The 57,000-nt window shown below is 66.8% G+C and carries 50 protein-coding genes and 1 tRNA gene (2 of these 51 only partly in view); 34 read left to right on the top strand and 17 right to left on the bottom strand.

Annotated features, from left to right (window positions below; genetic code table 11):
• The 7 genes from AC5P9P_RS08800 to AC5P9P_RS08770 all read left to right on the top strand — a co-directional run.
• Positions 1-399 carry the 3' end of a DUF2339 domain-containing protein gene (locus AC5P9P_RS08800; RefSeq protein WP_288416282.1) on the top strand. The gene continues 2,283 nt to the left of window position 1, outside the view, so only the last 399 of its 2,682 coding nucleotides appear in the window; the start codon falls outside the window, past its left edge; its stop codon occupies positions 397-399.
• Entirely contained in the window at positions 396-1,772 is a 1,377-nt protein-coding gene (locus AC5P9P_RS08795) for a DUF3999 domain-containing protein (RefSeq protein ID WP_495232695.1), read from the top strand. The genes AC5P9P_RS08800 and AC5P9P_RS08795 overlap by 4 nt, the downstream gene beginning before the upstream one ends.
• A gap of 660 nt (positions 1,773-2,432) precedes the next feature.
• Positions 2,433-3,608: a phosphoglycerate kinase gene (locus AC5P9P_RS08790; protein WP_049432698.1), complete on the top strand. Its 1,176-nt coding sequence runs from the start codon at positions 2,433-2,435 to the stop codon at positions 3,606-3,608.
• Positions 3,605-4,258, top strand: coding sequence for an HAD hydrolase-like protein (locus AC5P9P_RS08785; protein WP_012481127.1), 654 nt, complete (start codon positions 3,605-3,607; stop codon positions 4,256-4,258). Before AC5P9P_RS08790 ends, AC5P9P_RS08785 begins: the two co-directional genes overlap by 4 nt.
• A gap of 217 nt (positions 4,259-4,475) precedes the next feature.
• Positions 4,476-5,942, top strand: a complete 1,467-nt coding sequence (gene pyk, locus AC5P9P_RS08780) for a pyruvate kinase (protein ID WP_049453301.1) — start codon at positions 4,476-4,478, stop codon at positions 5,940-5,942.
• A 196-nt stretch (positions 5,943-6,138) separates the two neighbouring features.
• A complete protein-coding gene (locus AC5P9P_RS08775) occupies positions 6,139-7,143 on the top strand; it encodes a class I fructose-bisphosphate aldolase (RefSeq protein WP_005410832.1) in 1,005 nt (334 codons plus the stop codon).
• Positions 7,144-7,272: 129 nt separating this feature from the next.
• A complete protein-coding gene (locus AC5P9P_RS08770; protein ID WP_043034326.1) occupies positions 7,273-8,418 on the top strand; it encodes a hypothetical protein in 1,146 nt (381 codons plus the stop codon).
• A 92-nt stretch (positions 8,419-8,510) separates the two neighbouring features.
• Here the strand turns inward: AC5P9P_RS08770 and AC5P9P_RS08765 are convergent, their stop codons facing one another.
• A complete protein-coding gene (locus AC5P9P_RS08765) occupies positions 8,511-9,110 on the bottom strand; it encodes an O-acetyl-ADP-ribose deacetylase (RefSeq protein ID WP_049404060.1) in 600 nt (199 codons plus the stop codon).
• Between the two features lie 266 nt (positions 9,111-9,376).
• Positions 9,377-10,336, bottom strand: a complete 960-nt coding sequence (gene cysK / locus AC5P9P_RS08760) for a cysteine synthase A (RefSeq protein ID WP_495232694.1) — start codon at positions 10,334-10,336, stop codon at positions 9,377-9,379.
• Positions 10,337-10,543: 207 nt separating this feature from the next.
• Here cysK and AC5P9P_RS08755 point away from each other — a divergent pair, with 207 nt between their 5' ends.
• The 10 genes from AC5P9P_RS08755 to AC5P9P_RS08710 all read left to right on the top strand — a co-directional run bounded on the left by AC5P9P_RS08755 (position 10,544) and on the right by AC5P9P_RS08710 (position 24,875).
• Positions 10,544-11,527: a LysR family transcriptional regulator gene (locus AC5P9P_RS08755; RefSeq protein ID WP_005410828.1), complete on the top strand. Its 984-nt coding sequence runs from the start codon at positions 10,544-10,546 to the stop codon at positions 11,525-11,527.
• A 601-nt stretch (positions 11,528-12,128) separates the two neighbouring features.
• Positions 12,129-12,560, top strand: coding sequence for a DUF2946 domain-containing protein (locus AC5P9P_RS08750; protein WP_033834416.1), 432 nt, complete (start codon positions 12,129-12,131; stop codon positions 12,558-12,560).
• 73 nt (positions 12,561-12,633) lie between these two features.
• Positions 12,634-14,715 (top strand): TonB-dependent copper receptor, encoded by a 2,082-nt coding sequence (locus AC5P9P_RS08745; protein WP_495232693.1) that lies wholly within the window; start codon positions 12,634-12,636, stop codon positions 14,713-14,715.
• Between the two features lie 275 nt (positions 14,716-14,990).
• A complete protein-coding gene (locus tag AC5P9P_RS08740) occupies positions 14,991-16,097 on the top strand; it encodes an efflux RND transporter periplasmic adaptor subunit (RefSeq protein ID WP_033834418.1) in 1,107 nt (368 codons plus the stop codon).
• Entirely contained in the window at positions 16,094-19,219 is a 3,126-nt protein-coding gene (locus tag AC5P9P_RS08735) for an efflux RND transporter permease subunit (RefSeq protein ID WP_049404377.1), read from the top strand. The genes AC5P9P_RS08740 and AC5P9P_RS08735 overlap by 4 nt, the downstream gene beginning before the upstream one ends.
• Positions 19,212-19,808 carry a GNAT family N-acetyltransferase gene (locus AC5P9P_RS08730; RefSeq protein ID WP_033834420.1) on the top strand — a complete coding sequence of 199 codons (597 nt, stop codon included), beginning with the start codon at positions 19,212-19,214 and terminating at the stop codon, positions 19,806-19,808. Before AC5P9P_RS08735 ends, AC5P9P_RS08730 begins: the two co-directional genes overlap by 8 nt.
• Positions 19,809-19,914: 106 nt before the next feature.
• Complete coding sequence (locus AC5P9P_RS08725) at positions 19,915-21,426, top strand: alanine/glycine:cation symporter family protein (protein WP_049433178.1); 1,512 nt, start codon at positions 19,915-19,917, stop codon at positions 21,424-21,426.
• Positions 21,427-22,260 (top strand): TrmH family RNA methyltransferase, encoded by an 834-nt coding sequence (locus tag AC5P9P_RS08720; RefSeq protein WP_049404371.1) that lies wholly within the window; start codon positions 21,427-21,429, stop codon positions 22,258-22,260.
• A 166-nt stretch (positions 22,261-22,426) separates the two neighbouring features.
• Entirely contained in the window at positions 22,427-23,413 is a 987-nt protein-coding gene (locus AC5P9P_RS08715) for a hypothetical protein (RefSeq protein WP_049404369.1), read from the top strand.
• A 10-nt stretch (positions 23,414-23,423) separates the two neighbouring features.
• Positions 23,424-24,875 carry an alanine/glycine:cation symporter family protein gene (locus tag AC5P9P_RS08710; RefSeq protein ID WP_495232692.1) on the top strand — a complete coding sequence of 484 codons (1,452 nt, stop codon included), beginning with the start codon at positions 23,424-23,426 and terminating at the stop codon, positions 24,873-24,875.
• Positions 24,876-25,001: 126 nt separating this feature from the next.
• Here the strand turns inward: AC5P9P_RS08710 and AC5P9P_RS08705 are convergent, their stop codons facing one another.
• From AC5P9P_RS08705 to AC5P9P_RS08690, 4 genes are all read right to left on the bottom strand, one after another.
• On the bottom strand, positions 25,002-26,423 hold the full coding sequence (locus tag AC5P9P_RS08705; protein ID WP_495232691.1) for a M28 family peptidase: 1,422 nt from the start codon (positions 26,421-26,423) through the stop codon (positions 25,002-25,004).
• 224 nt (positions 26,424-26,647) lie between these two features.
• On the bottom strand, positions 26,648-27,052 hold the full coding sequence (gene mscL, locus AC5P9P_RS08700; protein WP_164133193.1) for a large-conductance mechanosensitive channel protein MscL: 405 nt from the start codon (positions 27,050-27,052) through the stop codon (positions 26,648-26,650).
• A 54-nt stretch (positions 27,053-27,106) separates the two neighbouring features.
• Positions 27,107-27,823, bottom strand: coding sequence for a fumarylacetoacetate hydrolase family protein (locus tag AC5P9P_RS08695; protein ID WP_033834423.1), 717 nt, complete (start codon positions 27,821-27,823; stop codon positions 27,107-27,109).
• Between the two features lie 75 nt (positions 27,824-27,898).
• The gene (locus AC5P9P_RS08690; protein ID WP_049452126.1) at positions 27,899-28,180 is read right to left on the bottom strand and encodes a hypothetical protein; all 282 of its coding nucleotides are present in this window, start codon (positions 28,178-28,180) and stop codon (positions 27,899-27,901) included.
• A 178-nt stretch (positions 28,181-28,358) separates the two neighbouring features.
• On the opposite strand from AC5P9P_RS08690, the gene AC5P9P_RS08685 reads away from it, so the two are divergent.
• The gene (locus tag AC5P9P_RS08685) at positions 28,359-28,694 is read left to right on the top strand and encodes a Rieske (2Fe-2S) protein (RefSeq protein ID WP_049452127.1); all 336 of its coding nucleotides are present in this window, start codon (positions 28,359-28,361) and stop codon (positions 28,692-28,694) included.
• Between the two features lie 309 nt (positions 28,695-29,003).
• Here AC5P9P_RS08685 and AC5P9P_RS08680 read toward each other — a convergent pair whose 3' ends face one another.
• From AC5P9P_RS08680 to thiS, 4 genes are all read right to left on the bottom strand, one after another.
• On the bottom strand, positions 29,004-30,851 hold the full coding sequence (locus tag AC5P9P_RS08680; protein ID WP_043034315.1) for an SLC13 family permease: 1,848 nt from the start codon (positions 30,849-30,851) through the stop codon (positions 29,004-29,006).
• A gap of 27 nt (positions 30,852-30,878) precedes the next feature.
• Positions 30,879-31,613: a tRNA (guanosine(46)-N7)-methyltransferase TrmB gene (trmB, locus tag AC5P9P_RS08675; RefSeq protein WP_322535014.1), complete on the bottom strand. Its 735-nt coding sequence runs from the start codon at positions 31,611-31,613 to the stop codon at positions 30,879-30,881.
• A complete protein-coding gene (locus AC5P9P_RS08670; protein WP_005410813.1) occupies positions 31,613-32,407 on the bottom strand; it encodes a thiazole synthase in 795 nt (264 codons plus the stop codon). Before AC5P9P_RS08670 ends, trmB begins: the two co-directional genes overlap by 1 nt.
• A 151-nt stretch (positions 32,408-32,558) precedes the next feature.
• Complete coding sequence (thiS, locus tag AC5P9P_RS08665) at positions 32,559-32,759, bottom strand: sulfur carrier protein ThiS (RefSeq protein ID WP_005410812.1); 201 nt, start codon at positions 32,757-32,759, stop codon at positions 32,559-32,561.
• 206 nt (positions 32,760-32,965) lie between these two features.
• Here thiS and AC5P9P_RS08660 point away from each other — a divergent pair, with 206 nt between their 5' ends.
• The 4 genes from AC5P9P_RS08660 (at position 32,966) to AC5P9P_RS08645 (ending at position 36,945) form a co-directional block, all read left to right on the top strand.
• Positions 32,966-34,819: an autotransporter domain-containing esterase gene (locus AC5P9P_RS08660; RefSeq protein ID WP_049404364.1), complete on the top strand. Its 1,854-nt coding sequence runs from the start codon at positions 32,966-32,968 to the stop codon at positions 34,817-34,819.
• Positions 34,820-34,934: 115 nt separating this feature from the next.
• Positions 34,935-35,008 (top strand) — tRNA-Gly (locus AC5P9P_RS08655).
• A 303-nt stretch (positions 35,009-35,311) separates the two neighbouring features.
• Positions 35,312-35,716, top strand: a complete 405-nt coding sequence (locus AC5P9P_RS08650) for a DUF805 domain-containing protein (RefSeq protein WP_033833118.1) — start codon at positions 35,312-35,314, stop codon at positions 35,714-35,716.
• Between the two features lie 74 nt (positions 35,717-35,790).
• Positions 35,791-36,945, top strand: coding sequence for a hypothetical protein (locus AC5P9P_RS08645; RefSeq protein WP_111188546.1), 1,155 nt, complete (start codon positions 35,791-35,793; stop codon positions 36,943-36,945).
• Here AC5P9P_RS08645 and AC5P9P_RS08640 read toward each other — a convergent pair whose 3' ends face one another.
• Positions 36,946-37,383, bottom strand: a complete 438-nt coding sequence (locus tag AC5P9P_RS08640) for an acyl-CoA thioesterase (protein ID WP_005414313.1) — start codon at positions 37,381-37,383, stop codon at positions 36,946-36,948.
• A 128-nt stretch (positions 37,384-37,511) separates the two neighbouring features.
• Between AC5P9P_RS08640 and rimK the strand changes: the two genes are divergently transcribed.
• From rimK to AC5P9P_RS08610, 6 genes are all read left to right on the top strand, one after another.
• The gene (gene rimK, locus AC5P9P_RS08635) at positions 37,512-38,390 is read left to right on the top strand and encodes a 30S ribosomal protein S6--L-glutamate ligase (RefSeq protein WP_005410807.1); all 879 of its coding nucleotides are present in this window, start codon (positions 37,512-37,514) and stop codon (positions 38,388-38,390) included.
• A gap of 246 nt (positions 38,391-38,636) precedes the next feature.
• Positions 38,637-39,113 carry a hypothetical protein gene (locus tag AC5P9P_RS08630; protein WP_033833115.1) on the top strand — a complete coding sequence of 159 codons (477 nt, stop codon included), beginning with the start codon at positions 38,637-38,639 and terminating at the stop codon, positions 39,111-39,113.
• 89 nt (positions 39,114-39,202) lie between these two features.
• Complete coding sequence (locus AC5P9P_RS08625; RefSeq protein WP_005410805.1) at positions 39,203-39,673, top strand: hypothetical protein; 471 nt, start codon at positions 39,203-39,205, stop codon at positions 39,671-39,673.
• A gap of 8 nt (positions 39,674-39,681) precedes the next feature.
• The gene (locus tag AC5P9P_RS08620) at positions 39,682-40,359 is read left to right on the top strand and encodes a response regulator transcription factor (protein ID WP_005410804.1); all 678 of its coding nucleotides are present in this window, start codon (positions 39,682-39,684) and stop codon (positions 40,357-40,359) included.
• A 4-nt stretch (positions 40,360-40,363) separates the two neighbouring features.
• The gene (locus tag AC5P9P_RS08615) at positions 40,364-41,692 is read left to right on the top strand and encodes a sensor histidine kinase (RefSeq protein WP_005410803.1); all 1,329 of its coding nucleotides are present in this window, start codon (positions 40,364-40,366) and stop codon (positions 41,690-41,692) included.
• A 482-nt stretch (positions 41,693-42,174) separates the two neighbouring features.
• On the top strand, positions 42,175-42,561 hold the full coding sequence (locus AC5P9P_RS08610) for a hypothetical protein (RefSeq protein ID WP_005410802.1): 387 nt from the start codon (positions 42,175-42,177) through the stop codon (positions 42,559-42,561).
• 58 nt (positions 42,562-42,619) lie between these two features.
• Here AC5P9P_RS08610 and coaE read toward each other — a convergent pair whose 3' ends face one another.
• From coaE to AC5P9P_RS08595, 3 genes are read right to left on the bottom strand one after another with little or no spacing between them, the layout of a single operon-like run.
• Positions 42,620-43,231 carry a dephospho-CoA kinase gene (coaE, locus tag AC5P9P_RS08605; protein ID WP_495202127.1) on the bottom strand — a complete coding sequence of 204 codons (612 nt, stop codon included), beginning with the start codon at positions 43,229-43,231 and terminating at the stop codon, positions 42,620-42,622.
• Positions 43,232-43,242: 11 nt separating this feature from the next.
• A complete protein-coding gene (locus AC5P9P_RS08600) occupies positions 43,243-44,106 on the bottom strand; it encodes a prepilin peptidase (protein ID WP_005410800.1) in 864 nt (287 codons plus the stop codon).
• Between the two features lie 7 nt (positions 44,107-44,113).
• Positions 44,114-45,373, bottom strand: a complete 1,260-nt coding sequence (locus AC5P9P_RS08595; RefSeq protein ID WP_049403032.1) for a type II secretion system F family protein — start codon at positions 45,371-45,373, stop codon at positions 44,114-44,116.
• A 352-nt stretch (positions 45,374-45,725) separates the two neighbouring features.
• Between AC5P9P_RS08595 and AC5P9P_RS08590 the strand changes: the two genes are divergently transcribed.
• The 3 genes from AC5P9P_RS08590 to pilB all read left to right on the top strand — a co-directional run bounded on the left by AC5P9P_RS08590 (position 45,726) and on the right by pilB (position 48,664).
• Positions 45,726-46,148, top strand: a complete 423-nt coding sequence (locus tag AC5P9P_RS08590) for a pilin (protein ID WP_049403031.1) — start codon at positions 45,726-45,728, stop codon at positions 46,146-46,148.
• A 110-nt stretch (positions 46,149-46,258) separates the two neighbouring features.
• Positions 46,259-46,708, top strand: coding sequence for a pilin (locus AC5P9P_RS08585; RefSeq protein WP_275043866.1), 450 nt, complete (start codon positions 46,259-46,261; stop codon positions 46,706-46,708).
• 222 nt (positions 46,709-46,930) lie between these two features.
• Positions 46,931-48,664: a type IV-A pilus assembly ATPase PilB gene (gene pilB, locus AC5P9P_RS08580; RefSeq protein WP_049403029.1), complete on the top strand. Its 1,734-nt coding sequence runs from the start codon at positions 46,931-46,933 to the stop codon at positions 48,662-48,664.
• Between the two features lie 110 nt (positions 48,665-48,774).
• Here the strand turns inward: pilB and AC5P9P_RS08575 are convergent, their stop codons facing one another.
• The gene (locus AC5P9P_RS08575; protein ID WP_495202126.1) at positions 48,775-50,148 is read right to left on the bottom strand and encodes a sigma-54-dependent transcriptional regulator; all 1,374 of its coding nucleotides are present in this window, start codon (positions 50,146-50,148) and stop codon (positions 48,775-48,777) included.
• A gap of 60 nt (positions 50,149-50,208) precedes the next feature.
• Positions 50,209-51,822, bottom strand: coding sequence for a sensor histidine kinase (locus AC5P9P_RS08570; protein WP_005414304.1), 1,614 nt, complete (start codon positions 51,820-51,822; stop codon positions 50,209-50,211).
• Between the two features lie 357 nt (positions 51,823-52,179).
• Between AC5P9P_RS08570 and sucC the strand changes: the two genes are divergently transcribed.
• The 3 genes from sucC (at position 52,180) to AC5P9P_RS08555 (ending at position 56,112) form a co-directional block, all read left to right on the top strand.
• Positions 52,180-53,349 (top strand): ADP-forming succinate--CoA ligase subunit beta, encoded by a 1,170-nt coding sequence (gene sucC / locus AC5P9P_RS08565; RefSeq protein ID WP_004154430.1) that lies wholly within the window; start codon positions 52,180-52,182, stop codon positions 53,347-53,349.
• 21 nt (positions 53,350-53,370) lie between these two features.
• Positions 53,371-54,246, top strand: a complete 876-nt coding sequence (gene sucD, locus AC5P9P_RS08560; RefSeq protein WP_005410793.1) for a succinate--CoA ligase subunit alpha — start codon at positions 53,371-53,373, stop codon at positions 54,244-54,246.
• Positions 54,247-54,477: 231 nt separating this feature from the next.
• A complete protein-coding gene (locus AC5P9P_RS08555; protein ID WP_049397002.1) occupies positions 54,478-56,112 on the top strand; it encodes an NAD+ synthase in 1,635 nt (544 codons plus the stop codon).
• 137 nt (positions 56,113-56,249) lie between these two features.
• Here AC5P9P_RS08555 and AC5P9P_RS08550 read toward each other — a convergent pair whose 3' ends face one another.
• A protein-coding gene (locus tag AC5P9P_RS08550; RefSeq protein ID WP_288469819.1) for a lipase family protein crosses the window boundary here: on the bottom strand, positions 56,250-57,000 show its 3' portion. The gene runs 449 nt beyond the window's last position; only the last 751 of its 1,200 coding nucleotides appear in the window; its start codon lies off the right edge, out of view; the stop codon is at positions 56,250-56,252.

Here is a 57,000-nt window from a genome sequence, read left to right as displayed (position 1 = left end):
AAGACCCTGTCGGGAATCCGCATGCCGCTGCTGTCACTGGCAACGTTCGTCGCGCTGACCAGCGTGGTGCTGCATGGCGTGCATCAGTGGGGCGGCCTGTCGTGGAGTGCGTCGATGATGCGTTCCAGCCTGGCGCAGACCAGCCTGACCGTGCTGTGGAGCGTGCTTGGCGTGATTGCCTGGGTGTGGGGATCGCGCCGTGGCCAGCGCGTGTTGTGGATGGTCGGTGCCGTGCTGATGGGCGTGGTGCTGGCCAAGCTGGTCATCGTCGATCGCCAGCACCTGGGCAACCTGCTGGGCATCGCATCGTTCATCGCCTACGGCCTGCTGTGCACGGTCGTGGGTTATCTGGCACCGGCACCGCCCAGCGCGGCGCCGTCCGTGGAGGAAAAACAATGAGGAAGTGGAGCAGGGCGCTGCTGCCGGCGATGTTCGGCATGCTGGCCGCCGTCGCGGTGCAGGCCGCCGACTACCGCACGCAGTACGCCGAGCAGTGGCCGTTGACGCTGTCCAGCGCACAGTCCGGTGCGTACAGGGTGGTTCTGGAGCCGGCGATCTATCGCCGTGCAGGTGCCGCAGACCTGGGTGACCTGCAGGTGTTCAACGCCGCCGGCCAATCGTTGCCATCGGCATTGCTGGCGCCGGACCAGCCGCTGGCACAGCCGCCGGTGCAGCGTGAGCTGCCGTGGTTCGCGCTGCCGCCGCTGGCCGAAGCACAGCGCAACGATCTGCAGTTGCTGACCGAGCGCGATACCGATGGCCGTGTCCGTCGCGTCGAAGCACGCGTGAGCGGCGGTGCGGCAGCGAACGGGCAGGGTGGTTGGCTGATCGATGCCAGCGTGCTCGGCCAGCAACCGTTGGCGGCACTGGTGCTGGACTGGGCTGACAGCGGACAGCCGTTGCAGGCGCAGGTGCAGCTGGATGCCAGCGACGACCTGCAGCACTGGCGTCCGATCGGGCGTGACATCCCGCTGGTCGACCTGCAGCGTGCTGGCAAGCGCCTGCTGCAGCGCCGCCTGCAGGTGGACGGCGAGGCGCGCTATCTGCGCGTGCTGGCGCAGGGCGATACGCGCCTGCCGACGCTGCGCAGCGTGCTGGCCGAGCTGCCGCCGGCGCCGGCCACGCTGCCGTGGGAGTGGCTGTCGCTGGAACCGACCTCGAAGGGCAAGGGTGAATACACCTTCGAACTCGACGGCCGTTTCCCGGTAGCGCGCGCGGATGTGACCAGCACCGACAACAGCCTGGTGCAGTGGACGTTGTTCAGCCGCGATGACGAGAGTGCGGAATGGCAGCGCCGCAGTGCGCCATGGATTGCGTACCAACTGCAGCAGGGCGCGCAGGGCCAGCGCCAGCAATCAGCGGCCCAGCCGCTGGGGGGCGTGCATCGTGACCGCTACTGGAAGCTGGTGGCGAATCCGGCGGAAACTGCGACCGCGCCGACCCTGCGCTTGGGCTACCAGCCGGAAGTACTGGTGTTCCTGAGCCAGGGGGCAGCACCGTATGCACTGGCAGTGGGCAGCGCGACCGCGCGCCGCATGGAAGCGCCGATCGGTGTGTTGATCGAGGAACTGCGGCAGCGCAATGATCCGTCGTGGCAGCCGACGCTGGCGCGCCTGGAGGGCAGCCCGGAGCCGCTGGCCGGTGACGCGGCGCTGAAGCCGCAGCACGATTGGAAGGCGTCGTTGCTGTGGGCGTTGCTGGGGCTGGGTGTGTTGGTTGTTGGCGGCCTGGCGGTCAGCCTGCTTCGGCAGAAGCCGGCGCCTTCGGAATAGGTTCCAGCGAACGGCGCAGCCCCTCGTGGGTGGCTGCAAAGCGCGATCCCGGGGATGGGCCGAGCGGATGGGCTGGGCAGGGGACGCCGTGAATCCGTCCCTGGAGGCTTAGCCGCGCCATCCATGGCGCGGATACCCCTGCCCAGCCCACCCGCCCGGCCTCTGACAGTTTCCGTGTGCGTCCACCCACGGAAAGAAAAAAAGAAGAGCAACAGCTGCTTGGCTGGGCGCTCTTTCTAGAGCAGGGCCCACGCTCGGCTGCTCTCCACGAGATCTCCAGCCGAGCATCAGCTCGGCTCAACCTTCCATCTCCCTCCGACACCAGAAACCGCCTTTGCTTTCGCCGTCCGCTCCGCCTCATGAACCTGTCGAGGCCGGGGTGGTGTGGGCTCGCGGGGGCGTAAGCGCCATGGATGGCGCGCCCGAGCCTCCAGGGATGGATTCACGGCGTCCCCCGCGAGCCCACACCGCCCCGGCCCACTCACGGCACCACGAAGCGCCAGCGCTTTGGCTCTGGCTGTGCTGTTGCTGCTGCAGTTGCAGTTGCAGTTGCAGTTACGCCTCTGCCTGCCGCAGGCATCGACCCTCCCACCACCCGCACCCGATACAATGGCCGCCTGCCGCATTCCGGCATCCCGTCCCCGAGCCAAAGAGTTGCCCATGTCCATCGTCCGCATGACCGACCTCGACCTCTCCGGCAAGCGCGTGCTGATCCGCCAGGATCTGAACGTGCCGATCGAGAATGGCCGCATCACTTCCGAACAGCGCATCACCGCTTCGCTGCCGACGCTCAAGCGCGCGCTGGAGCAGGGCGCGGCGGTGATGGTCACCTCGCACCTGGGGCGCCCGAAGGAAGGTGTGTGGAGCGAAGCCGATTCGCTGGCGCCGGTGGCCCAGCGCCTGTCCGAGCTGCTCGGTCGCGAGGTTCCGCTGGTGCGCGACTGGGTCGACGGTGTAGAGGTCCAGCCGGGCCAGCTGGTGCTGCTGGAAAACTGCCGCATGAACGTCGGCGAGGGCAAGGACGATGAAGCCCTGTCGAAGAAGTACGCCGCCCTGTGCGATGTGTTCGTGATGGACGCCTTCGGCACCGCGCACCGTGCGCAGGCCTCCACACACGGTGTCATCCGCTTCGCCCCGGTTGCTGCCGGTGGCCCGCTGCTGATGGCCGAACTGGACGCACTGGCGCAGGCGCTGGATGCACCGGCCAAGCCGCTGCTGGCCATCGTCGCCGGCAGCAAGGTCAGCACCAAGCTGGAACTGCTGGCCAACCTGGTCGGCAAGGTCGACCAGCTGATCGTCGGTGGTGGCATCGCCAACACCTTCATCGCTGCCGCCGGCTACAACGTCGGCAAGTCGCTGTACGAGCCGGACCTGCTGGACACCGCGAAGAAGATCGTGGCCGATGCCAAGGCGCGCGGCGCCGACATCCCGCTGCCGGTGGACGTGGTGACCGCCAAGCAGTTCATGCCCGACGCGGTCGCCCAGGTGAAGGCAGTCGACGCCGTTGCCGAAGATGATCTGATCCTGGACATCGGCCCGCAGACCGCGGCGCAGTACGCGCAGCTGATCGACAAGGCCGGTACCGTGGTCTGGAACGGCCCGGTCGGTGTGTTCGAGTTCGAGGCCTTCAGCAAGGGCACCGAAGCGCTGGCCCGCGCCATCGCCAGCTCCAGGGCGTTCTCCATCGCCGGTGGCGGCGACACCCTGGCGGCGGTCGACAAGTTCGATATCGCCCAGCAGGTCAGCTACATCTCCACCGGCGGCGGCGCGTTCCTGGAGTTCCTGGAGGGCAAGACCCTGCCGGCGGTGGCCGCACTCGACGCGCGCGGCGCATGAGTGCCGGGCACAGCAAGGATGTCCTGTTCTTCGACCTGGACGGCACGCTGATCGACTCGCAGGTGGGCATCACCGCCTGCATCGCCTATGCGCTGCAGAAGATGGACCATCCGGTGCCGCCGCAGGAGACGCTGCTGGGCTGGATCGGTCCTTCGCTGCGTACCACCTTCACGCCACTGTTCGTCGAACCAGCGCGGGTGGAGCAGGCGGTGGGCTATTACCGCGAGCGCTTCGATGCCGAAGGCTGGCGCGAACACACGGTGTACCCGCAGGTGGAAGACACCCTGCGCACGCTGCATGGCCGAGGCCACCGCCTGGCGGTGGTCACCGCCAAGAACGAGCCGCATGCGCGCCGCATCCTTGCGCACCTGCCGTTTGGCGGGCTGTTCGAGGAGATCGTCGGTTCGACCCTGGACGGCTCGCGCAGCCACAAGCCCGAGCTGGTCGGGGAGGCACTGCGCCGCCTGCAGCTGCAGCCCGCACAGTGCTGGATGATCGGCGACCGCCGCATGGACATCGAGGGCGCACGCCACCACGGCCTGCGCAGCGTGGGCGTGCTGTGGGGCTTTGGCGGTGAGGCCGAACTGACCGAAGCCGGTGCGGGCCAGCTGGCTCGCGAGCCGGCACAGCTGACGACGCTGTTGGCCTAGCCGCCCTTGCCTGTAGAGCTGGCCCCACGCTCGGCTGATTGCGGCCCACGGTGCAGCCGGGCATGGCCCGGCTCTACAGAACACCCTGCGCCAGCGTATGTCCGGGTGATGTCCGTTCCATGACCCGCGAAGTCAGGCAGCACAAGGCTGTAACCGTATACATGCGGCGTGAAGGATGTGCTAATTTCCGTTCTTTATCGGGAGAGGCCCATTCACCATGTTCGAGCGTCAGCGTCGCACCAAGATCCTTGCCACCCTCGGTCCGGCCACTGATCCGCCGGGCGTGCTGGAGGATCTGTTCCGCGCCGGCGTCAACGTGGTGCGCCTCAACTTCAGCCATGGTGACCCGTCCGGCCAGGCCAAGCGTGCCGCCGAAGTGCGTGCCGCCGCCGCCCGCGTCGGCGTGGAAGTGGGCATCCTGGCCGACCTGCCGGGCCCGAAGATCCGCATCGAGCGCTTCGCAGAAGGCAAGGTGCAGCTGAAGGCGGGCAACCGCTTCGACCTGATCGCCAGCACCGGCGCCGGCCCGGGTGATGCCACCCAGGTGGGTGTGAGCTACCTCGGCCTGCCGCAGGACGTGGGTCCGGGCGACGTCCTGCTGCTCGACGACGGCCTGATGCAGCTGCAGGTGGTGGAGGTGCAGGGCGAACGCATCATCAATACCGTACTGAACGACGGTGTGCTGTCCGACCGCAAGGGCCTGAACAAGCAGGGCGGCGGCCTTTCGCTGGGCGCGCTGACCGAGCGCGACAAGGAACTGATCGGCATCGTCGCCAAGATCGGTGTCGACTTCATCGCCGTGTCGTTCTGTCGCAACGCGCAGGACATGAACGATGCGCGTGACATCGCCCGCTCGCATGGCTGTGATGCTGCACTGGTATCGAAGATCGAGCGCACCGAGGCCATCGAGAACCTGGAAGAAATCGTCGAGGCCAGCGACGTGGTGATGGTCGCCCGTGGCGACCTTGGCGTGGAGATCGGCGATGCCGAACTGCCGGGCCTGCAGAAGAAGATCATCAAGGCCTCGCTGGCACAGAACAAGGTGGTGATCACCGCCACGCAGATGCTGCAGTCGATGGTGGAAAGCCCGATTCCGACCCGTGCCGAAGTGCTGGACGTGGCCAACTCGGTCATCGACGGCACCGATGCGGTGATGCTGTCGGCCGAGACCGCTGCAGGTGCCTGGCCGGTCAAGGCGGTCGAAGCAATGGCGCGCATCTGCCTGGGGGCCGAGCGCCAGTTCCAGACCGAGACCGACTTCAACGCTTCGCCGCGCAACCTCGAGCGTGCCGACCAGGCCATTGCCATGGCCACCATGTTCCTGTCCCAGCACGTGGGCGTGCGCGCGATCGTGGCAATGACCGAGTCCGGTGGCACCGCGCGTTACCTGTCGCGTTTCCGCGCCAAGGCGCCGGTGTTCGCGGTGACCCGCCATGACGGCGCGCGCCGGCAGATGGCGCTGATGCGCGATGTGTTCCCGATCAACTTCGACAGCCGCGGCCTGACCCCGCGCGAAGCCGCGCGCGGCAGCATCCGCCTGCTGGTGGAAGCCGAACTGCTGCAGGCCGGCGACCGCGTCGTGTTCACCAGCGGCGAGCACATGGAAACCCACGGTGCCACCAATACCCTGCGCCTGCTGGAAGTGGGTGAAGACGGCCGTGCCATTGGGCTGGGCGATCTGTAAACCCAGTCGGCCTTGGATCGGAGCCGCTGCGCGCATCCGACCCGGGGTCAGATCCCCAAAGGGGCTCTGACCCCATGCCGCAGGACATCCCTTGTCCTGCGCGGACATTGGAATCGTTTCCATCCTGGCCTCGACACCGGGGCAACGGGCAGCGGGGCTATACTTACGTTTTTCCCGCACCCGCCACAGGAAATACATGAGCATCGAACAGCTGGCCGAAACCGCCCAGGCCATGGTCGCCCCGGGCAAGGGCATCATCGCGATCGACGAATCCACCGCTACCATCGCCAAGCGTTTCGCCGGCGTCGGTATCGAGAACACCGAGGAGAACCGTCGTGCCTACCGCGAGCTGCTGCTGACCACGCCGAAGCTCAACGAGCACATTTCCGGCGCCATCCTGTACGACGAAACCATCCGCCAGTCGACCAGGGACGGCGTGCCGTTCGCCAAGTACATGGCCGACCACGGCATGATTCCGGGCATCAAGGTGGACAAGGGTGCGCACCCGCTGGCCGGCTGCCCGGGCGAGCTGGTCACCGAAGGCCTGGACGGCCTGCGCGAGCGCCTGCAGGAGTACTACAAGCTGGGTGCGCGCTTCGCCAAGTGGCGTGCGGTCATCAACATCGGCGAGAGCATTCCGTCGGGCACCTGCATCGAGTCCAACGCCCATGCGCTGGCCCGTTATGCCGCCCTGTGCCAGGAATGCGGCCTGGTGCCGATGGTCGAGCCGGAAGTGATCATGGACGGCGACCACGACATCGAGACCTGCTACGAAGTCACCGAAGCCACCCTGCGTTCGCTGTTCGACGCGCTGTACCAGCAGAACGTGCTGCTGGAAGGCACCATCCTGAAGGCGTCCATGGTCATCTCCGGCAAGAACTGCGATGAGCAGGCCGACGTCGAGGAAGTGGCCGAGTCGACCGTGATGTGCCTGAAGAGCACCGTGCCGGCCATCCTGCCGGGCGTGGTGTTCCTGTCCGGTGGCCAGAGCGACGAGCAGTCCACCGAGCACCTGAACGCGATGAACCAGCTGGGCAACCTGCCGTGGCCGCTGAGCTTCTCCTACGGCCGCGCCATGCAGCAGGCCGCGCTGAAGCTGTGGGCCAAGGACATGAAGGGCAACTACGCAGCCGCCCAGAAGACCGTGTACGAGCGTGCCAAGGACAACGGCCTGGCTGCGCTGGGCAAGTGGAACGGCTGATCCGTCCCATCGCTGGATGAACAAGGCAGCGCCGGCATCACGCCGGCGTTTGCTTTTGCGGGTATCTTTTCCGCCCCCGCGTGCCCGGCCGGTACGCGGGAACCACATGGAAGGCCAAGGAGAAACAACATGCGTTTGGCAGCAATCACACTGGCCGTAGCCACGGTCCTGGTCGCCGGCGGGTGCAACCGTATCGGCGGCGGCGCAGAGGCAGGCAAGGCCGCGTCGCTCGATTTCGACAAGCCGGTGTCCGGCGAGATCACCTCGCGCAGCGGCATCAACTTCAATGATGGCAGCCATCACCAGCTCTACCAGATCAAGCTGGAAGACAAGGATCTGGTCGGCCTGAAGCTCACTGGTGCCCTCAGCGGCTCGATCGCCGTTTTCAACAACGGCAGTCTTGTTTCCACCAGCAACACCGGTTACGAACGCGAAGGCGACGTCTCGCTGGCGTTCCGTGCCAATGGCGGCGGCACCTACCAGGTGGCGGTCAATGCCGATGGCCCGACCGCCTTTGGTCCGTATCGCCTGCGAGCCGAGAAGCTGAAACCTTACGACGGCAAGCCGTTGGCGGGCAGTGGCGAAATCGTGGACATGCTGGCCAGTGACTCGCAGGACTACACCCTGCAGGTGGACAAGGCCGGCCTGTACGAAATCCGCCTGGTGTCGGATGTCTTCGATCCGGTGCTGAAGCTGTCGGGCCAGGGCGTTGAAGCCGAAAACGACGATGGCAACGACAGCACCAACTCGCGGCTGACCCTGTCGCTGAAGCCGGGCAAGTACACCCTGACCGCGCGCGGCCTCGGCAGCGGTGTCAATGGCATGTTCACCCTGTCTGCCACCCGCATCGAACTGCCGGGGAATCTGGTCGAGCGCGATGGCACCGCCCTGCCGAAGTCGGGCAGCGTGTACACCATGCTGGACAACGAAGGCCGTCGCCGCTTCCTGCTGACCCTGGACCGGCCGGCCGACGTGCGCCTGGATGCGATTTCCAGCCAGGTCGATACCGTGCTGCGCGTGGTCGGTGGCGATGTCGAGCTGACCGACGACGACGGTGGCAACGGTACCAACTCGCGCCTGGAGGAGACTCTGCCGGCCGGTCATTACACCGTCGACGTGTCCAGCCTGAACAATGGCGCAGGCATGGTCGAGGTGCGCGTGCAGGTGGAAGGGGCCAGCGCCGAGGGTGCTGCCGCTTCGGCTGCACGTGCCGCTGCCGACGCTGCAGCCGCCGTGGCCGATGACGCCGCTGCGGTGGAAGCTGCCAGTCGTTGAGCGTGATCCACGCCATGCGTGGATGACATCAACGGTGCAACTGAGAAGGCCGGGCAATGCCCGGCCTTTTCCTTTCCACGCTGCGTCGCGATTCAATGCGCGGCGGCAAAACCCGCGTCACCCAGGGGCGGCAGCATCGACCCGCGCGGTTCGCTGTCGGCGCTTTGCCCGGCGGCACTCAACGCCTGCTGGTAGGCCTTGGCCGTAGCGGTATTGAACGCCACCAGCACGATGCGCATCGGTTGCGCGTGGCTGCGCTGCCAGGCCAGAGTTTCGGTCACTGCGATCTGCGCGGCCTGGTACAGCGGATAGCCGTATACGCCGCAGCTGATGGCTGGGAATGCGATCGACTGCACGCCCAGCGATTCGGCCAGCTGCAGCGACTTCCAGTAGCAGTTGGCGAGCAACGCCGGTTCATCGCGCTGGCCGTCGTGCCAGACCGGGCCCACCGTGTGCAGTACGTAGCGTGCAGGCAAAGCGTAAGCACTGGTAGCGCGCACTTCGCCGGTCGGGCAACGTACGCCCGGGCGCAGCTCCGGCAGCTGCCCGCATTCGGCCAGCAACGCGGGCCCGGCCGCACGATGGATCGCGCCGTCGACACCGCCACCACCGAGCAGCGTTTCATTGGCCGCATTGACGATCGCATCCACCGCCAGGGTCGTGATGTCGCCCTGCCAAACTTCGATCTTCATGCGTCCGTCTCCTGCCTGTGAGGTGATCCGCGCAGCATCTGCGCCGGCTGTTCCCACGGTAGGGGACAGGGCATCGATACTGCGTCATGACCGTCTCACGCGCTGCGATCCGACGGCCTTCACGCACGATGGCGGGCGACGCCTTCATGCAGGCTGAAGCAGAAGGGGGTCGGAGCCCTTTCCCTGCGGAAAAGGGATCCGCCCCCGGCATGTAACAGGATGGGGTCGGATCCTTCTCCGGGTGGAAGAGGCTCTGACCCCGGGTGTCACGGCAGGCCGGCCAACCAGTCGTCGTCGGAACCCTCGTTCACGTCGGCAAACAGCGGCGTGGAGAAGTAGCGTTCACCGGTGTCCGGCAGCATCGCCAGAATCACTGAACCCGGTTCGCCACGTGCGGCCACGTCCAGTGCGCTGGCCACGGTAGCGCCGGCGGAGATGCCGACGAAGATGCCTTCCTCGGCGGCCAGTCGGCGCGCGGTGGCGATCGCGCGGTCATCTTCCACCGTCAGCAGTTCATCCACCACATCACGGTTGAGCACGTCGGGCACGAAGTCCGGGGTCCAGCCCTGGATCTTGTGCGGCTTCCAGTCATCGCCCTTCAGCAGTGCGGCGCCGGCTGGCTCGGTGGCGATGATGCGGGTCTGCGGACGCGCGACCTTCAGCACTTCGCCCACGCCGGTGAGCGTGCCGCCCGTGCCCCAGCCGCTGACGAAGTAGTCCAGCCGCTTGCCGGCGAAGTCGCGCAGGATCTCGGCGGCGGTGGTGTTGCGGTGATACGCCGGATTGGCCGGGTTGGCGAACTGGCTGGCCAGGAACCAGCCGTGCTGCTCGGCCAGTTCGCGCGCCTTGCGCACCATGCCGCTGCCGCGTTCGGCGGCCGGGGTCAGGATCACCTTGGCGCCATAGGCGCGCATCAGCTTGCGGCGCTCCACCGAGAACGTCTCGACCATGGTCGCCACGAACTTGTAGCCGCGCGCGGCGGCGACCATCGCCAGCGCCACGCCGGTGTTGCCAGAAGTGGCTTCGACGATGGTGTCGCCCGGCTTGAGCAGGCCACGTGCTTCGGCGTCGAGGATGATCGCCAGCGCCAGGCGGTCCTTGACCGAGCCGCCCGGGTTGAACGACTCGACCTTGGCGTAGACGCTGACCTGCGGCGGCGCCAGGCGCTGCAGCTTGACGATGGGGGTGTTGCCGACGGTATCGAGGATGGAGTCGTACAGGGCCATGGAAGCGCTCCGGAAACAGGGCCGCGCCGGACGCCGGCGGGCAGAAGGGGAGGGCTGGCTGTTCAGGCCAGCGGCTGCCGGCTGACCGTAGCGCCGGCATATGACGCCCGGAAATGACCAGATACCTTTCTTAAACAACCTTTGGTTATAAGCTGGTGACGGCAATTGACCCTAGAGTGGACCTCCGCCCCACGCCGCCCGCCTCCCATGACGCTGACCCAGCTGCGCTACCTGGTCGCCATCGCCGACGCCGAGCTGAACATCACGCTGGCCGCCTCGCGCGTGCACGCCACCCAGCCCGGCCTGTCCAAGCAGCTCAAGCAGCTGGAAGACGAGCTCGGCTTCCTGTTGTTCGTGCGCAAGGGCCGCAGCCTGGAGTCGGTCACCCCGGCCGGTACCGAGGTGATCGCCCGCGCCCGCGCGGTGCTGGCCGAGGCCAACAACATCCGCACCTACGCGGCCAACCAGCGCCGCGAGAGCCAGGGCCAGCTGATCCTGACCACCACCCACACGCAGGCGCGCTTCGTGCTGCCGCCGGCGGTGGCAGCGATCAAGCAGGCCTATCCCCAGGTGAGCGTGCACCTGCAGCAGGCCGGTGAAACCGACGCGCTGGACCGCTTGAACCAGGGTGACGCGGATATAGCGATCATCAGCACCGCCGGCAGTGAGCCCACCGATGGCATCGCGGTGCCGCTGTTCCGCTGGCGACGCCTGGTGGTGGTACCCAAGGGGCACCCGCTGGACCGCGCCGGCCGCGCACCGGACCTGGCCGCGTTGGCCCGGCAGCCGCTGATCAGCTACGAATCCTCGACCCGCCCGAATTCCTCGTTGCAGCGCGCCTTCGCTGCAAACGGCCTGGCGCCGGACCTGGCGCTGACCGCGCTCGATGCGGACCTGATCAAGACCTATGTGCGTACCGGTCTGGGCGTAGGCCTGCTGGCCGAGATGGCGGTCAGTTCCAGCGACGAAGACCTGCGCTCGTGGCCGGCGCCGGACCCGATCAGCGAGTGCATTGCCTGGGCGGTGTTGCCGCGCGACCGGGTGCTGCGCGATTACGCGCTGGAGCTGGTGCACGTGCTGGCACCGCAGATTGATCCGCGCGATCTGCGCAGGGTGCTGGATGGCAACCAGGCCGCCGCGTGGCCGGTGCCGCCGACGTGGGAGTCACTGACCCAGACCATCACGGTGTGAGGGGTTGGTCGAGCAGGGCTTGCAGCCCTGCACCTGCTGCGGACAAAGGCAACAGCAACAGCAGAAGCGGCATTCCGTGGGTTGGCGGGGCGGTGTCGGAGTGCGGGGACGCTGCAAGTACGTCCCTGTAAGCTTGGCAGCCGCATCCATGCGGCTGACACCCCGCACTCCGACACCGCCCCACCTCTGACAGATTCCGGCGGCTGTTGGTAGGTGTCGACCTTGGTCGACACGATAGATCCACGCCATGCGTGGATGCTTTTCGATTCCAGTTCGAAATATTCGATTCCGATGGAGATTCATCCACGCATGGCGTGGATCTACAGCAGATCGCGAGAATCTGTCGATGGCGGGGTGGGTCCGGTTGCGGGGGCGTGAGCCGCATGGATGCGGCGACCGAGCTTACATGGACGTACTTGCAGCGCCCCCCGCAACCGGACCCACCCCGCCTAACTCACAGGAAGCCAGCTTTTGATGTTGCTTCGGCTCTTGCTGTTGCTCCAGCTCGCAGCGGGTGCGGGGCTGCAAGCCCTGCCGATAAACCCCCTCCTGCGACCGTTCGTCGCACGGGCAACCCTGGACCCGCATCTACACTAGCGGGGTGCCCCGCCTGTCCCGCCCGCAGCCCCTTCTGCTCCAGCTCGCCATCCTGGCGACGCTGCTGATGGTGCTTGCGCCGCTGGTCAGCCGCGCGCTGCAGGCGCCGCCGATGGACCACACCGCAATGGCGGGCATGGACCACGCCGCCATGGGCCACGACATGCATGACATGGCCATGGCCGGGCACGATCAGCACGGCGCCGCGCCGGCAGCGCCTGACCGCCCGGCCGATCCCCACGCCATGCATGGCGAAGCCTGCGAATACTGCGTACTGGCCATGCGCCTGCTGCCATGGCTGGCGGTGCTGGTGCTGCTGTTGCCGCTGCTGTGGCGGCCGCGCCTGGTGTTCCCGTGGTCGCAACGGGTGCTGCCCGCACCGCACTGGCCCGCACATGCCGCACGTGGGCCACCGCGCGTCTCCATCGTCCGCTGATATCCCCGTGAATCTGCCGCACGACGCGCCTGACCGGGCGCCGTGCGCGCGTGCGTACCTTGGAGCTGTTCCGATGAAAATGACTTCCCGCCCCGCGGGCGCCTGCGCGCGCCTGCCGGTTGCCCTTGGCCTGGCCGTGGCCGCGTCACTGGCCCACGCTGCGCCCGCCGACGAGGCGCGTACCCTCGACACGATGGTGGTCACCGCCGCCGCACCGTCCTCGCCGCTGCACTGGGTGACCGATCCGCGCCTGCCGCGGCAGCCGGTGCCGGCCAGTGATGGTGCCGATTACCTGAAAACCGTTCCCGGCTTCTCTGCCATCCGCAATGGCGGCACCAACGGCGACCCGGTGCTGCGCGGCATGTTCGGTTCGCGCCTGAACATCCTCAGCAACGACGGCAACCTGATCGGTGCCTGCCCGTCGCGCATGGACAATCCGCTGTCCTACATCGCGCCGGAAAGCTTCGACCGGTTGACCATCATCAAGGGCCCGCAGAGCGTGCGCTGGGGCGCAGGTGCCTCGGCCGGTACCGTGCGCTTCGAGCGCGACACGCCGCGCTTCGATGAACCCGGCCTGCGTGCCGATGCCAGTGCGCTGGTCGGCTCGCGCAACCGCAATGACCAGGTACTGGACCTGACCCTGGGCAATCCGACCGGCTATGTACGCGCCAGCGGCAACCGCTCCGAGGCCGATGACTACAAGGACGGCCACGGTGACGTGGTGCCGTCGAAGTGGCGCAAGTGGAATAGCGACGTGGCCATCGGCTGGACGCCGGATGCCGACACGCTGCTGGAGATTTCCGCCGGTGCCGGCGATGCCATCGCGCGTTACGCCGGGCGCGGCATGGACGGTGCCGCGTTCGAACGCACCAGCTATGCCGCGCGCTTCGAAAAACGAAATCTGCCCGGTGCGTGGGACACGTTGCAGGCCAACGTGTACTACAACGAAGCCGACCACGTGATGGACAACTACACGCTGCGCACGCCGAATCCCAACAGCATGATGCCGATGCCGATGCCGATGCCGATGCCGATGGCGTCGAACGTGGACCGCCGTACCCAGGGCGGCCGGGTCAGTTCCGAGTGGCACTGGCAGGACGTGCAACTGGTGGCGGGTGTGGACGGCGAAGACAGCCGCCATCGTGGCCGCATGGGCATGGGCCGCGACACCTACCGCCAGGCCGCCTGGGGGACCGATGCCCACTTCCGCCGCTATGGCGTGTTCACCGAGTTGACCCTCGGCGCCGGCACCGATCAGCGTTGGATCAGCGGCCTGCGCATCGACCGCGCCAGCGTCCGAGATGAGCGGCAATCGATCCGCGGAATGATGGGGAACAGGCCCAATCCGACTGCGGGCCAGCGCCGCAAGGACTGGCTCGGCAGCGGCTTCCTGCGCTACGAGCAGGATCTGGCCGACGGCCTGACCTGGTACGCCGGGCTCGGCCACAGTGAACGCATGCCCGACTACTGGGAGCTGTTCTCGCCCAACCATGGCCCGGCCGGCGCAGTGAACGCGTTCACCGGCGTGCAGCCCGAACGCACCACCCAGCTCGACGTCGGCCTGCAGTACAAGGGACCGCGCGTGCAGGCGTGGGTTTCGGCGTACGCCGGGCAGATCCAGGACTACATCCTGTTCACGTACCACGGCAGCGGCATGATGGGCATGAGCCAGGCCCGCAATGTCGACGCGCGCATCGCCGGTGCTGAGGCGGGGCTGGAGGTAAGCGTGGCCGAGCAGTGGAAACTGGGGGGCACGCTGGCCTATGCCTGGGGCGAGAACCGCGACCAGCAGCGTCCGCTGCCGCAGATGCCGCCGCTGGAAACGCGCCTGAGTGCGAACTGGGAAGGCCAGCGCTGGAGCGCCGGGGCACTGCTGCGTGCGGTGATCCACCAGCATCGTGTCGCAAATGGCCAAGGCAATGTCGTTGCGCAGGACCTGGGGCCGAGTGCCGGTTTCGCCACGTCCGCGCTCAACGCCGCGTACCGTTTCAGTTCGCAGCTGCAGCTCAGCGCGGGCGTCGACAACCTGTTCGACCGCGCCTACAGCGAGCACCTGAACCTGGCCGGCAGTGCCGACTTCGGCTTCCCGGCCGACCCGGTGCGCATCAACGAGCCCGGGCGCAGCTTGTGGATGAAGGTGAACTACCGGTACTGATCCGCCGGGTGCAAAAAAAACCGGGGCCGGATCCCCGCCAGGATCCGTCCCCGCCCGACGCCCTCTGTCGGGCAGCTTCGACTCTACGATGGCAACGCCCGTGGTGCACGGCTGGATACAACCCGACACACGCCGACACCGCCAAGGGCAGCCTTGCACGGAACGGGTTCAAGGCGCTATCACGGCTTCGGTTCCACGATGGTAAACGCTTGGCACATACCGCTTCTGCGGGGCCTTGCCTACACTCGGCGGCCGTGGATCAATCAGGACCCTTCATGTTGGCTCGTATCGCTTCGACCCTGGCCCTTGGCCTCAGCCTGGCCGTGTTGGCCGGGTGCGCAGGCAAACAGGAGGCCGCCGCGCGTCGGCAGGGCGAAGCAGTGCCGGTCACGGCGCAGGTGGTGCAGCCCACGCAGTGGAATGACACCCTGCAGGCGCTGGGCACGGCCAAGGCGCGCGAGTCGATCAGCGTCACCGCCAAGGTCAGCGAAATCGTCGAGAAGGTGCATTTCGAAAGCGGCCAGCACATCGCCGCCGGTGCCCCGATCGTGACGCTGCGCGGGCAGGCCCAGGAAGCGGCGCTGGTGCAGGCGCAGGCCACCTTCCACGAGGCCGACCAGTTGTACAAGCGCCAGCGCGAGCTGGCCTCCCAGCGGTTGGTGTCCAGTGCCACGCTGGATACGCAGAAGTCGATCCGCGATGCCGCCGAGGCGCGCGTGATGCAGATGCAGGCCGACATCGGTGATCGCCGTGTACGCGCACCATTCGCCGGCGTGCTCGGCATCCGCCAGGTCAGCCCGGGCTCGCTGGTGACCCCGACCACGGTCATCGCCACGCTCGACGACATCGAGCACATGCACATCGATTTCCAGGTGCCGGAAGTGGAACTGGCCGCACTGGGCGTCGGTGACAAGGTCAGCGCCACCAGCGTGGCGTGGCCGGGCCGCACCTTCGAGGGCGTGGTCAGTACCATCGACGCACGCATCGACCCGGCGACCCGTGCGGTGACCGTGCGCGGCGATTTCGCCAACAGCGACCACGCGCTGCGCCCGGGCATGCTGCTGGACGTGCGCCTGTTCCGCCCCGAGCGCCCGGCGCTGGTGGTGCCGGAAATCGCCGTGGTGCAGGTGGGCCGCGACACGTTCGTGTACCGCATCAAGAGCGACGACAGCGTCGAACGCGTGGACGTGGTGACCGGTGCGCGCCGCGCCGGCGTGGTTGAGATCAAACAGGGCCTGGAAGCCGGCCAGCGCATCGTGGTCGATGGCACCGGCAAGCTGCGCCCGGGCCTGAAGGTCGCGGCCAAGGATGCGGCCCCGGCCAGCGGTGCCAAACCGGCGGATGCACCGGCGCCGGCCGCGGCCGAGGGCCACGGCGGATGAAGCTGTCCGACATCTCCATCCAGCGGCCAGTGTTCGCCGTGGTGATGAGCCTGTTGCTGCTGGTGCTGGGCGTGATGTCCTTCACCCGCCTGACCCTGCGCGAACTGCCCGCCATCGATCCGCCGATCGTGTCGGTGTCGGTGGACTACACCGGCGCCTCGGCGGCGGTCATCGAAAGCCGCATCACCCAAGTGCTGGAAGATGCGCTGGCCGGCATCGAAGGCATCGATACGATCAATGCGCGCAGCACCAACGGCCGCTCGCAGGTCAGCATCGAGTTCACCTCCAACCGCGATATCGAAGCGGCCGCCAATGACGTGCGCGATGCGGTCAGCCGCGTCGCCGACCGCATGCCCGAAGAAGCGCGTCCGCCGGAGATCGCCAAGGTCGAGAGCGATGCCGACCCGATCATCTGGTTCAACATGGTGTCCTCGACCATGGACACGCTGGAGCTGAGCGACTACGCCGACCGCTACGTGGTCGATCGTTTCTCCAGCCTCGATGGCGTGGCCCAGGTCCGCATCGGTGGCCGCCAGCGCTACGCGATGCGCATCTGGCTGGACCGTGACCAGCTGGCCGCGCGCGGGCTGACCACTGGCGACGTGGAAACCGCACTGCGCAACGAGAACGTGGAACTGCCGGCCGGCCGCATCGAGTCGACCGACCGCGACTTCACCCTGCGCGTGGAGCGCAACTACATCAAGCCGGAAGACTTTGCGACCATCCCGCTGGGCAAGGGCCGCGACGGTTACGTGGTGCGCATGGGCGACGTGGCGAAGATCGAACTGGCTTCGGCCGAGCGTCGCGCGTACTACCGCAGCAACGGCGAGCCGGGCATCGGCCTGGGCATCGTCAAGACCTCCACTGCCAACTCGCTGGACGTGGCGCGTACCGCGCGCGCTGAAGCCGAGCGGGTGGCGCTGACCCTGCCCAAGGGCACGCAGATCTTCGTCGCCTTCGACAACACCACCTTCATCGAAGCGGCGGTGGATCGCGTCTACGCCACGCTGGTGGAAGCGATGATCCTGGTGCTGGCGGTGATCTGGCTGTTCCTTGGCAGTTTCCGCGCTGCGCTGATTCCGGCCGTGACCGTGCCGGTCTGCCTGGTCGCGGCGTTCATCGCGCTGTATGCGTTCGATTTCTCGATAAACCTGCTGACCCTGCTGGCCCTGGTGCTGTGCATCGGCCTGGTGGTGGACGATGCGATCGTGGTGGTGGAAAACGTGCAGCGCCGCATCGACCTGGGCGAGCCCCCGCTGGTGGCCTCCAAGCGCGGTACCACGCAGGTCGCCTTCGCGGTGATCGCCACCACCGCGGTGCTGGTGGCGGTGTTCCTGCCGGTCGGTTTCCTGGAAGGCAATACCGGCCGCCTGTTCCGCGAACTGGCGGTGGCGCTGGCGGCAGCGGTTGCGTTGTCCGCGTTCGTGGCGCTGACGCTGACGCCGATGATGGCCTCCAAACTGCTCAAGCCGCACACCGGGCAGGCACCGCGCGGCCTGCATGGCTTCGTCAACCGCAACCTGGAGCGCCTGGCCTCCGGCTATGGCCGCGTGCTCGACCATCACGTGGACCGCACGTGGATCTACCTGCTGGTGATGGTGGCCGCGCTGTCCGCCAGCTGGGGCCTGCTGAAACTGCTGCCGTCGGAGCTGGCGCCGGCCGAAGACCGCGGTTCGTTCCAGATCATGATCGACGGCCCGGAAGGCGCCGGCTACGACTACACCGTGCAGCAGGTACAGCAGGTGGAGGCACTGCTGGCCCCGCACGTGGGCGCCGACAAGCCGATCGTGCGTGCCAACCCGCGCGTGCCCGGCGGCTTCGGTGCCAGCGAGGAAATGCACACCGGCCGCGTCAGCATCTTCCTGCAGCCGTGGCGCCAGCGCAGCGAGGCCACGCCGGACGTGGCCAACGCACTGCAGAAGGAACTGGACACCATCCGCGGCGTGCGCGTGCGTACGCAGGTGGGTGGCGGGCTGGTGCGCAGTGGCGGCCAGCCGTTCCAGATCGTGCTGGGCGGCCCGGAATACGCCGAGATCGCGCAGTGGCGTGACCGCATCCTGCTGCGCATGGCCGACAACCCGGGCCTGGTCGGCCCGGATTCGGACTACAAGGAAACCCGGCCGCAGATGCGGGTAAACATCGACCGCCAGCGTGCGGCGGATCTCGGCGTGCCGGTCACCGCGATCGGTTCGGCACTGGAAACCATGATGGGCTCGCGCCGCGTCACCACCTTCGTCGACAACGGCGAGGAGTACGACGTGCTGGTCCAGGCCGGTCGCGATGGCCGTGCCAGCCCGGCCGACCTGGCTGCGATCCGCGTGCGCGCCACCTCCGGCGAACTGGTGCCGCTGTCCAACCTGGTCACGCTCAGTGAAGTGGCCGAGGCGGGCACGCTGAACCGCTTCAACCGCCTGCGCTCGATCACCATCACCGCCGGCCTGGCACCGGGCTATCCGCTGGGCGAGGCCATCGCCTGGGCGCAGAACGTGGCCCGCGAGGAACTGCCGCAGTACGCGCAGGTGAACTGGAAGGGCGAATCGCGCGAGTACCAGAGTGCGGGTGGCGCGGTGCTGCTGACCTTCGCCATGGCCCTGCTGGTGGTTTACCTGGTGCTGGCCGCGCAGTTCGAGAGCTTCATCCACCCGCTCACCATCATGCTGACCGTGCCGCTGGGCGTGCTCGGTGCCTTGGTCGGGTTGTGGGTGAGCGGCGGCACGGTGAACCTGTTCAGCCAGATCGGCATCGTCATGCTGGTCGGCCTGGCAGCGAAGAACGGCATCCTCATCGTCGAATTCGCCAACCAGCTGCGCGACGACGGAAGAACCGTGCGCGAGGCGATCATCGAATCGGCGATGGTGCGCCTGCGCCCGATCCTGATGACCTCGATCGCCACCGTGGTCGGCGCGATTCCGCTGGTGGTGGCCGGTGGCCCCGGCTCGGCCAGCCGTGGCACGATCGGCATCGTGATCATCTTCGGCGTGACTCTTTCGACGTTCCTGTCGCTGTTCGTGGTGCCGGCGTTCTACGCGCGGCTGGCCCCGTACACCCGCTCGCCGGAAGCGGTGAAGCGCGAGCTGGAGAAGCAGGAAGCCGAATCGCCCTCGGTGGGCGGGCATGCCTGACCGGCCTGCCGACGGGGTCGGTCCAGGGGTCAGAGCCCTTTCCGGAACGGAAAGGGCTCTGACCCCGCCACTACAGGGAGAAGGTTTCCGCCTGCGCCCCTGGCGCCCGGAAGACCTGGAATCGCTGCTGCGCCATGCCAACGACGCCGAGGTATCGCGCGGCCTGCGTGATCGCTTCCCGTACCCGTACACGCGCGAGGATGGCGAGGCCTTCCTCGCCGGCCGCGTGCTGGCCCCTGGCACGCTGAACCTGGCCATCGAGATCGACGGCCAGGCCTGCGGCAGCGTCGGCGCCCAGCAGGGCGTGGCCGAGCGTGGGCACACCGCCGAACTGGGTTACTGGCTCGGCCAGGCCTACTGGGGGCAGGGCGTGATGACCCGCGTGGTTGGCCTGTTCGCACCGTGGGTGATGAACGAACTGCGCCTGTTCAGGCTGCAGGCCACCGTGGTCGACTTCAACCTCGGCTCGGCCCGGGTGCTGGAGAAGAACGGCTTCCAGGAAGAGGGCGTGGAGCGCTGTGCGGTCTACAAGCGCGGCGTCCTGCACGACCTGCGCCGCTTCGCCCGGGTACGCACCCAGCTGCCGTGACCCCATCCTCTTGGCGCTACCGCAGCGGCCTTCGATCAGGGAGAATCGACCGGTCCCTTCCAGCCGACGGGACGTCCTTACAACCCGCCGACTGGAGAGAGCGCGCGTGGAAGCAACCGTACATTTCATCAACAGCATCATCTGGAGCAAGGCACTGATCTTCGTGTGCCTGGGCGCCGGCCTGTTCTTCAGCCTGCGCACGCGCTTCATGCAGATCCGCGGCTTCCTCGAGATGTGCCGCCTCACCGTCAAGGGTGAGAAATCCGACGCCGGCGTGTCCTCGTTCCAGGCCCTGGCCATGTCGATGGCCGGCCGCATGGGTATCGGCAACATCGCCGGCGTGGCCACCGCCATCGCCTTCGGCGGCCCCGGTGCGATCTTCTGGATGTGGGTGATGGGCTTCCTCGGCGCGTCCACCTCGTACGTGGAATGCACCCTGGCGCAGATCTACAAGACCAAGGACGCCGAAGGCCGCTATCGCGGTGGCCCGGCCTACTACATCGAAAAGGCCATGGGCCTGAAGTGGTACGCGCTGGCCTTCGCCATCGCCACGATCATCGCCGCCGGCTTCCTGATGCCGGGCGTGCAGGCCAACGCGATCGCCGACAGCATCATCAACGCCTGCCGTGGCACCGCCCTGTGCGGTCCGCTCGATGGCCAGGCCTTCGGCATGGAGTCGGTGCAGGCGTTGAAGCTGGGCATCGGCATCGTGGTCGCGCTGCTGCTGGGCGTGGTGATCTTCGGTGGCGTCAAGCGCATCGCCAACTTCGCCGAAGTGGTGGTGCCGTTCATGGCCGCCGGCTTCATCCTGATGGCCATCGTCATCATGATCATCAACTACGACCGCGTGCCGGAGATGTTCAACATCATCTTCAGCAGCGCCTTCGGCACCCACGCCGCGTTCGGCGCGATGATGGGCCTGGCAGTGGAGTGGGGCATCAAGCGCGGCATCTACGCCAACGAAGCCGGCCAGGGTTCGGGCCCGCATGCAGCGGCCGCCTCGGAAGTCTCGCACCCGGCCAAGCAGGGCTACGTGCAGGCCTTCGCCATCTACTTCGACACCATGATGGTATGCACCGCCACCGCGTTCCTGATCCTGGCCAGCGGCACCTACAACGTGTACTCGCCGGTAGGTGCTGGCGCCCCGCCGATCTTCCAGGGCCTGGCCGGCATTCCCGAAGGCGCCGGTTACGCCCAGGCCGGCGTGGAAGCCGTGCTGCCGGGCTGGGGTTCGGCGTTCGTGTCCATCGCCATCTTCTTCTTCGCCTTCACCACCATCATGGCGTACTACTACATGGCCGAGACCAACCTCAGCTATGTGAACCACAACAGGAAGCGCCCGCTGACCGTGCTGGTGCTGCGCCTGGGCATCATCGGCATGGTGGTGTTCGGCGCGTTCCACAATGCGACCCTGGCCTGGGCGCTGGGTGACATCGGCGTCGGCCTGATGGCCTGGCTGAACATCATTGCCATCCTCATCATCCAGAAGCCGGCGATGCTGGCCCTGCGTGACTACGAACGACAGAAGAAGCTCGGCCTGGATCCGGTGTTCGACCCTGATGCCCTGGGCATCAAGAACGCCGATTTCTGGCGCCAGCGCAAGCAGGAGAGTGTGTAAGTGAACAACCCTTGGAACAACCGCCGCCCGTCCGCCCGTCCGCCGCGCGCAACGCCGTTGCCGCGTCCGGAGGTGCCGGCCACGGGCGGTGGTGGGCGCGGTGGCAGCGACGAGCTGCGCCTGTACGGCCTCAATGCCGTGCTGGCCGCGTTCGAAGCGCGGCCGCAGGCGCTGCGCAAGCTGTACCTGCTGGAGGCGCGCATTCCGCGCCTGCAGCCGCTGCTGAAGTGGTGCGTGGCCAACCGCGTGGGGTATCGCGTGGTTGAAGACGGCGATCTGAACAAGCTTGCCGGCACCACCCACCACGAAGGCGTGGTGGCCGATGTGCTGCGCGCACCGGCGCTGCCGCTGTCGCAGTGGCTGGAGCAGGTCGGTGACGGTCCGGCGCTGGCATTGTGGCTGGATGGCGTGGGCAACCCGCACAACCTCGGCGCGATCCTGCGCTCGGCCGCGCACTTCGGTGCCAAGGCGCTGCTGCTGCCGGCCGGCAGCACGCTGGCGCTGTCCGGTGCCGCCGCGCGCGTGGCCGAGGGCGGTGCCGAGGCGGTGCCGCTGGTGCAGCTGCCGGAGACCGCCCAGGCGATGGCACAGCTGCGTGCCGCCGGTTTCGGCCTGGCCGCGACCCTGGTGGAGGGCGGTGACGACGTGTTCCGCACCGCGCTGCCGCAACGCCTGGTGTATGTGATGGGCGCCGAAGGCGAGGGCATGGACCGTGGCCTGGCGGGGGCGTGCGACCTGCAGGTCTCGATTCCCGGCAGCGGCGCGGTGGAGAGCCTGAACGTGGCCTCGGCCACGGCGGTGCTGCTGGCGCAGTGGGCCAGCCGCCGCAGCTGATCTGGTATCCCGGGTCGGATCCCTCGCCGCGGGCGAGGGCTCTGACCCCTTCCAGGGTTCGTCATTGCGTCAAGCGCGCATGACGTTTTGAAAGTTTCCTTATTGGTCAGCCGCTTCCGGCAACGCAGGGTGGAACTCCATCCCACGGTGTCCAGAAGAGGCTGCCATGCATCACCCACGCTGTATCCTCATCGCATTGCTGGTCCTGACCAGCGTCCTTGCCAACGGCCGTGCCGCAGCCGGCGAACGCAGCCTGGACGGGGTCAACTTCACCGGTCCGCTGATCACCCCCAACCCGGCCGGCCTGCCGCAGGGCAACTGGTACATCGAACCCTACCTGGTGCGGGTCGACAGCCGCGATCAGTATGACGATGGCGGCCATCGCCGCGGCAGCGCGCAGCACAGCGGTGCGTGGGCCACGGTGGTGCCGATCATCTACGGCTTCAGCGACCGGGTGATGGGCCAGGTCAATCTCAGTGCATCGCGTGCCGAACAGGGCAGCGCGCGCAGCAGTGGTTTCCGCGCCGGCGATACCACTGCGCGCCTGCAGTACCTGCTGCAGGCGCCCAATGCCGATGGCACGCGTCCGGCCATCTCGGTCGCGCTGGTGCAGCGCTTCAGTACCGGCAGCCACGACCGCGTCACCGGCAATCCGCTCGATGCGCAGGGCGACGGTGTGCAGCGCACCACCGCCGCAGTGGGCGTGCAGCAGGTGGTCTGGCTGGGCAACGACCGCCCGCTGCGCTGGCGCGCCCAGCTCAGCGCGGGGCCGGCGCCGTCGCGCACGGCAATCTCCGGGGCCAGCGTGTACGGCACCGATGACAGCTTCCAGGGACACATCTCCCGCGGTTCGGTGCTGGGCCTGTCGGTGGGGGCCGAGTACAGCTTCAATCCGCGCTGGGTCGGCGTGATGGAAGTGGCCGCCAGCCGCGAGACCGGCCAGCGCCTGAGTGGTTTCGCGCGCAACGCCAGCGGCCACGTCGAGCGCGTCGAAGAACATCGCCCGGCCAGCCGCAGCATCACCCTGGCGCCGGCCGTGGAGTACCACTTCAGCCCGACGCTGGGCCTGATCGCCGGCGTGGAATTCAGCGTGGCGGGCCGCAACACCCGCCATATCGTCAGCCCCCAGATTGCCCTGGGCATGTTCTTCTAGGAGGTCGCCGATGAACATCGAATCCATCGTCAACACGATCCTCGGCGTCGTCTGGAGCCCCTACTTGGTGGTGCTGTGCCTGCTCACCGGCCTGTACTTCAGCGTGCGCACGCGCTTCATCCAGCTGCGTGCATTGCCGGACATGCTGCGCCTGATGTTCCGCCATGAGCGCTCCGATGCCGGGGTGTCGCCGTTCCAGGCGTTGTCCCTTTCGCTGTCCAGCCGGGTGGGCGTCGGCAACATCGCCGGCGTCGCCATGGCCATCGCCTTCGGCGGCCCCGGCGCGATCTTCTGGATGTGGATCGTCGCCTTCCTCGGTGCGTCCAGTGCATTCATCGAATCCACGCTCGCGCAGATCTACAAGGATCGCGACGGCAAGGGGCAGTACCGTGGCGGCCCGGCGTACTACATCGAGAAAGGCCTCGGCCAACGCTGGTATGCCGTGCTGTTCGCACTGGTGACGGTGCTGGCGGGCGCGATGCTGGCCGGCACCCAGTCCAATGCGATCACCAGTGCGGTGAACGAAGCCTGGGACGTGCCGGTGATGACCACCACCGCGGTTCTGCTGGTGGTGCTGGGCGCCATCCTCATCGGCGGTGTGCGGCGCATTGCGCGCGTGGCCGAATGGGTGGTGCCGCTGATGGCCGTGGCCTACCTGCTGGTCACGGCGCTGGTGATGGTGCTCAACGCGGAGAAGCTGCCGGAGGTGATCACGCTGGTGCTGCGCAGTGCATTCGGCGTGGATGCAGCGTTCGGCGCGATGATCGGTACTGCCATCCAGTGGGGCGTGCGTCGCGGCGTGCTGTCCAACGAGGCCGGCATGGGCAGTGGGGCGCACCCGGCCGCCGCCGCGGAAGTCTTGCATCCGGTCAAGCAGGGCCTGGTGCAGTCGTTCTCGGTCTACATCGACACGATGGTGGTGTGCAGTGCGACTGCCTTCCTGATCCTGTCCACCGGCCTGTACAACGTCTACGACCCCGCGGTGAACGGCATTCCCGATGACGCGCGCCTGCTGCTGGGCAATCTGCCCGGCGTCGAGGCCGGGCCACGCTTCGTGCAGCATGCAGTGGAATCGGCGCTGCCGGGCTTCGGCCGTTCGTTCGTGGCGCTGGCGATCCTGCCGTTCGCGTTCACCACCATCTTCGCGCTGTACTACATGGCCGAGACCAACGTCAGCTATCTGTGCCGCGATCGGCCGGCGGCGTGGCTGATGGGCGTCTTCCAGCTGCTGTTCCTGGCAGCGACCGGCTACTCGGCGGTGAACAGTGCCACAGTGGCCTGGTCGCTGGGCGACATCGGCGTTGGCCTGATGAGCTGGCTGAACATCATCGCCATCCTGCTGCTGCAAAGGCCTGCCCTGGCCGCACTGCGCGACTACGAGCAGCATCGCCAGGCCGGCAAGGATCCGCTGTTCAACCCGAAACTGCTGGGCGTGCGCAACACCAGCGTGTGGGAAGGCTGACAGGATCGGGGTCAGATCCCTCGCCAGGGCGAGGGCTCTGACCCACGCCATTGCCCGGTGGGCGCGAACCTCGGTTCGCACCGCTCTTCCCGCTGCACTCGCCGGGCATGGCCCGGCGCCAGCGCATCACTCGTTCGGAGGCGTGGTCGCCTTGGCTTCGCTGCCGAAACTACCATCGGCTTCCGCCGCCAGGTACGCGAACACCGTATACGCGGCCACGTTCTGCGCCAGTGCCTTCGGGTCGATCTTGTCCAGCGTGTCGTCGGCGGTGTGGTGCAGGTGGAAGTAGTCCGAGCCGTCCTGCGCCAGCCACGCCCACGCACCGCCCTTGGCGGCCAGCGGGCCGACGTCCGGGCCCGGGCCACCCTTGTCGGCCTGGTACTCGATGCCCAGCGGCTTCATTACTTCGGCAATCTGCTTCGTCGCTTCACGCGAGCCTTCCGGATTCGGTGAACCGGTATTGAAGGCGTAGATGCGGCCTGCGCCGAAGTCGCTCTCGGCGGCCAGCTGGTGCAGGGCCACGTCCTTGGCGTGTGCCTCGGCATAGGCCTTGCCGCCGTAGAGGCCCTGTTCCTCGTTGGCGAAGGCGATCACGCGGATGGTGCGCTTCGGTGCCTGCTTGAGCTGGCCGATCAGGTGGCCGGCAGCCATGGTGATGCCCACGCCTGCGCCGTCATCGACCGCGCCGGTGCCCAGGTCCCACGAATCCAGGTGACCGCCGATCACCACCATTTCCTTCGGCAGGCTGCGGCCGGTGATCTCGCCGATCACGTTGTACGAAGTGGCCGTGCCATCCCAACCGCAGTCCAGCGCCACCTTCACCGTGGTGCTGCCACGGGCCAGCAGGCGCGCCAGCTGGTCGGCATCGGGCACCGACAGTGCCGCCGACGGCACCGGGGTCAGGCCATCATCGAAACGGGTGATGCCGGTGTGCGGCACGCGGTGGGAGTCGGTACCGGCCGAGCGCATCAGGAAGCCCACCGCGCCCTTGCGGATCGCTTCTGACGGTCCCTTGCTGCGGATTGCACCGCCGCGGCCGTAGTCGCGGCCATCGCGGAACGGCAGCATCTGGTAATCGACGAAGGCGATCTTGCCCTTCAGCGAACCGGCCGGTGCCGCCTGCAGGGCGGCCAGATCGGCGAAGCGCACCACCTCCGCTTCCACCGTGCCGCCCGGGCTGCCGCCCAGCGCAGTGATCTGCAGCGGCTGCTGGTTCCTGCCGGTCACGGCAGCGTGTTCACTGCGGCGCTCCCATTTCGGGAAGGTCACCGGTTCCTTCCACACCTTGTCGAAGCCCAGTGCCTTGAACTTGGCTTCGGCCCAGGCCACGGCGCGGGCGTCGGCCTCGCTGCCGGCGATGCGCGGGCCGATTTCGGTGGTGAGCGATTCGACCACCTTCCAGCCGGTGTCATCGGCCAGCGCCTGGTCACGCAGCTGTGCGGCGGTGGCCAGCGACGCCGGGGGCAGGGTGGTGGTATGCGGCGCCGCGAAGGCCGGGGCGGCCAGCAGGGCGAGGGAGGATGCGATGGCAAGGACGCGGCGACGCATGGACAGCTCCGGGAAGGGACCAAGCCTTGGAGCTTAACAGTCGTTCAGCCCGGCGCATGGGCGGGAGGTCATGGCTGGCGCGAACGCTGTTTTCCGCCATGTCCGGCAAAGCGAAAGCCCCGCCGGAGCGGGGCTTTCGCGCAGTCGCGGTAGTGCCGGCCGCTGGCCGGCTTCCGCATGTTCCGATATTGCCGGCCAGCGGCCGACACTACCGTTCTGCGGCCTTATTTCTTCAGGCTGTCGCGGATCTCGCGCAGCAGCACCACTTCTTCGGCCGGTGCGGCCGGTGCCGCTTCCTGCTTGCGCGACAGGCGGTTGATCGCCTTGACCACGATGAAGATGGCGAAGGCCACGATCACGAACTGGATCAGCGTATTGATGAAGTCACCATAGCCGATCACCACGGCCGGAATCTCCTTGCTGTCCGGCCCGATGCGGGCCGGTGACAGCGTCCACGCCAGCTGCGAGAAATCCACCTTGCCGATCAGCAGGCCCAGCGGCGGCATGATGATCTTCTCGACCAGCGCCGTCACGATCTTGCCGAAGGCCGCGCCGATCACCACGCCGACGGCGAGGTCGATGACGTTGCCGCGCATCGCGAATTCCTTGAACTCGGTGAGCATTCCCATTGTTGTTTTTCTCCGGTGGGGAAGTGGACAGCGCGCAGGGTAGCGCAGGTAATGTCAGCCGGTGATCACGCCGTGGCGCTCGGCCACGTTTTCCAGGCGCGCGCTGAAGCGGTCGCCGGGCTTCAGTGCAGCCACGCCTGACGGGGTGCCCATGAACACCAGGTCGCCGGCACGCAGCTGCCACAGCTTGGACAGCTCGTGCAGGATCTCCGGCACGTTCCAGATCATCTGGTCCAGCAGCGCTTGCTGGCGCACCTCGCCGTTGACCTCCAATGACAGATTCAACGCGGCCAGATCGCCCACTTCGGCGGCATGCACGATCTCGCTGATCGGCGCGGAGGCGTCGAAGCCCTTTGCGGCATCCCACGGGTGGCCCTTTTCCTTGGCCGCAGCCTGCAGGTCGCGGCGGGTCAGGTCCAGGCCGACGGCGTAGCCGTAGACCAGTGCTTCGGCATCGGCCACGGCCAGTTCGCCTGCGGGCGCATCACGGCCGATCGCCACCACCAGCTCCACTTCGTGGTGCAGGTTGGCGGTCGCCGGCGGGTAGGGGATGGCGTCGTCATGGCCGACCACGATCGCATCGGCCGGCTTGCTGAAGAACATCGGGCGGCCACGGTCATCGGCCGCCGGCACCGCCGCGCCCATTTCGCGGGCGTGGTCGGCGAAGTTGCGGCCGACGCAGTAGATGCGGTGCACGGGGAAACTGCCACCGCCCACCACCGGTACACGCGGCAGGGCTACGGCAGGGATCACATCGGAGACATCGGACATGCGGGCATCCAGGAAGGGCGTGCCCGCAGTCTAGAACGCATGGCGCCCGCCGTCAGCGGGCGCGGAAGACCCGCATCAGCGCGGGGCCGGCAGCACCGGCTTGCGCACCACGCGGTACTCGCCTTCGACCACGGTCGGATCGACCGGACGGGCAACGCCCGGCTTGCGCGAGGCCAGCAGCTTCCACGCCAGGCCGACCAGGATCATCGCTGCACCGACGAACACGCCGATGAACACCATCGCGGCCAGGATCGCCAGGCCAAGCAGGCCCACGGCAACGCGCACCAGCGGATGGCGCGGCTTGCGCGGCGCGAACAGGGTGCGGAACTGGTTGAAGGCGGATGCGCGATTGAACATGGCGGCTCGATAGGCTGGGATCAGCGAAACCAGAGTATCGGGACGCGCCACTGTCATTGAGTGAAAAACTCGTTAAATATAGCCTGTGCTTATTACGGATCAATGACTTGTGTTCATGTCGCAGCCAGTCACCTGAGTGGGCGTGCGACAATGCGGGTTTACTGTCCGAGCCTTCGCCATGACTGCCTCTGCCGCCCTGATCGCCCTTGATGCCATTGCCGATGGCGCGTTTGCCGAGGTCGAAGCGGTGGTTGATGGCGATGCCGAATCGCTGGTGCTGTACCGCGACGGTGCGCAGGTGCGTGCGTTCCTGAACATCTGCCCGCACGCCGGCCGCCGCCTGGACTGGGCTCCGGGCCAGTTCCTGAAGAGCCGTGAAGGCCACCTGGTCTGCGCCGCGCATGGCGCCTCGTTCGCGCTGGACAGCGGCGACTGCATCGCCGGCCCCTGCAAGGGCGACCGCCTGCGCGTGGTGCCGGTGGACGTGCGCGACGGGCAGGTTTACCTGGCTTGAGGCCAGAAACAGTCGATCACGGCTCGACTCTACAAAAGCCGTGTCGACCAAGGTCGACACCTACCAGAGCGAGATCCGTGCCGACCAACGGTCGGCACCCACCACCAGCCTCGTGAAACTGTCGAAGGCGGGGCACTGTGGGTTTGCGGGGTGTGAGCGGCATGGATGCCGCGACCAAGCCCCCATGGATGGGTTTACGGCGTCCCCGCAAACCCACAGTGCCCCGCCATCCCACGGAATGCCCGCTGTTGCTGTTGCTGTTGCTTCGGCTTCTGCAGGTGCAGGGCGCAGCCCTGCCGATCAAGCCCCTCAGAACATCAGGTTGATCATCAGCACCACCACGCAGGTGTAGATCAGCGACAGCGGGCCGCCGACCCGCCACATCTCGCGCGGGGTGTAGTTGGCCGGGCCGGTGATCATCGAGATCACCGGGTTGGAGGCCGTCATCAGATTGTTGGACGCCGACAGCGCCACGATCAGCGCGAACGCGGTCGGGTTGCCGCCCGCCGCCAGTGCCAGGTTCACCGCGATCGGCACCATCACGATGGTCGCGCCCACGTGGCTGATCACCAGCGAGAACGCCGTGGTCAGCAGCGCCAGCGCCACCTCCAGCACCCACACCGGGATGCCGGTCGGCAGCTTGTCGATGGTATGGCCGGCCACCCACGCCGCCGCACCACTGGAGTCCATCGCCCAGCCGAGCGGAATCAGCCCGGCCATCATGAACACCGTTTTCCAGTTGATCGAGGCATAGGCCTCGTCCATGCGCAGCACGCCGGTCAGCAGCATGCCGGCCACGCCGGTCATCAGCGTCAGCGCCACCGGCAGCTTGCTGGTCAGCGCGATCAGGATGGTCAACGCGAAGATCGCCATGGCGATCTTGAACTTGTGCGGGCGTTGTTCGCCGGTCGGGTAGTCGGTCACCACCACGAAGTCGCGGCTCTTGGCCGCCTGTGCCAGGTCGGTCCAGATGCTGTGGAAGACCAGCATGTCGCCTGCACGCAACTGCACGTCGCGCACGTCCTCGCGGATCACCTGCTTGTCGCGGTTGATCGCCAGCAGGCTGATGCCGCGCTCCTTGCGCAGGCGCAGGTCGGCCGCGCTCTTGCCGATCACGTTCGAGGTCGGCGGCACCACCGCCTCGGAAATACCGGCGCGGCTCGGGTTGAACAGGTCACCCAGGTGCTTCAGGCGCGAAGACATGCGCAGGAACTGGTTCTGCGCGAAGTCGTTGATCTGCTCGCGCGGACCCATTGCGCCGAGCACGCTGCCCACCCAGATGCGCATCTCCGCCGGCGGCGCCAGGCGCGTGTCGTTGCCGGTCTTCAGGGCCAGCAGCAGCGGGGCATCGTGCAGGTTCTCCGCCTCGCCCAGGGTCATGCCGACCAGCGGGCTTTCGGCACTGACCACCAGCTCGAACACATCGCCTTCAATGCCATAGGTCTTGGCGAAGTAGCTTTCGGTGCGCGCCGGGGTGACCCCGTCGTTGGCCAGGTTCTCTTCCTCGATCAGCTTGCGGTCGCCGTAGTAGCGGAAATACAGCAGCGAGGCGATCAGCAGCGCCACGCCGATCGGCAGCGGCGCGAACATGCGCAGCGGCTCGATGGTGGCCAGGCCCGAGGGCAGGTTGTTGTTGGCCGAGGCCAGCAGGTCGTTCAGCAGGATGAGCGGTGAATTGCCGACCATGGTCAGCGCACCGCCCATCACGATCGCCGCCGAAATCGGCAGCAGCAGGCGCTGCAGGGTCAGGCCGGTGCGCGCTGCCAGTCGCGAAGCCACCGGCAGGTACAGCGCCATCACCGACGGGTTCTGCATGAAGGACGAGTTCAGGCCGGCAATGGCCGTGGTCATCATCAGCAGCCGCTGCTCGACGCCATGACCGCGTCGTAGCAGCCACGCGGCCAGCCGGTTCAGCGCCCCGGTGCGGTCCAGGCCGGCACCGAGGATGGTGGTGGCGATGATGCTCATCACCGCGTTACCGGAGAAGCCGCCGAAGATTTCCTCCGGCGCGATCAGCCCGGTGACACCGAGCACCACCAGTACCACCAGCGCGACCACATCGGCGCGGATGCGCTCGAACAGGAACATCGCCATCGTGAAGCCGACCAGCCCGAGCACGAGCTTCATGTCGTTGGTCAGCGTCAGCGCGGTATCCATGTGGGGCGCGGCGTCCTCAGGCGATCGTCAGGTGCGGTCGTACAGCAGGTCCCAGACGCCATGGCCGAGTTTCTGGCCGCGGGTCTCGAAGTGGGTCTGCGGGCGCCAGTCCGGGCGCGGCACGCTGCCACGCGGGCCGGCACGGTTGACCAGGCCGGCGGTGACATCGAGCACGTCCCACATCTGCTCGGCGTAGTCCTCCCAGTCGGTGGCACAGTGCAGGCGGCCGCCCGGGCGCAGCTTGCGCACCAGCAGTTCGGCGAACGCCGGCTGCAGCAGGCGGCGCTTGTTGTGGCGCTTCTTGTGCCACGGGTCCGGGAAGTAGATGCGCACTTCATCGAGCGCGCCATCGGCGATCTCGTTCTGCAGCACTTCCACCGCGTCGTGGTGGTACAGGCGCACGTGGTCGGCGTTGTCGTCGGCCAGCGCGTTCAGCAGCCGGCCCACGCCCGGGGCGTGCACTTCGATGCCGATGTAATCGCGCGACGGGTCGTGCTGGGCGGCGAAGCGCAGCGCGGCACCGTTGCCGAAGCCGATTTCCAGCACCTTGTGTGCCGGGCGGCCGAAGGTGGCGTCCAGGTCACGCGGTTGGCCGGTGTAGTCGAGGCCGAAGCGCGGCCAGCGTTCGTCGAACGCGCGCTGCTGGGCGGGGGTGAAGCGGCCTTGGCGCAACACGAAGCTGCGCACTTCGCGGCGGCCCTCGCTTACGGTGAAGGGCTTGGGCGGAGCCTTGGAACCGGCGCTGTCGAAAGGATTGGTCATCAGCCGATCAGCCCATCCACCGGCGAGGAGGCGCTGGCGTAGCGCTTGCGCGGGATGCGCCCGGCCAGGAAGGCCTCGCGGCCGGCCTCGACCGCCTTGCGCATGGCACTGGCCATCAGCACCGGGTGGCGCGCACCGGCAATGGCCGTGTTCATCAGCACGCCGTCGCAGCCCAGCTCCATCGCAATCGCGGCATCCGACGCGGTACCGACGCCAGCGTCAACGATGATCGGCACCTTGGCGTCTTCGATGATCTGCAGCAGGTTGTACTTGTTCTGGATGCCCAGGCCCGAACCGATCGGCGCGGCCAGCGGCATCACCGCAGCGCAGCCGATCTCTTCCAGGCGCTTGGCCAGGATCGGATCGTCGGAGGTGTAGACCATCACTTCGAAGCCGTCCTTGACCAGCTGCTCGGCAGCCTTGAGGGTCTGCACCACGTCCGGGTACAGCGACTTCTGGTCGCCCAGCACTTCCAGCTTGGTCAGGTTATGGCCGTCCAGCAGCTCACGGGCCAGGCGGCAGGTGCGCACGGCGTCTTCGGCGGTGTAGCAGCCGGCGGTGTTGGGCAGGATGGTGTAGCGCTCCGGCGGCAGCACGTCGAGCAGGTTCGGCTCACCCGGGTTCTGCCCGATGTTGGTGCGGCGGATCGCCACGGTGACGATCTGGGCGCCCGCGGCCTCGGTGGCCAGGCGGGTTTCTTCCAGATCCTTGAACTTGCCGGTGCCGGTCAGCAGCCGCGAGCCATAGGTCTTGCCGGCGATCACCAGCGAATCGGGGGAGACATGAACGTTCATGGCGCGATTATCGCCTATCCGCCTGAAGATGGGATCACGCAAGGCGGTGCTGTCCGCAGGAGGGCGAGGGTAGTGCCGGCCGCTGGCCGGCACATGCAGGGTGCCTGACAGCGTCGGATTGCCGGCCAGCGGCCGGCACCACCCGGAGGTCTCAGCCCCCGCCCAACGCGTGCACGATCTCCACCACGTCGCCTTCGGCCAGGACGTGCTCGCCGTGGCGGCTGCGGCTGACGATCTCGCCGTTGACCTCGACCGCCACCCGGCGCTGCAGCAACTGTTCGGCCTCGAGCAGGTCGTGGAGGGTTGCCGAAGCGGGCAGGGCGCGGGGTTCGCCATTGAGCTGGATGTTCATCCGTGCATTGTCGCCGATAGCCCGCCGGGATCGGAACACTTGCAAATTGAGCGGGGCGCCAGCTCCGGCACAGCAGGTTTTCCGGTGATCGGGCGACAATCCATGCGGCGGCGCAGCGTGAGCAAAACGCGGCGCAGTGAAACCATTCACCGTGCGCCGGCGTACGTCCGCCGGGTCCTCAACGATATCCCCACAGGAGTTTTTTCATGCTGCTCAGCAAACGCCCGATCCGCACCCTGATGGCGGCCGCGATCGCGCTGGCCGCGCTTCCGGCCATGGCAGGCGAATCCCCGTATTCCAAGGCCGTGTTCTTCGGCGACAGCCTGACCGATGCCGGCTATTTCCGCCCGCTGCTTGATCCGGGCGTGCAGCCGGTCACCGGTCAGTTCACCACCAACCCGGGCTGGGTGTGGTCGCAGCAGGTCGCCAATTACTACGGCCTCAACGGCGGTGCCAACGGCAACGGCCAGAAGGGTGACAACTATGCTGTCGGTGGCGCCCGCGTATCGGTCGACGAAGCGGGTGGCCTGGGTGCCATTCCGTCGCTGAAGTCGCAGGCCGCCCGTTACCTTGCCGCCAACGGCGGCAAGGCTGACGGTAACGCGCTGTACACCGTCTGGGGAGGCGCCAATGATCTGTTCGCGGCCACCCGTGCGGCGGCAGGCGGCGCGTCCCAGGCCCAGGTGCAGGGCATCATCGGCGCAGCGGTCACGGACCAGATCGCACTGGTGGGGGCACTGAAGCAGGCCGGCGCCCAGTACGTGCTGGTTCCGAACCTGCCGGACGTGGGCATCACTCCGCAGTTCCGTGGTCCCAATGCCGCCGCCGCCACCGCACTGTCGGCCGGCTACAACAAGGCCCTGTACGGTGGCCTGAAGCAGGCCGGCATCGAGTTCATCCCGCTTGATACCTTCAGCATCCTGCGTGAAGTAACCGCCAGCCCGGCGATGTACGGCTTCACCAACGTCACCAGCACCGCCTGCAAGATCGATCCGAACAACGCCACTGCAAGCATCATTGGCTGCAACCCGACCAGCTACGTCAGCCCGGATGCGGCCAATACCTATCTGTTCGCCGATGGCGTGCATCCGACCACGGCGGGCCACCAGCTGCTGGGCCAGTACGCGGTCTCGGTGCTGGAAGCCCCGCGCCTGCAGCAGGTGCTGAGCCACTCGGCACAGACCATCGGTCGTTCGCGTGCCGATCAGGTCAGCATGCACCTGGGCGGTCGTCCGGCCGACGGCCTGTCCTGGTGGGGCGGCGTCCGCGGTGACCTGCAGCGCTACGACCACGCGGATCTGTACGACGGCCTGGCGCCGGCCGGCCTGTTCGGCATCGACTGGGCGCGCGACGGCATGGTGGTCGGCGGCTTCGCCGGCTTCGGCCGCCTCAACGCCGACTTCGGCAACAGCCGTGGCGATTTCACCCAGAAGGACACCACCGCCGGTCTGTTCGCCGGCTGGTACGGCGATCGCATCTGGGTGAACGGCCAAGTCAGCTACACCTGGCTGTCGTATGACGTGAACCGCAAGGTCCAGCTCGGCCCGGCCACCCGCGAGCACGGTGGTTCGCCGGACGGCAGCAACCTGACCGCCGCCCTGAACGCCGGTTACGAGTTCGGCACCGAAGGCGGCTTCCGCCACGGCCCGATCGCTTCGGTGATCTGGCAGAAGGTGAAGATCGATGGTTACACCGAAAGCGCTGCGGCCGGCACCCTGGCCACCGCGCTGGGCTACGACCGCCAGAACGTTGATTCGACCGTTGGTCGCATCGGTTGGCAGGCCCGCTTCGATGGCGGCACCCTCAAGCCGTACGCGCAGCTGACCTACGACCATGAGTTCGAAGACACCAAGCAGGGCAGCGCGTGGCTGCAGACCTTGCCGGAACTGGGCAGCTACCGTGTGCCGGGCCTGAAGTTCGACAAGGACTACGCGACCGTCGTGCTGGGCGCCCGCACCGAACTGTTCGGGCTGCAGAGCAACTTCGGCCTGAGCGCTTCGGCCGGGCAGAAGCGCGCCCAGGACGCAACGCTGTTCGCCAACTTCAGCGGCAGCTTCTAAGCAGAGACCAGGCGGGGTCGGCCCTCTCGGCAGCGAGAGGGCTTTGACCCCCGGCCTGATGCGATGGGCACCATTGCGCAACACGGGGCCCAGCGCATAGACTTCCCACCGCAACGCGGGCGTAGCTCAATGGTAGAGCTGTAGCTTCCCAAGCTACTGACGTGGGTTCGATTCCCATCGCCCGCTCCATGTCTCCAGCGGTCTGTATCAGGCAGACGCTCCGCGATATCCGAACCCCGCTTTTCCGCGCATGGATCCCGGTCGAGATGCCCGGTGAATGCCAGGGCTGGACGTCGCTTCGCAAACATCCCTTGGCCGGATCGGTCGAGTCCGAATGCATCCTTGCGCATAGCCTGCAGGACAGGAATTCCCCTGCCCCAGCGCTGTGGCCTTCCGGGCTTGGTCAGGCTGCAGGGTTCAGTTGATGCTTGGCTTGGGAATGCTAAAAGATCGTTAGCTGTTGACGCCCATCATCCGTTGCCCGGAGCGTGAATGATCGCTGCACTTGTGCCCATCAGGCGATGCTTTGATTTTTCCGGGCGATCCGACCGGCGGGAGTTCTGGTCGTATTCGCTGCTTGCCGGGTTCGTCATAGCGGTGAGCTACAGCGTGATGGATCGCGGTTACTGGCTGGTCGGCTACCTGTCGTTCGATTGGGAAACGTCAGAGATCCTGTGGAAGCTGGGATGGGTCATGACCGTCTGCGCTGTCATCGTCTTCCTGCCTCCGATGCTGGCCCTGACCGTGCGGAGATTGCACGATATCGACGAGTCAGGCTGGTACACCGTGATCGCGTTCATTCCCTTGGGGGTGTTCGTCCTCTTTCCGGTCATGCTGCTTCCCGGGAGCGAGGAAGAGAATCGATTTGGCGCAGTTCCAGGAGCGCAGGATGCTTGAACCGGCATCGGCCGCAATCGATCGGATCGGCATTGAAGGCGTGGACGGTTCGCTGGGGCGCCTCTCTCATCCGCATGTCCCTTGATCGAACCGCCCTGCGGCGCTACACCCAGTGGTTGCCGTTCCTGGCCCTGTTCGCCGTCTGTGTGGCCTGGTGGTCGCCTCTGGGAGTGATTGTCGGCCTTGCCGTGTGCCTTGCGCTGGGGGGCGCGCTGCAGCGCATCGATCTGGTCGGCGATGCGGTGGGCGGTTCACGCCTGCGCTCGCGATCGATGAAGCCCTTTGCCGAACGGCCGCCCGCACATGATGTGCTGTTGGATTGGGGCGAGCTGGGCATGGGCGGACCGGCGTACAGCACGCAGATGCTGCGCGATGGCGCCATCGTCGAAGGCGTATCCACTGGAGGCAGTCGTGATGCCAGTGGTGAATGGCAGGACCTGCCGGGAGGCGCGCTGCGCCTGGCCAGCGGGTATGTTGATCGATGCGAAGCAGTGATCGTCTACGACGAGCGCCAAAAGACGGTGCAGGTGCTTGCGGCTGCTCCCGGCCTGTTCCGGCAGCAGCTGAGCGAGCGCCAGCAGTCCGATGGGGACGCCGGTGCGGAGGCGTGGCTGCGCAGCCAGCCCGGCGGCATGACCCAGCTGCATCCCTGCCGGGGCCTATGGCTGGAGCAGGGACATCCGGCGCTGGCCGCCGGAGTGCCGCGGGAGCTGAGGCACGTCCTGCCTGATGCCCGGGTGCTGCGCGCGGTCCCGCTGCTTCCCGAGGATCTGCGCGTGACCGCGCATCCGGCGCTGTTCGCGTGCATCTGCCCGTATGCCCTTTACCTTGACGACGCCTCCAGTGGTCGCCACGCCTGTGATCTGGAGACGGTGATCGCGAGCCCGTCGGGACGCTGCCTGGTGGTGGCCGGCAGTGTGCTTGATGAGAACCTGCGACCCATCGAGGGCGTGTGGCTTGTCTGCTGGCAGGGTCGTTGGCAAGCCTTTGCCCGTCATGCGATGGGGGGCTTCGGCAAGGCCCGGAGCATGGCCTGGATCAATGTGATCGATGCTGACGATGACGGCACACTCCAGTGCGAAGCCTATGAGGAACGCTGGGAGTCCGATGCCGTCCATCGAAACCCCACGCGCCACACAGCCTTGGAGCTGCCTGTGGAATGGCGTGAAACCGGGTTGGCGCTGCGCGCCCGTGATGGGCGCTTCAGGCTGCGCCTTCCCTCGCGCTGATCAGGCCTCGGCGGCGCGCGCGCTCGTTTCCCGCAGCGACTGTGCATATTCCTCGGTGAACAGCCCCGACAACGCCTGGCGCTGCTCCGCATCGATCTCGCGCGAGGCGTTGGCCGTGTAGTCGAAATGAACCATCACGCAGCGCCCGCTGGCTACCAGGGCCTCGAACTGGAACGCCTGTTGCACGATCGAGAGCGAGGAGCGGCCAATGCTCTCGATCCGGGTCTCGATGCGCACTTCGTGTCCCGCCTGTATCTGCTGCAGGAAGTCGATCTCGTAGCGGCGCAGGATCAGTGCCAGGTCGCGCATGCTGGCCTCGCGGCTGAAATGCCGGAAGATCTCCTGGCGGCCTTCCTCGAACCAGACGGGCAGGGCGGTGTTGGTGACGTGGCCGAGTACATCCACTTCGGAGAAGCGCGGGAATACGGTGATCGACATCGGGTTTCCTTGCGGTCTGGCCTGCCCCGCAGTGTGCCGCCTGCGCCTGAGCAAGCCACGCCGCAGGGCATCATCCGCCCGCCACACGCCCGCGCTATGCTGCGCGCCTGCCGCCCGATCCTGCCGCGATGAAGCTCGCCATCCTGTCCCGCAACAGTTCCCTGTATTCCACCCGCCGGCTGGTCGAGGCGGCGCGCGCGCGCGGCCACACCGTGCGCATCCTCGATCCGCTGCGCTGCTACATGCGCATTGCCGCCGATGGCTTTTCGATGCATTACAAGGGCCGGCCGATGACCGGCGTGGACATGGTCATCCCGCGCATCGGTGCCTCGATCACCCGCTATGGCACGGCCGTGCTGCGCCAGTTCGAACTGATGGGTGCACGCACCCCGAATCCGTCCGACGCGATCCTGCGTTCGCGCGACAAGCTGCGCGCACACCAGCTGCTGGCGGCCAAGGGCATCGACATGCCGGTCACTGTGTTCGGCGACAACCCCGACGACACCGTCGACCTGTTGTCCATGCTGGGCCCACCGCCGCATGTGGTGAAGCTCAACGAGGGTACCCAGGGGCGCGGCGTGATCCTGACCGAGAAGGCCAGCGCCTCGCGCGGCATTGTCGAGGCCCTGCGCGGGTTGTACGCCAATTTCCTGATGCAGGAATTCATCGGCGAGGCCAAGGGCGCCGATCTGCGCTGCTTCGTGGTCGGTGACCAGGTGGTTGCCTCGATGCAGCGGCAGGCGCCGGAAGGTGACTTCCGCTCCAACCTGCATGCCGGGGGTACGGCGGTGGCGGCCAAGGCCAGCCGTGCCGAGCAGCAGGTGGCGGTGCGGTCGGCCAAGGCGCTGGGACTGTCAGTGTGCGGGGTGGACCTGATCCGCTCCGCCCGCGGCCCGCTGGTGCTGGAGGTCAATTCAACGCCGGGGCTGGAAGGGATCGAGGCTGCGTGCGGGGTGGACGTGGCCACGCGCATCATCGAGCACGTCGAGAAGCTTAAAAAACCCTGATTATTCAGCGCCTTGAGATTCTCACAGGCGGATGAGGCCGGCTTTAACAAGCCTTTAATCGGCCCACGCGTAGGCTTCAGCGAACCGCAGCTCTGCCTCTCAGCAGGATCGGTATCGGGATACAACTTCAGACCCAGGCGGGGGCACCGCCTGGGTCTTTTTTATGCCTGCCAGCTGTCCCTTGTGGAGGTGGCGTGACGGCCGTAGAGTGGCCCCCATCGTTCCTGGATGGATCGGAGGCTGGCGATGTACCGCATCACGATGATCGCGTTGTTGCTGGGCCTGGCCGGATCTGCTGCGGCCAAGCCGGAGAAAGCCGTTGTGCAGATGGACCGGCAGTCGCCGGTGGCCGAGCAGGTGCGCCAGGTCGAAAAGGCCCTGGATGATGGCGATTACAGCGAGATTTCCGCTGATGACCGCAGCACCGTGCGCGAAGCGCTGGCCCGGATCACCGCGAGGATGGGCGGCCACCAGAGCGTGCAGGAACTGCCGCCGCAGGTGCAGGGGGAGGTCTTCAACGACCAGGAGCGGATCAATACCCTGCTCACCCGCGCCCACGAGGACAGCCGGCAGATCTGCCAGCACACGCGCAGTACCGGCAGCAACATGCCCAAAAGCCGCTGCCTGACGGTGGCCGAGCGCCGCCGGATCGAGGAAAAGGGCAAGGCGCTGTTGAACGACCAGCGCACCTTCAACAACTTCAACCCTGCCAGCTCGCGGTAGGGCTTCCGCTGCCCCGACCATTGGCACTTGCTGGCGTGAAGGGGGTGCGAATAGAGTCGGGATTCGCCACAGACAAGGATTTGTTTGCCATGAAACAGGCTTTGATGTCGGCCGTCCTGTTGTCAGGACTCGCCCTGGTCAGTACCGCATCGGCATCCAGGGGCAAGGACGTGTTCGTGCCCGGCCAGCCGCTGCAGCAGCAGATCGCGCGTATCGAGGTGGAGCTCAAGGACGGCGAAACCTATTCGGAACTCAAGCAGGACGAGCGCACCCGCGTCAACGACGCCCTGGCACGCATGCGCGCAGCGGTGGAGCAGTACCCGGCACGCGATTCCATGCCTGAACCGGTGCAAACCCAGGTCTTCAACGATCAGCAGGTCGTGAACACGGTTTTGACACAGGCGCGTGAAGATAGTCGTCTAATATGCCAACGTGAAAAGCCCATCGGTTCCAACCGGACCACGACGCAGTGCATGACCGTTGCCGAGCGCGCTCGGCAGAAGGAACGGGCACAGCAGGACATGAGGCAGGTCATGCGCGCCGGCAGTACAGTCAATTAGAGGTGACAGTGAGAATCCTGGTAATCGAAGACAACAGCGACATTGCGGCCAACCTGGGCGACTATCTGGAGGACCGGGGGCATACGGTGGACTTCGCGGCTGACGGGGTCACCGGCCTGCATCTGGCCGTGGTGCACGAGTTCGACGCGATCGTGCTGGATCTCAACCTGCCAGGCATGGACGGCATCGAAGTCTGCCGCAAACTGCGCAATGAAGCGCGCAAGCAGACCCCGGTGCTGATGCTGACGGCCCGCGATTCGCTGGACAACAAGCTGGCCGGCTTCGATTCCGGTGCCGATGACTACCTGATCAAGCCGTTCGCGCTGCAGGAAGTGGAAGTGCGTCTGAACGCCCTGTCGCGCCGCGGCAAGGGCGTGCAGACCCGCGTGCTGGAAACCGGCGACCTGGAATACAACCTGGATACGCTGGAAGTGCGCCGCCAGGGCAAGCTGCTGCAGCTCAACCCGACCGCGCTGAAGATCCTGCAGGCGCTGATGGAAGCGGCACCGGCGGTGGTGACCCGCCAGGAGTTGGAAACCCGCGTGTGGGGCGAGGAACTGCCCGACTCGGATTCGCTGCGCGTGCATATCCATGGCCTGCGTGCGGTGGTCGACAAGCCGTTTGAAGTGCCGCTGATCCAGACCCGCCATGGCATCGGATACCGCATCGCCACCCCGGAAGCCTGATTCCGTGGCAGCCAAGGGGGAGCGTCGGCGCACGCCATACCGGCGGCGCCTGCGCAGCCGCATCATCGTCTCGTTCGTGTTGTTGGGCTTCTGCCTGACGACACTGTTCGCGTTTGCCACCAACTGGGCCCGCATGCGGGTGGAAAACCAGTTGGTGGAAGACGTGATCAACCACAACATCGAAGAGTATGCGCGGCGCTTCTACGAGCATCCGGGGCGCAATCCGGCAGTGCCCGTGCAGCAGATCCGGGCGTACGCCTACTCGGCTGACAAGTTCGACAAGGCCCGCGAGTCGTGGCCGCAGTGGGCCGACCTGCAGAACGGCAATTACAACCTCAGTGGCACCGACGAGCAGGGGCAGCCGTATGCCTACAAGCTGGCGGTACGCAAGGCCGACGACGCCTGGTTCTTCCTCGCCTATGACATGACCGACAGCGTGCGCGGCGGCAAGCAGCTCAACCGCGCGCTGGTGTTGTCGGTGCTGGTGTTCAGCGTGCTGTCGCTGGTGCTGGGCTGGTGGTCGGCGTCGAAGGTGATGAAGCCGGTGTCGGACCTGGCCGCGCGGCTGCGTGCGTACCGCGGCGGTACCAGTGAGCCCGAGCCCTTGGCGCCGCGCTTTCCCGATGACGAGGTGGGGCAGCTGGCACAGGCGCTGGACGACTATTCCTCGCGGCTGACCGAAGTGGTGCAGCGCGATCGCGAGTTCAATGCAGACGTCAGCCATGAACTGCGCACGCCGCTGGCAGTGATCCGCGGTGCCACCGAGCTGCTGCTGACCCGGCCCGGCCTGGACGAGAAGGTGCTGCAGCGCCTGCAGCGTATCCAGCGTGCCGAGCAGCAGTGCAGCGACCTGATCGGCGCACTGCTGCTGCTGTCGCGCAACGAGCGCGGGCAGGGCACCAGCAACGTGGCCCGCGTGGCCGAGCAGCTGCTGGATGCGCACCGCGCGCAGCTGGGTGGCAAGCCGCTGGAGCTGCTGCTGGAAGGCGAGCGCAACCTGGTGATCGATGCACCCGAGGCGGCGCTGTCGGTGGCGCTGGGCAACCTGATCGGCAACGCGGTGAAGTACTCACAGGATGGCGAAGTACGCGTCTTCGTGGGCGCCAATTCGGTGTCGGTGACCGACAGCGGCCCGGGCCTGAGCGAGGAAGACGCGGCCAAGCTGTTCCAGCGTGGCTACCGCGGCACGCACGCCGGTCATTCGCAGGGCGGCGGCATCGGCCTGTCGATCGTCAGCCGTCTGTGCGACCTGTACGGCTGGCAGGTGAGCGTGCGCCCCGGTGGCGAGCGTGGCGTGATCGCCACCCTGACGTTCTCGCCGAAGCCGCTGTAAGCACCCCTGCTTGGGTGGGTGCCGACCTTGGTCGGCACGGACCCTGCCGACCTTGCATCACGCCCTGTGTCGCTTGTGCCACTGAATCCACCGCACGCGAACATCCCATCGCAGGCCCGACACGACACCACCGTGATCGCTGCCGCGCCCGGCGCGTGTTCCAACGCACGCATTCGCAAGCCCGCGCCGCACTTGGGAATTTCCTTACAGATTGCCGTGCGCGGTGATGGCCTGATGACCTGGCCGGGGCAGGTGCCTTGGCCGGGATTGGCGTCCTGAAATCAACTGTCAGATGGAAAACTTCCGATGCCTCGCACGGCATCGCGGACAATGCACTGTGCTCGCTTCATGGCGGGCGGTGCGTGGGGATTCCCGGGAATCCGCCGGAGTTTCCATCCATCTGGGAGTTGTCCGGTACGCCAACCCGCACCGTCCGCCACCTTGCATCTGCAGGTGGCCTGCCGTCTGCGAGGAGCTTCACCATGTCCACCCGCCCGCTGTTCCCCCAGTTGCACGCCCTGATCGGCGATGCCGCCCACCTGCTGCCTGCCGACGTCGCCGAGCGGGTCGAAGTTCTGCTGGATGACCCCAGGGACCTGCTGCCCGCCCTGCTGGCGCGCATGGATGGCCGCGACGCCGCCGACGGCCAGCGGCTGGATGTGCAGGGTGCCAGCCCGGCGCAGGCCGCCACGATGGCTGGTCTCAGCCGCACGCTTGCCGGCCTGAATACCCTGATCCAGCTGCTGCACGCTGCCGAAATCGCGCGGGAGCAGGGTGGCGCCCGCCAGCAGCTCAATCCCGATGTGGTCGACGGCCTGCTGTTGGGCGCCCGCGAACTGGCCCGCTACGCCCGCCAGCAGCTGGAGTAGATCCACGTCACGCATGGACGCGCTTTGGTAGTGCCGGCCGCTGGCCGGCAACCAGGCCTCAAGCCCCGGCCAAGCCCAGATACTGCGCATGCAGCTGTTCCACCTGCACCTGCAGGTCCTCCGGCTGCCCATCATTGACCACCACGTCATCGGCCAGTGCCAAGCGCTGCGCACGGCTGGCCTGCGCAGCAATCATCCGGTCGGCCAGCGCAGCATCAATGCCGTCGCGCTGCATCAGCCGGGCATGCTGCACGGCTTCCGGTGCATCCACCAGCAATACCCGGTCCAACCAGGGGTAGGCCTTCCGCCCGCCCACCTCGGTCAGCAGCGGAATGGCCGCAATCGCATAGGGGCTTTCAGCCTGCTCGCACTGCTGTTGCATCAGCAGGCGGATGGCCGGGTGGGTGATGGCTTCCAGCGCCGTCCGCTCGGCCGGATCGGCGAAGACGTGGGCGCGCAGGCGGCCCCGGTCCAGGGCGCCATCGGCCAGCAGCATGCCGGCGCCGAAGCGCTCGGCGATACGGGCCAGGGCCGGGCTGCCGGCGGCGACCACGGCCCGGGCGGCCAGGTCGGCGTCGGCCACCACGATGCCCAGCGCCTCGAAGCGCCGGGTCACCTCACTCTTGCCGGCGGCGATGCCGCCGGTCAGGCCAACCACGTAGCGGCTCATGGGGACTCCCCTCAGCGCAGTCCGCTCATCACCATGTACTGCTCCACCAGCGGTGCACCCCACATGAAGTACAGCCAGCCGGCAATGGCCAGGTAAGGGCCGAACGGAATCGGCGTGGCGCGGTCACGGCCCCGGCTGTACAGCCAGATCGAGCCGATGATGGCGCCCAGCACCGACGACAGCAGGATGATCGGCAGGATGCCCTTCAGGCCACACCAGGCGCCCAGGGCTGCCAGCAGTTTGAAGTCGCCGTGGCCCATGCCCTCCTTGCCGGTCAGCTGCTTGAACAGCCACCAGACCGTCCACAGCGACAGATAGCCCACCGCCGCGCCCACCAGGGCGGGCTTGGCCGGCATGTACAGGTTGTCGATGCTGCCTATCAGCCCCAGCCACATCAGCGGCAGGGTGAGCTGGTCGGGCAGCAGCTGGGTGCGCAGGTCGATGCCGGACAGCGCGATCAGGAAGCAGGTCAGCACGATGGCGCCGAAACCCTGCCAGCCGAAGCCGAACTGCCAGACGCAGGCCACCACCAGCAGTGAGGTCAGCGCCTCCACCAGCGGGTACTGCAGCGAGATCGGCGCCTTGCAGTGGCGGCACTTGCCGCCCTGGATGATCCAGCTGAACAGCGGGATGTTCTCGTACCAGCTCAGCTTGTGCTTGCAGTGCGGGCAGTGCGACGGCTCGACCACGATCCCCGGTGGGGGCGGCTCATAGAAGTCCGGCTCCTCCAGGACCTCGCGCGCATCGCGCTTCCACTGCCACTCCAGCCGCTTGGGCAGGCGCAGGATGACGACGTTCAGGAAACTGCCCAGCAGCAGTCCGAAGGCGGCCGCGGCGGGGTAGCCGAGGCCAGGATGCTGGTCGAGAAAAGCCATGTATGTGTTATCCGACGACGGCGCCGAGTTTGAAGATGGGAAGGTACATGGCAATCACCATGCCGCCCACAATGGTACCAATGAACACCATGATCATCGGTTCCAGCAGGCTGCTCAGGGCATCCACCGAATTGTTGACCTCCTGCTCATAGTACTCGGCCACCTTGAACAGCATGGCGTCCAGCGCACCGGCCTCTTCGCCGATGCCGGTCATCTGGATGACCATGTGCGGGAACAGGTTGGTCTGCTTCATCGACATGTTCACCGGGTAACCCACCGAGACGTCGTCGCGCATGCGCAGCACCGCCTCTTCGTACACGGTGTTGCCGGTGGCGCCGGCCACGATGCCCAGCGCCTCCACCAGCGGCACGCCGGCCTTGAAGGTGACCGCGGTGGTGCGCGAGAAGCGGGCGATGGCACTGTTGTGCATGATCTGCCCGATCACCGGCACCTTCAGCACGAACCGGTCCATCGCGTGCTGCATCTTCGGCGAGCGCTTGTAGGCCATGATGGCACCGACAGCGGAGCCCACCACGATCAGGAATATCAGCCACCACCACGACACCATGAACCGCGAGAGATTCACCACCATCTGGGTGAAGGCGGGCAGCTCGGCGCCGAAGCTCTTGAACACGTCCTCGAACTGCGGCACCACGAACACCAGCATGATGCCGCTGACCAGCATCGCCACCACCACCACCATGATCGGGTAGAACAGCGCCTTCTTGATCTTGCCCTTCAGCGCTTCGATGTTTTCCTTGTAGGTGGCCACCGTGTCCAGCACGGTTTCCAGCACGCCGGCGCCTTCGCCGGCCCGCACCAGGTTGCGGTACAGCTCGTCGAACTGCACCGGGTGCTTGCTGACCGCCTCGTACATCGAGGAGCCGCCCTCGATGTCGGTGCGGATGGTGTCCACCAGCTTCTTCATCCGCGGGTTCTTGTGCCCGCTGGCGATGATGTCCAGCGCCGACACGATCGGCACGCCGGATTTCATCATCGTGGCCATCTGCCGGCTGAAGAAGGCGATGTCCTTCGGCTTGACCGGGCTGCCGGAGGCGCCGAACAGCGGCTTCGGCTTGGGCTTGACCTGGCCCGGGTTGATGCCCTGGCGGCGTAGCTCGGCGCGCAGCAGGTTGGCGTTCTTGGCCAGCTGCTCGCCCTTCATCTTCACGCCCCGCTTGTCGGTCCCCTCCCAGACAAACGGCTGCAGCTCCATGGTGGCGCGCGCCACCGGCTCTTTCTTGATCGCACTGCGACTGACAGACATGTTGGCTCCCCAAGACCCGCCATCCCCAGGCGGGTAACTAGCCATTGATGGTAGCGGGTTCAAGGGCGGATGGGCAGTTGGCAGGCGGCCTGGCGTGCGATTTCGTGCCGGGTGCCGACCAAAGGTGACGTACTGCGTCACATTGCCGCGTCCATCGCAGATTCGGAAGCGGGGGGTTCCCATCCGCGAAATTGCTGCCATCATGGGCGCGGGGAAATCCAGGGGGAGGCGTGCCGGGGTTGGCACGCAACCTGCGTTGATCCACCCGCAGGGCATGGGGCCCGCTCAACCGGCGCTGTCCGGTCCGATCCCGTGCACTGAACTCAACCACCACTATCTTGGGGATGTACCAATGAAGAACCAGAAGGGCTTCACCCTTATCGAACTGATGATCGTCGTCGCGATCATCGCCATCCTGGCCGCCATCGCGCTGCCGGCCTACCAGGACTACACCTCGAAGTCGAAGGTCACCGCTGCGCTGGCCGATCTGGCCTCGCACAAGACCCAGTTCGAGATGGTCGTCAGCGACGGTGGCACCCCGACCGTGGCCAACTCTGGCTTCCAGGCCGACAACACTGGCGCATGCTCGAAGATCGCTGTTGCCGCGACTGGTATGACCTGCACGATCCGCGAGCCGGGCCGTATCGGTGATGCGTCCAGCATTGCGCTGAACTACGCAGAAGCCTCTGGCTCGGGCGCAACCGCTACTGCAGGTGGCTTTACTTGCGTCACCACCGACGTCAAGGAAAAGTTCAAGCCGAAGGGCTGCAGCTGATCCATACCATTGACGAGAGGCATGTGGGCTATTTGTCCTGGGTCTTTCGTACGATGAACACAGGGCCCGCTTCGGCGGGCCTTGTGCTGACTGGAGCACGAGGTCCAGTCATGACGCAGCAATGGGGATTGCTGGATCAAACAGGGGGAGTCATGAACACACAGAAGGGCTTCACGCTCATCGAGCTGATGATCGTGGTGGCCATCATTGCCATACTTGCCGCGATCGCGATGGTGGCATTTCAGCCTTACATCGTTCGCACCCAGTTGACGGCCGCGCTGGCCGACATCAGCCCTGGCAAGACGCTGGTGGAGATCGTTGTCTATCAGGGGCGTCCTGTCAGTGAGGTTACGCCACAACTTATCGGCGGCGCCCAGAACGCCCACTGCTCCAGCGTCGAAGCCGAACTCAGCGAATCCGGTGTCGGCCACATCAGCTGCACCGTAAAGGGGCACAGCGTGCTGGACGGCAAGGACCTGATCCTGCGCCGCTCCGCCGAGGGCATCTGGAGCTGCGATGGCAGCGCGTTCGAGGCGCGCTATCGCCCGACCGGCTGCTGATCACACTTCAGCGCTCCGATGGGATGCTGGCTGCCCCTTGACGGGGCTATCATCCCCGGGGGAGTCAGGATCGTGCCTGCCGGGCCGGGAGTGCCGGGCAAGGCAGTGTTGCTCATGGATTGGCGATGCCGGTGGCCATTGGGTCGCGGCGGGTTCTGCTGCCCCGTGCGGTGTCCGTGCAAGACGCACGGCATGGCATGACCCCATGAGCCAAGGATTCATATGAACGCTGTCACCACCGCCAATCTTGTCGGCATCACCGGCCTGGCCCGTCGCCTGGTGCAGGACGGGGCCCTGGACGAGGCCACCGCCCGCGACGCCATGGCCAAGGCCGCCGCCGCGCGCCAGCCACTGCCGACGTGGTTCGCGCAGAACAAGCTGGTCAATGCCTCGCAGCTGGCCGCCGCCAATGCGGTCGAGTTCGGCATGCCGCTGTTCGACGTGTCCACCTTCGACGCCAGCCAGAACGCGATGAGCCTGGTCAGCGAGGAGCTGCTGCGCAAGCACAACGTGCTGCCGCTCTTCAAGCGCGGTGGCAAGCTGTTCGTCGGCACCAGCAATCCGACCCACTCGCTGGACGAGATCAAGTTCCACACCAACCTGGTGGTCGAGCCGATCCTGGTCGACGAGGACCAGATCCGGCGCACGCTGGAACAGTGGCACGCCAGCCATGACACCCTCGGCGATGCCCTGGGTGGTGATGACGATGGCATGGGCAACCTGGACGTGGCGGCCGGCGACGAGGATCTCGGCGCCACCGGCGGCGAGTCCGGCATCGATGCCAAGGGTGACGACACCCCGGTGGTGAAGTTCGTCAACAAGGTGCTGGTCGATGCGATCCGCAAGGGCGCCTCGGACATCCACTTCGAGCCCTACGAAGACGATTACCGCGTGCGCCTGCGCATCGACGGCCTGCTGAAGATGGTCGCGCGCGCACCGGTGAAGTTGAACCAGCGCATCGCCGCGCGCCTGAAGGTGATGGCACAGCTGGATATCGCCGAGAAGCGCGTCCCGCAGGACGGCCGCATCAAGCTCAACCTGTCCAAGACCAAGCAGATCGACTTCCGCGTCAGCACGCTGCCGACCCTGTTCGGCGAGAAGGTGGTGCTGCGTATCCTCGATGGCAGCGCGGCCAAGCTGGGCATCGACAAGCTGGGTTACGAGCCGGACCAGCAGAAGCTGTTCCTGGATGCCATCCACAAGCCGTACGGCATGGTGCTGGTGACCGGCCCGACCGGTTCGGGCAAGACGGTGTCGCTGTATACCGCGCTGGGCATCCTCAATGACGAGACGCGCAACATCTCCACCGCCGAAGACCCGGTGGAAATCCGCCTGCCCGGCGTCAACCAGGTACAGCAGAACAACAAGCGCGGCATGACCTTCGCCGCGGCGCTGCGCTCGTTCCTGCGACAGGACCCGGACATCATCATGGTCGGCGAAATCCGCGACCTGGAAACGGCGGAGATCGCGATCAAGGCCGCGCAGACCGGCCACATGGTGCTGTCCACGCTGCACACCAACGATGCGCCGCAGACCATCGCGCGCCTGATGAACATGGGTATCGCGCCGTACAACATCACCAGCTCGGTGACGCTGGTGATCGCCCAGCGCCTGGCGCGCCGCCTGTGCGGCAACTGCAAGCGCCGGTCCAGCCTGCCCGAACATGCACTGCTGGCCGAAGGCTTCACCCAGGCGCAGCTGGATGCGGGCATCGAGCTGTACGAGGCCGTGGGCTGCGATGAATGCACCGAGGGCTACAAGGGCCGGACCGGCGTCTACCAGGTCATGCCGATGACCGATGAGATCGCCACCATCGTGCTGGCCGGTGGCAATGCGCTGCAGATTGCCGAGGCGGCGCAGCAGATCGGCGTGAATGACCTGCGCCAGTCGGCCTTGAAGAAGGCGGCGGCGGGCATCACCAGCCTGGCCGAGATCAACCGCGTCACCAAGGATTGATGCAACGCGGTTTTCCGTAGAGCCGAGCCCGTGCTCGGCTCTACGGCAGATCCACGCCATGCGTGGATGGCGCGGTTCCGTCCACCGCGCAGCCGAGCATGGGCTCGGCTCTACTCCATCCCCAGCTTCTTCAGCTTGTAGCGCAGCGCACGGAAGGTGATGCCCAGCTGCGCGGCGGTGCGGGTCTTGTTCCAGCGGTTCTCTTCCAGCGCACGCTGGATGGCGCTGCGCTCGAGCTGCTCGATGTAGGAGGGCAGTGCGGCGCTGCCCGGCTGCAGGTCGGCAACCGCTTCGGCGGGCGCGGCACTGCCCGGCGTACGCGGCGCGTGCTGCGGCAGGCGCAGGTCATCGGCGCCGATGCAGTCTTCCTCGGCCAGGGCCAGCGCACGTTCCAGGATGTTCTCCAGCTCGCGCACATTGCCCGGGAACGGGTACTGCGCCAGCGCTTCCAGCGCCGAGGGCGCCAGCAGCGGGGTGGCACGGCCGTGGCTGCGGGCCAGGCGGGCCAGCACGGCGGCGGCCAGTTCGGGCAGGTCCTGGCGGCGCTCGCGCAGCGGCGGCACCTTCAGTTCGATCACGTTGATGCGGTAGTACAGGTCGTGGCGGAAGCGCCCGTCCTCGACCAGCTCGGCCAGATCCTTGTGGGTGGCCGAGAGGATGCGGACATCCACCGGCTCCTCGTTGGCCGCGCCCACCGCGCGCACCGACTTTTCCTGGATCGCGCGCAGCAGCTTCACCTGCATCTGCAGTGGCAGTTCAGCCACTTCGTCCAGGAACAGGGTGCCGCCGTGCGCAGCCTGGAACAGGCCAGGCTTGTCAGCGTGTGCGCCGCTGAAACTGCCCTTGCGGTGGCCGAAGAATTCGCTCTCCATCAGCTCGCCGGGAATGGCGCCGCAGTTGACCGGCACGAACGGGCCGGCCGCGCGCGCGCCCTGGGCATGGATGGTGCGTGCAACCAGCTCCTTGCCGACGCCCGACTCGCCGAGGATGTAGACCGGCGCCTGGCTGCGCGCGACCTTGCCGATGGTGGTGCGCAGCACATCCATGGCCTGCGAGTGGCCCAGCAGGCGACCGCCCTGTTCGGCGTTGGGGCCCGGTACCGGGCGCTCGGCGTTGTTGAGTTCCAGCGCGTGCTTGACCAGTCCGCGCAGCACCGAGATGTCCACCGGCTTGCTGACGAAATCGAACGCACCGGCCTTCAGTGCCTCCACAGCGAGATCCATGCTGCCGAATGCGGTGATCATCGCCACCGGCGTGCGCGGGTAGTGCTGGGCGATCTCGCTGACCAGCTCGATGCCGTTGCCATCGGGCAGGCGCATGTCGGTGATGCACAGGTCGTACGGATTGCTGGCCAGCAGCTCACGTGCCTCGGCCAGGTTGGCGGCGGTACTGATGCGCAGCCCCATGCGGCCGAGGGTCAGCACCAGCAGTTCGCGGATGTCGCGTTCGTCGTCGACGACGAGGGCGCTGCGGGTTTCATTCATGGGCGTGAAAGATAAACGAGGGGGCTGGAAGCGACAAATGTTTGACGCACAGAATGGGGATCAGCTCGGTAGCAGCGTATGTGGACCGGGCAGCACCAGGCGGAAGCAGGAGCCACCGGCCGGCACCGCGATGTAGTCCAGGCGGGCCTGGTTGGCCCTGCACAGCTCGCGCGCGATGTACAGGCCCAGTCCCGTGCCATGCTCGGACGTGGTGAAGAAGGGCCGGAACAGCTGCGCAGCCACGCTCTCCGGGATACCCGGGCCACGGTCCATCACGTCGATCACCGCGCTGCGTTCGTGCTGGGCCACGCGCAGCCGCACCCGTGCAGGCTGCTGGCCGATGCGGCCGTACTTCAGTGCGTTGTGCACCAGCACGGTCAGCACCTGGTAGAGATGCTTGGCGTCGACCTGGGCCATCACCGATGTGTCGCTGATGATCGGTTCGATGCTGTCGGTCTCCAGGGTCTGGCCCTGCTTGTACTCCAGCACGAAGCGGCGCACGAAGGCGACCAGGTCCACGTTCTCGGGCGTTGCGCGTTCGCGCCGTGCCAACCCCAGCACGCTCTCGACGATGCCGTTGGTGCGCTGGCACTGCTGGCGGATGATCTGCAGCAGGCGGCGGTCGCTTTCGTTGAAGCCGGTGCCTTCCTCGAGCAGCTGCACGGCATAGTTGATCGCCGCCAGCGGATTGCGGATCTCGTGCGCCAGGCTGGCCGAGAAGCGGCCCATCGCCGACAGAGTGAGCGATTCGGCGCGGCGCGAGACCACGCTGGAATCGTCCAGGAACACCAGCGCAAGGTCGCTGCCGGCCAGCAGGCGGGCAAAGCGCGGCTGCACTTCCGGCTGGTCGGGGTTGAGCTGCAGCGGCAGTTCGTCCTGTGCCCAGCCATTGCGCCAGCGCTGCAGCCGGCGCGCCAGTTCCGGTGCGGCACTGGCCAGGTCCAGGCGCCCGCTTTCGCCGTTGCCGTCGTTGTCGCCCAGCAGCATCGAGGCGGCTTCGTTGGCCAGGGTGATGCGGTTGTCGGCGTCCACCACCAGCACGCCGGTGCGCATGCGGCGGATGATCAGTTCGTTGATCTGGAACAGATTGGCGACTTCATCGCCGCGCTGGTTGGCCAGCTGCTGGTTGCGGCGGGCGCGGTTGCCCACCTGGTAGCTGATGAAGGCCAGTGCCAGGTAGCTGGTAGCGAACATCGCCAGTTCAGCGAGGGTGCGGGTGGGGTCGCCGCCTTCCAGCAGCTTCCAGGTGTACTCGACGCCGGTGGCCAGGCTGGCGGCCAGCGCCAGGCCCAGCCCCAGGCTGAGCGGCAGCAGAGTGGCGGCGGCGGCGATGTTGAACAGCAGCGACATCGAGATACCGGCACTGGCGCCGGGCAGGGCGTGCGACAGCAGGGTGGCGGCCACGATATCCACCAGCACGCCACTGACCACGATCGGGCGCAGCCAGCGTTCGTTGCGGCCGACCACCAGGGCCAGCAGCGACAGGGCCAGGTAGATGACCGCAACGACATCGGCCAGCCGCGGGTGGTGGGCTTCGCCGACCATGGCCGACAACGGGCTGTAGAGCAGGGCGGCAATGACCGTAGCGATCAGCACCCGGTACAGCGCGAAGAAATACAGTTCACGCCGCGGAATCGATTCGATGCGGTCAATCAATGAAGCACTGGGTGACACGCCGGAACTCCCCTTCTGGCTGCCTGGGTCTGGATTCTGCGGCGGGCCTGGCCGGCGTCCCCTGAAGCCGGCCCGGCACGTCGCGTTTGCGACGGGCAGTATAGGGCCCCCGGCCGGGCGCCGCCGAAGTGGCCCGGATCGCGCATTTGGCCCGATGCGGACACCGGTGGCCAGCCACGGCCCGGGCGCAACTGCCTGAATGACGGTGGAAATCTGCCTGCGTCCGGCGTTTTGTACAGACTTCTTTGCGCCCCGGCGCCGGCTCGGCCACAATAGTGGGCCCGCCGCGGTCCATGCCGGCGCCCCGCCGGGGCCCTGAGGAATTGCGTGCGGTCGTTCCTATTCCCACGGTGACGCATGAATTTCCACGAATACCAGTCAAAACAACTGCTTGCCGAGTACGGCATCCCGGTCCCGGCCGGCAAGGTCGCTGCGACCCCGGACGAAGCGGTTGCCGCTGCCAACTCCCTGGGCCAGGGCCCCTGGATGGTCAAGGCGCAGATCCACGCTGGCGGCCGCGGCAAGGCTGGCGGCGTCAAGTTCTGCAAGACCACCGACGACGTGAAGGCCGCTGCGGCCAAGATGCTCGGCACCAAGATGGCCACCTACCAGACCGCAGGCGTTGAACTGCCGGTCAACCTGGTGCTGGTGACCACCGCCGGCGAGATCGTCAAGGAACTGTACCTGTCGGTGCTGGTCGACCGTGGCACCAAGACCATCACCTACATCGCCTCTTCGGAAGGCGGCGTGGAGATCGAGCAGGTCGCTGCTGAAACCCCGGAGCTGATCCACTCGCTGAACGTCGACTTCGTCGAAGGCGTGCAGGGTTACCACGGCCGTGATTTCGGCTTCAAGCTGGGCCTGACCGCCAAGCAGGCCGGCCAGTTCGCCAGCATCATGGTGAACCTGTACCGCCTGTTCAACGAAAAGGACCTGGCCCTGGTTGAAATCAACCCGCTGGCCATCCTGGACGACGGCAACCTGTACGCGCTGGACGGCAAGTTCGACAGCGACGACAACGCCGCGTTCCGCCAGAAGGCCCTGGTCGCCATGCGCGACAAGACCCAGGAAGATCCGACCGAAGTGATCGCTTCGGAACTGGACATCAACTACGTCACCATGGACGGCAACATCGGCTGCATGGTGAACGGCGCCGGCCTGGCCATGGCCACCATGGACGTCATCAAGCTCAACGGCGGCGAGCCGGCGAACTTCCTGGACGTGGGCGGCGGTGCCAACAAGCAGCGCGTCATCGAAGCCTTCAAGCTGATCCTGTCCTCGGACAAGGTCGAAGGCATTTTCGTCAACATCTTCGGCGGCATCGTCCGCTGCGACATGATTGCCGAAGGCATCATCGCCGCCGTGAAGGAAGTGGGCGTCAAGGTTCCGGTCGTGGTGCGCCTGGAAGGCACCAACGTGGAAGAAGGCAAGCAGCTGCTGCGTGACAGCGGCATGGCCATCATCCCGGCTGACAACATCAACGATGGCGCCAAGAAGATCGTTGAAGCTGTCAAGAACGCCGCCTGATACCGACACCAAGGAATTCCAATGTCTGTTTTGATCAACAAGAACACCAAGGTGATCGTGCAGGGCTTCACCGGCCAGCAGGGCACCTTCCACGCCACTCAGATGATCGAGTACGGCACCCAGGTTGTCGGCGGCGTGACCCCGGGCAAGGGTGGCACCACCCATATCGACCTGCCGGTCTTCAACACCGTTGCCGACGCCGTGCAGAGCACCGGCGCCAACGCCTCGGTCATCTACGTGCCGCCGCCGTACGCGGCTGACGCGATCCTGGAAGCCGCTGCTGCCGGCATCAAGGTCATCGTCTGCATCACCGAAGGCATCCCGGTGCTGGACATGCTGCGCGTCAAGAACGTGCTGACCCGTTCGCATCCGGACACCGTGCTGATCGGGCCGAACTGCCCGGGCGTCATCACCCCGGGTGAGTGCAAGATCGGCATCATGCCGGGCCACATCCACCAGCCGGGCAAGATCGGCATCGTGTCGCGTTCGGGCACCCTGACCTATGAAGCGGTCAAGCAGACCACCGAAGTCGGCCTGGGCCAGTCCACCTGCATCGGCATCGGCGGTGACCCGATCAACGGCCTGAACTTCGTCGACTGCCTGAAGCTGTTCAACGAAGACCCGCAGACCGAAGGCATCATCATGGTTGGTGAAATCGGCGGCGACGCCGAGGAAGCCGGTGCCGAGTACATCAAGAACCACGTGAAGAAGCCGGTCGTCGGTTTCATCGCCGGTGCGTCGGCTCCGGCCGGCAAGCGCATGGGCCACGCCGGTGCGATCGCCTCGGGCGGCAAGGGCACTGCCGAAGGCAAGTTCGCCGCCATGGAAGCTGCCGGTGTTGTCACCGTCCGCTCGCCGGGCGACCTGGGCGCTGCCATCGCCAAGCTGGTGAAATAAGATCGACTGCCTCCGGCAGACGTTGCTGTAGGGCCGGCCGCTGGCCGGCTGCTGAAACAGAAAGGCCGCCTCCGGGCGGCCTTTCTGCGTCTGGCGCCCTGGCCATCCCGGCAAGCTCATCCACGCATGGCGTGGATCTACTGAGCCGGGGCTGTCCACGCAGCGAGCGCGCCCGGCGCGCGCATGGCGCAGCGCTACAATGGCAGCATTGCAACCACAGGCTGGATTCCCATGGCTTCGATCCGCATCGCGATGGCGCAGTTCGACTTCCCGGTCGGCGACGTCGCCGGCAACACCGAGCGCATCATCGAGATGATCGGCCAGGCGCGCGACGAGTACGGCGCCGAGCTGGTGATGTTCCCCGAGCTGGCGGTGAGCGGTTATCCGCCGGAAGACCTGCTGCTGCGCCCGGGCTTCCTGTACGAGTGCGAGCAGGCAATGATGCGCATTGCCGCAGCCTGCCGCGGCATCACCGCGGTGGTCGGCTGGCCGCAGGCGGCTGGCGCGGTGGTCTACAACGCCGCCAGCGTGCTGCGCGACGGGCTGGTCGAGCAGACCTACCGCAAGCGTGAGCTGCCCAATTACGCCGTGTTCGACGAACGCCGCTACTTCGATGTTGATCCGGACGGCGGCAGCTGCGTCTTCGAGGTCAACGGCATTCCGGTGGGTTTGCTGATCTGCGAGGACCTGTGGTTCGCCGAGCCGCTGGCCGACACCGTGCGCGCCGGCGCGCAGCTGGTGGTGGTACCCAATGCCTCGCCGTACGAGCGCGGCAAGCACGCCCAGCGCGATGCGGTGCTGGCCGCACGCACCCGCGAGAGCGGGGCAGCGATTGCCTATCTCAATGTGGTCGGTGGCCAGGATGCGCTGGTGTTTGATGGCGCCTCGGTGGTGGCCGATGGTGACGGCACGGTGCACCCCGCCGCCGCCGCCTTCGTCGACCAGTGGCTGGTGGTGGAGTACGACGGCCAAACACGCCGCTTCATGCCGCACGTGTGGATGGACGACGGCGACGAGAGCATGGACGCGCTGGCCTGGCGCGCGGTGACCCGTGGCATCCAGGATTACTGCCGCAAGAACGGTTTCAAGAAGGTCTGGCTGGGCCTGTCCGGTGGCATCGATTCGGCGCTGGTACTGGCGCTGGCGGTCGACGCGCTCGGGGCCGAGAACGTCACCGCTGTGCGCCTGCCGTCGCGCTACACCGCCGGCATGTCCAACGATCTCGCCGCCGAGCAGTGCCAGGCACTGGGCGTGAAGCTGGAAGCGGTCTCGATCGAGCCGGCGTTCAAGGGCCTGATGGAATCGCTGGCGCCGATGTTCGAAGGCACTGCGCCGGACGTGACCGAAGAGAACCTGCAGTCGCGCAGCCGTGGCGTGATCCTGATGGCGCTGGCCAACAAGTTCGGTGGCCTGCTGCTGACCACCGGCAACAAGAGCGAGTACGCGGTGGGTTACGCCACCATCTACGGCGACATGTGCGGTGGCTATGCGCCGCTGAAGGACCTGTACAAGACCGAGGTGTTCGGGCTGTCCAAGTGGCGCAACACCGTGGGCGGCGCGCCGGTGATCCCGCCGGCGGTGATCAGCCGCCCGCCGTCGGCCGAACTGCGCGAGAACCAGCTGGACCAGGACTCGCTGCCGGCCTATGACGTGCTGGACGGCATCCTGTACCGCTACATCGACCAGGAGCAGTCGCGCACGGAGATCGTTGCCGCCGGTTATGACGCGGCCGTGGTCGACCGCGTGCTGCGCCTGGTGCGCATCAGCGAGTGGAAGCGGCACCAGGCCGCGCCAGGCCCGAAGGTGTCGCGCCGTGCTTTCGGTCGTGAGCGTCGCTACCCGATCAGCAACGGCTACAAGGGTTGAGGTAGCCGTTGGCAGGTAGTGCCGGCCGCTGGCCGGCAGCCCGATGCGCCGTGCATCCACGCGTGGATCTACTGCATCCGGTAGTGCCGGCCGCTGGCCGGCAACCCGTATCCCGCGTATCCACGCATGGCGTGGATCTACCGGGCGTCGTCGAGCAGCTGTTCGAGGCCGGCGGTTTCCGCAGCGTCGTTGAAGTGGCCGTCTTCAAGCCGTGCACGCACAAACGCCAGGCCATCCGCCGCCGCGTCCAGCGTGCCGCGATGGTCGACCGGGTAGCGCCGGAACGCTACCGGCTCGCCGCGCAGCGCCAGGCCTGCGGCATACAGCAGGGTGGTCAGATAGGGCACGTCGCGGTCCTCGCTGCCGTGGCCCAGGATCAGCGGTTGGCTGAAACCGCGGCGCGGTACGCCAAGATAGTCGTACAACACGGCCCAGATGCCTGGCACGCTGGTCAGCGGTGCGGTGAACATGCTGCCGGTATCCGCGCCGTCCAGCGTGGTGGCGAGTTCGCCCAGGCACTGCTCGCGTGCCACTGCCACGCGAGCGCGGCCGGTGTCGCTGAGGACGCGGTCGATCTGCGGCGCAACCTGCAACAGACCATCGAGCAGATACGCGTGATACGCGTTGAGCGCGCCAGGATTGGCGATGCGGTTGTCCGGCTTCATCACCAGTGCGGTCAGCTCGACGGCGGTGGGCGTGCCGGTGGTGAAGCTGCCGCGGTAGTGCAGCGACGGGCCAGCATAGGTGGGCGCCAGATGCCCGGCAGTGAGCGCGGCGGCACCACCCTGCGAATGGCCGACCGAGACCCAGCGCGGCGACAGCGTTGCGGTGCCCAGGTACTGGCGGCTGGCTTTGACGAGGTCGATGGCATTGCGCGCGGCAGCGCGC

This window comes from Stenotrophomonas sp. YJH_SMC_14-1 (genome assembly GCF_059372275.1).
Note: the sequence above shows the minus strand (reverse complement) of the source record. Positions and strands in the feature narration are given on the sequence as shown.

What these genes read in the sequence shown, in the direction of transcription:
- AC5P9P_RS08695 (WP_033834423.1), bottom strand. Translation starts at nt 27,823, where the DNA reads ATGTCCGATGTCTCCGATGTGATCCCTGCCGTAGCCCTGCCGCGTGTA.
- trmB (WP_322535014.1), bottom strand. Translation starts at nt 31,613, where the DNA reads ATGACCAATCCTTTCGACAGCGCCGGTTCCAAGGCTCCGCCCAAGCCC.
- AC5P9P_RS08735 (WP_049404377.1), top strand. Translation starts at nt 16,094, where the DNA reads ATGAAGCTGTCCGACATCTCCATCCAGCGGCCAGTGTTCGCCGTGGTG.
- AC5P9P_RS08645 (WP_111188546.1), top strand. Translation starts at nt 35,791, where the DNA reads ATGTCCCTTGATCGAACCGCCCTGCGGCGCTACACCCAGTGGTTGCCG.
- AC5P9P_RS08685 (WP_049452127.1), top strand. Translation starts at nt 28,359, where the DNA reads ATGACTGCCTCTGCCGCCCTGATCGCCCTTGATGCCATTGCCGATGGC.
- AC5P9P_RS08715 (WP_049404369.1), top strand. Translation starts at nt 22,427, where the DNA reads ATGCATCACCCACGCTGTATCCTCATCGCATTGCTGGTCCTGACCAGC.
- AC5P9P_RS08660 (WP_049404364.1), top strand. Translation starts at nt 32,966, where the DNA reads ATGCTGCTCAGCAAACGCCCGATCCGCACCCTGATGGCGGCCGCGATC.
- AC5P9P_RS08640 (WP_005414313.1), bottom strand. Translation starts at nt 37,383, where the DNA reads ATGTCGATCACCGTATTCCCGCGCTTCTCCGAAGTGGATGTACTCGGC.
- AC5P9P_RS08770 (WP_043034326.1), top strand. Translation starts at nt 7,273, where the DNA reads ATGCGTTTGGCAGCAATCACACTGGCCGTAGCCACGGTCCTGGTCGCC.
- AC5P9P_RS08705 (WP_495232691.1), bottom strand. Translation starts at nt 26,423, where the DNA reads ATGCGTCGCCGCGTCCTTGCCATCGCATCCTCCCTCGCCCTGCTGGCC.
- sucC (WP_004154430.1), top strand. Translation starts at nt 52,180, where the DNA reads ATGAATTTCCACGAATACCAGTCAAAACAACTGCTTGCCGAGTACGGC.
- AC5P9P_RS08690 (WP_049452126.1), bottom strand. Translation starts at nt 28,180, where the DNA reads ATGTTCAATCGCGCATCCGCCTTCAACCAGTTCCGCACCCTGTTCGCG.
- sucD (WP_005410793.1), top strand. Translation starts at nt 53,371, where the DNA reads ATGTCTGTTTTGATCAACAAGAACACCAAGGTGATCGTGCAGGGCTTC.
- AC5P9P_RS08555 (WP_049397002.1), top strand. Translation starts at nt 54,478, where the DNA reads ATGGCTTCGATCCGCATCGCGATGGCGCAGTTCGACTTCCCGGTCGGC.
- mscL (WP_164133193.1), bottom strand. Translation starts at nt 27,052, where the DNA reads ATGGGAATGCTCACCGAGTTCAAGGAATTCGCGATGCGCGGCAACGTC.
- AC5P9P_RS08625 (WP_005410805.1), top strand. Translation starts at nt 39,203, where the DNA reads ATGAAACAGGCTTTGATGTCGGCCGTCCTGTTGTCAGGACTCGCCCTG.
- AC5P9P_RS08785 (WP_012481127.1), top strand. Translation starts at nt 3,605, where the DNA reads ATGAGTGCCGGGCACAGCAAGGATGTCCTGTTCTTCGACCTGGACGGC.
- AC5P9P_RS08670 (WP_005410813.1), bottom strand. Translation starts at nt 32,407, where the DNA reads ATGAACGTTCATGTCTCCCCCGATTCGCTGGTGATCGCCGGCAAGACC.
- pyk (WP_049453301.1), top strand. Translation starts at nt 4,476, where the DNA reads ATGTTCGAGCGTCAGCGTCGCACCAAGATCCTTGCCACCCTCGGTCCG.
- pilB (WP_049403029.1), top strand. Translation starts at nt 46,931, where the DNA reads ATGAACGCTGTCACCACCGCCAATCTTGTCGGCATCACCGGCCTGGCC.
- AC5P9P_RS08765 (WP_049404060.1), bottom strand. Translation starts at nt 9,110, where the DNA reads ATGAAGATCGAAGTTTGGCAGGGCGACATCACGACCCTGGCGGTGGAT.
- thiS (WP_005410812.1), bottom strand. Translation starts at nt 32,759, where the DNA reads ATGAACATCCAGCTCAATGGCGAACCCCGCGCCCTGCCCGCTTCGGCA.
- AC5P9P_RS08585 (WP_275043866.1), top strand. Translation starts at nt 46,259, where the DNA reads ATGACGCAGCAATGGGGATTGCTGGATCAAACAGGGGGAGTCATGAAC.
- AC5P9P_RS08755 (WP_005410828.1), top strand. Translation starts at nt 10,544, where the DNA reads ATGACGCTGACCCAGCTGCGCTACCTGGTCGCCATCGCCGACGCCGAG.
- AC5P9P_RS08790 (WP_049432698.1), top strand. Translation starts at nt 2,433, where the DNA reads ATGTCCATCGTCCGCATGACCGACCTCGACCTCTCCGGCAAGCGCGTG.
- AC5P9P_RS08595 (WP_049403032.1), bottom strand. Translation starts at nt 45,373, where the DNA reads ATGTCTGTCAGTCGCAGTGCGATCAAGAAAGAGCCGGTGGCGCGCGCC.
- AC5P9P_RS08710 (WP_495232692.1), top strand. Translation starts at nt 23,424, where the DNA reads ATGAACATCGAATCCATCGTCAACACGATCCTCGGCGTCGTCTGGAGC.
- AC5P9P_RS08740 (WP_033834418.1), top strand. Translation starts at nt 14,991, where the DNA reads ATGTTGGCTCGTATCGCTTCGACCCTGGCCCTTGGCCTCAGCCTGGCC.
- AC5P9P_RS08680 (WP_043034315.1), bottom strand. Translation starts at nt 30,851, where the DNA reads ATGGATACCGCGCTGACGCTGACCAACGACATGAAGCTCGTGCTCGGG.
- AC5P9P_RS08730 (WP_033834420.1), top strand. Translation starts at nt 19,212, where the DNA reads ATGCCTGACCGGCCTGCCGACGGGGTCGGTCCAGGGGTCAGAGCCCTT.
- AC5P9P_RS08630 (WP_033833115.1), top strand. Translation starts at nt 38,637, where the DNA reads ATGTACCGCATCACGATGATCGCGTTGTTGCTGGGCCTGGCCGGATCT.
- AC5P9P_RS08775 (WP_005410832.1), top strand. Translation starts at nt 6,139, where the DNA reads ATGAGCATCGAACAGCTGGCCGAAACCGCCCAGGCCATGGTCGCCCCG.
- AC5P9P_RS08650 (WP_033833118.1), top strand. Translation starts at nt 35,312, where the DNA reads ATGATCGCTGCACTTGTGCCCATCAGGCGATGCTTTGATTTTTCCGGG.
- AC5P9P_RS08610 (WP_005410802.1), top strand. Translation starts at nt 42,175, where the DNA reads ATGTCCACCCGCCCGCTGTTCCCCCAGTTGCACGCCCTGATCGGCGAT.
- cysK (WP_495232694.1), bottom strand. Translation starts at nt 10,336, where the DNA reads ATGGCCCTGTACGACTCCATCCTCGATACCGTCGGCAACACCCCCATC.
- rimK (WP_005410807.1), top strand. Translation starts at nt 37,512, where the DNA reads ATGAAGCTCGCCATCCTGTCCCGCAACAGTTCCCTGTATTCCACCCGC.
- AC5P9P_RS08745 (WP_495232693.1), top strand. Translation starts at nt 12,634, where the DNA reads ATGAAAATGACTTCCCGCCCCGCGGGCGCCTGCGCGCGCCTGCCGGTT.
- AC5P9P_RS08575 (WP_495202126.1), bottom strand. Translation starts at nt 50,148, where the DNA reads ATGAATGAAACCCGCAGCGCCCTCGTCGTCGACGACGAACGCGACATC.
- coaE (WP_495202127.1), bottom strand. Translation starts at nt 43,231, where the DNA reads ATGAGCCGCTACGTGGTTGGCCTGACCGGCGGCATCGCCGCCGGCAAG.
- AC5P9P_RS08590 (WP_049403031.1), top strand. Translation starts at nt 45,726, where the DNA reads ATGAAGAACCAGAAGGGCTTCACCCTTATCGAACTGATGATCGTCGTC.
- AC5P9P_RS08795 (WP_495232695.1), top strand. Translation starts at nt 396, where the DNA reads ATGAGGAAGTGGAGCAGGGCGCTGCTGCCGGCGATGTTCGGCATGCTG.
- AC5P9P_RS08600 (WP_005410800.1), bottom strand. Translation starts at nt 44,106, where the DNA reads ATGGCTTTTCTCGACCAGCATCCTGGCCTCGGCTACCCCGCCGCGGCC.